General features: G+C 71.8%; 50 protein-coding genes, 1 other RNA gene and 1 pseudogene (2 of these 52 cut by a window edge). 22 read left to right on the forward strand and 30 right to left on the reverse strand.

Going from position 1 to position 57375, the window contains the following annotated elements:
• From BJ981_RS30025 to BJ981_RS30045, 5 genes are all read right to left on the reverse strand, one after another.
• Nucleotides 1–1456: the 5' portion of a sensor histidine kinase gene (locus BJ981_RS30025; protein WP_184616791.1), read on the reverse strand. Its footprint begins 575 nt before the window's first position; the window shows 1456 of its 2031 coding nt (coding positions 1–1456); the start codon lies at nucleotides 1454–1456; its stop codon lies beyond the left edge, outside the window.
• Between the two features lie 32 nt (nucleotides 1457–1488).
• Nucleotides 1489–2304 carry an energy-coupling factor transporter transmembrane component T family protein gene (locus tag BJ981_RS30030; RefSeq protein ID WP_184616792.1) on the reverse strand — a complete coding sequence of 272 codons (816 nt, stop codon included), beginning with the start codon at nucleotides 2302–2304 and terminating at the stop codon, nucleotides 1489–1491.
• 4 nt (nucleotides 2305–2308) lie between these two features.
• Complete coding sequence (locus tag BJ981_RS30035) at nucleotides 2309–2872, reverse strand: ECF transporter S component (RefSeq protein ID WP_184616793.1); 564 nt, start codon at nucleotides 2870–2872, stop codon at nucleotides 2309–2311.
• Nucleotides 2869–4578, reverse strand: coding sequence for an ABC transporter ATP-binding protein (locus BJ981_RS30040; RefSeq protein WP_184616794.1), 1710 nt, complete (start codon nucleotides 4576–4578; stop codon nucleotides 2869–2871). Before BJ981_RS30040 ends, BJ981_RS30035 begins: the two co-directional genes overlap by 4 nt.
• Before the next feature lie 234 nt (nucleotides 4579–4812).
• On the reverse strand, nucleotides 4813–5718 hold the full coding sequence (locus tag BJ981_RS30045; protein WP_184616795.1) for a hypothetical protein: 906 nt from the start codon (nucleotides 5716–5718) through the stop codon (nucleotides 4813–4815).
• Nucleotides 5719–5918: 200 nt separating this feature from the next.
• Between BJ981_RS30045 and BJ981_RS30050 the strand changes: the two genes are divergently transcribed.
• On the forward strand, nucleotides 5919–6743 hold the full coding sequence (locus BJ981_RS30050) for a tyrosine-protein phosphatase (RefSeq protein WP_184616796.1): 825 nt from the start codon (nucleotides 5919–5921) through the stop codon (nucleotides 6741–6743).
• 4 nt (nucleotides 6744–6747) lie between these two features.
• On the opposite strand, the gene BJ981_RS30055 is transcribed toward BJ981_RS30050, so the two are convergent.
• Nucleotides 6748–7788 carry a Gfo/Idh/MocA family oxidoreductase gene (locus tag BJ981_RS30055; protein WP_184616797.1) on the reverse strand — a complete coding sequence of 347 codons (1041 nt, stop codon included), beginning with the start codon at nucleotides 7786–7788 and terminating at the stop codon, nucleotides 6748–6750.
• Entirely contained in the window at nucleotides 7785–8690 is a 906-nt protein-coding gene (locus BJ981_RS30060; protein WP_184616798.1) for a proteasome assembly chaperone family protein, read from the reverse strand. Before BJ981_RS30060 ends, BJ981_RS30055 begins: the two co-directional genes overlap by 4 nt.
• Nucleotides 8691–8905: 215 nt before the next feature.
• On the opposite strand from BJ981_RS30060, the gene BJ981_RS30065 reads away from it, so the two are divergent.
• Together BJ981_RS30065 and BJ981_RS30070 are read left to right on the forward strand one after the other, a co-directional pair.
• On the forward strand, nucleotides 8906–9250 hold the full coding sequence (locus BJ981_RS30065) for an ankyrin repeat domain-containing protein (protein WP_239139296.1): 345 nt from the start codon (nucleotides 8906–8908) through the stop codon (nucleotides 9248–9250).
• Nucleotides 9251–9349: 99 nt separating this feature from the next.
• Complete coding sequence (locus tag BJ981_RS30070; protein WP_184616800.1) at nucleotides 9350–10303, forward strand: 4-epi-cubebol synthase; 954 nt, start codon at nucleotides 9350–9352, stop codon at nucleotides 10301–10303.
• Nucleotides 10304–10325: 22 nt separating this feature from the next.
• Here the strand turns inward: BJ981_RS30070 and BJ981_RS30075 are convergent, their stop codons facing one another.
• The gene (locus BJ981_RS30075; protein ID WP_239139290.1) at nucleotides 10326–12368 is read right to left on the reverse strand and encodes an ATP-binding protein; all 2043 of its coding nucleotides are present in this window, start codon (nucleotides 12366–12368) and stop codon (nucleotides 10326–10328) included.
• A gap of 270 nt (nucleotides 12369–12638) precedes the next feature.
• On the opposite strand from BJ981_RS30075, the gene BJ981_RS30080 reads away from it, so the two are divergent.
• Entirely contained in the window at nucleotides 12639–12806 is a 168-nt protein-coding gene (locus BJ981_RS30080) for a hypothetical protein (RefSeq protein ID WP_184617794.1), read from the forward strand.
• A gap of 126 nt (nucleotides 12807–12932) precedes the next feature.
• On the opposite strand, the gene BJ981_RS30085 is transcribed toward BJ981_RS30080, so the two are convergent.
• From BJ981_RS30085 to BJ981_RS30095, 3 genes are all read right to left on the reverse strand, one after another.
• Nucleotides 12933–14276 (reverse strand): hypothetical protein, encoded by a 1344-nt coding sequence (locus BJ981_RS30085; protein ID WP_204070298.1) that lies wholly within the window; start codon nucleotides 14274–14276, stop codon nucleotides 12933–12935.
• A gap of 188 nt (nucleotides 14277–14464) precedes the next feature.
• Nucleotides 14465–15283: an ABC transporter permease gene (locus tag BJ981_RS30090; protein WP_311745818.1), complete on the reverse strand. Its 819-nt coding sequence runs from the start codon at nucleotides 15281–15283 to the stop codon at nucleotides 14465–14467.
• A gap of 68 nt (nucleotides 15284–15351) precedes the next feature.
• Nucleotides 15352–17961: an alpha/beta fold hydrolase gene (locus BJ981_RS30095; RefSeq protein ID WP_184616803.1), complete on the reverse strand. Its 2610-nt coding sequence runs from the start codon at nucleotides 17959–17961 to the stop codon at nucleotides 15352–15354.
• Nucleotides 17962–18076: 115 nt separating this feature from the next.
• On the opposite strand from BJ981_RS30095, the gene BJ981_RS30100 reads away from it, so the two are divergent.
• Nucleotides 18077–19231, forward strand: a complete 1155-nt coding sequence (locus tag BJ981_RS30100; protein ID WP_239139289.1) for a hypothetical protein — start codon at nucleotides 18077–18079, stop codon at nucleotides 19229–19231.
• Between the two features lie 55 nt (nucleotides 19232–19286).
• Here the strand turns inward: BJ981_RS30100 and BJ981_RS30105 are convergent, their stop codons facing one another.
• Together BJ981_RS30105 and BJ981_RS30110 are read right to left on the reverse strand one after the other, a co-directional pair.
• Nucleotides 19287–20468, reverse strand: coding sequence for a CopD family protein (locus BJ981_RS30105; RefSeq protein ID WP_221315412.1), 1182 nt, complete (start codon nucleotides 20466–20468; stop codon nucleotides 19287–19289).
• Entirely contained in the window at nucleotides 20465–21025 is a 561-nt protein-coding gene (locus tag BJ981_RS30110) for a copper resistance CopC family protein (RefSeq protein WP_184616804.1), read from the reverse strand. The genes BJ981_RS30105 and BJ981_RS30110 overlap by 4 nt, the downstream gene beginning before the upstream one ends.
• Before the next feature lie 344 nt (nucleotides 21026–21369).
• On the opposite strand from BJ981_RS30110, the gene BJ981_RS30115 reads away from it, so the two are divergent.
• The 5 genes from BJ981_RS30115 (at nucleotide 21370) to BJ981_RS30135 (ending at nucleotide 25662) form a co-directional block, all read left to right on the forward strand.
• Nucleotides 21370–22656 (forward strand): MFS transporter, encoded by a 1287-nt coding sequence (locus tag BJ981_RS30115; RefSeq protein WP_239139288.1) that lies wholly within the window; start codon nucleotides 21370–21372, stop codon nucleotides 22654–22656.
• Between the two features lie 192 nt (nucleotides 22657–22848).
• Nucleotides 22849–24222: an APC family permease gene (locus tag BJ981_RS30120; RefSeq protein WP_184616806.1), complete on the forward strand. Its 1374-nt coding sequence runs from the start codon at nucleotides 22849–22851 to the stop codon at nucleotides 24220–24222.
• Between the two features lie 14 nt (nucleotides 24223–24236).
• On the forward strand, nucleotides 24237–24881 hold the full coding sequence (locus BJ981_RS30125; RefSeq protein ID WP_184616807.1) for a GOLPH3/VPS74 family protein: 645 nt from the start codon (nucleotides 24237–24239) through the stop codon (nucleotides 24879–24881).
• A gap of 114 nt (nucleotides 24882–24995) precedes the next feature.
• Nucleotides 24996–25247 (forward strand): AbrB/MazE/SpoVT family DNA-binding domain-containing protein, encoded by a 252-nt coding sequence (locus tag BJ981_RS30130; RefSeq protein ID WP_184616808.1) that lies wholly within the window; start codon nucleotides 24996–24998, stop codon nucleotides 25245–25247.
• Between the two features lie 4 nt (nucleotides 25248–25251).
• Nucleotides 25252–25662 (forward strand): type II toxin-antitoxin system VapC family toxin, encoded by a 411-nt coding sequence (locus tag BJ981_RS30135; RefSeq protein ID WP_184616809.1) that lies wholly within the window; start codon nucleotides 25252–25254, stop codon nucleotides 25660–25662.
• Nucleotides 25663–25716: 54 nt separating this feature from the next.
• Here the strand turns inward: BJ981_RS30135 and BJ981_RS30140 are convergent, their stop codons facing one another.
• The 7 genes from BJ981_RS30140 to BJ981_RS30170 all read right to left on the reverse strand — a co-directional run bounded on the left by BJ981_RS30140 (nucleotide 25717) and on the right by BJ981_RS30170 (nucleotide 33398).
• Entirely contained in the window at nucleotides 25717–27063 is a 1347-nt protein-coding gene (locus BJ981_RS30140) for a HAMP domain-containing sensor histidine kinase (protein WP_239139287.1), read from the reverse strand.
• 105 nt (nucleotides 27064–27168) lie between these two features.
• Nucleotides 27169–28113, reverse strand: coding sequence for a M24 family metallopeptidase (locus BJ981_RS30145; RefSeq protein WP_184616810.1), 945 nt, complete (start codon nucleotides 28111–28113; stop codon nucleotides 27169–27171).
• A 26-nt stretch (nucleotides 28114–28139) separates the two neighbouring features.
• Nucleotides 28140–29048, reverse strand: a complete 909-nt coding sequence (locus BJ981_RS30150) for an ABC transporter ATP-binding protein (RefSeq protein ID WP_184616811.1) — start codon at nucleotides 29046–29048, stop codon at nucleotides 28140–28142.
• Nucleotides 29045–29830 (reverse strand): ABC transporter ATP-binding protein, encoded by a 786-nt coding sequence (locus BJ981_RS30155; protein WP_184616812.1) that lies wholly within the window; start codon nucleotides 29828–29830, stop codon nucleotides 29045–29047. Before BJ981_RS30155 ends, BJ981_RS30150 begins: the two co-directional genes overlap by 4 nt.
• The gene (locus tag BJ981_RS30160; RefSeq protein ID WP_184616813.1) at nucleotides 29827–30678 is read right to left on the reverse strand and encodes an ABC transporter permease; all 852 of its coding nucleotides are present in this window, start codon (nucleotides 30676–30678) and stop codon (nucleotides 29827–29829) included. Before BJ981_RS30160 ends, BJ981_RS30155 begins: the two co-directional genes overlap by 4 nt.
• Before the next feature lie 28 nt (nucleotides 30679–30706).
• The gene (locus tag BJ981_RS30165; RefSeq protein ID WP_184616814.1) at nucleotides 30707–31804 is read right to left on the reverse strand and encodes an ABC transporter permease; all 1098 of its coding nucleotides are present in this window, start codon (nucleotides 31802–31804) and stop codon (nucleotides 30707–30709) included.
• A complete protein-coding gene (locus BJ981_RS30170) occupies nucleotides 31779–33398 on the reverse strand; it encodes an ABC transporter substrate-binding protein (protein ID WP_184616815.1) in 1620 nt (539 codons plus the stop codon). Before BJ981_RS30170 ends, BJ981_RS30165 begins: the two co-directional genes overlap by 26 nt.
• Before the next feature lie 120 nt (nucleotides 33399–33518).
• Here BJ981_RS30170 and BJ981_RS30175 point away from each other — a divergent pair, with 120 nt between their 5' ends.
• Entirely contained in the window at nucleotides 33519–34163 is a 645-nt protein-coding gene (locus tag BJ981_RS30175; RefSeq protein WP_184616816.1) for an Lrp/AsnC family transcriptional regulator, read from the forward strand.
• 10 nt (nucleotides 34164–34173) lie between these two features.
• Here the strand turns inward: BJ981_RS30175 and BJ981_RS30180 are convergent, their stop codons facing one another.
• From BJ981_RS30180 to BJ981_RS30205, 6 genes are all read right to left on the reverse strand, one after another.
• Nucleotides 34174–34524 (reverse strand): avidin-fold protein, encoded by a 351-nt coding sequence (locus tag BJ981_RS30180; RefSeq protein WP_239139286.1) that lies wholly within the window; start codon nucleotides 34522–34524, stop codon nucleotides 34174–34176.
• A 111-nt stretch (nucleotides 34525–34635) separates the two neighbouring features.
• On the reverse strand, nucleotides 34636–35742 hold the full coding sequence (gene menC / locus BJ981_RS30185) for an o-succinylbenzoate synthase (RefSeq protein ID WP_184616817.1): 1107 nt from the start codon (nucleotides 35740–35742) through the stop codon (nucleotides 34636–34638).
• Between the two features lie 28 nt (nucleotides 35743–35770).
• Nucleotides 35771–36565 (reverse strand): GNAT family N-acetyltransferase, encoded by a 795-nt coding sequence (locus BJ981_RS30190; RefSeq protein ID WP_184616818.1) that lies wholly within the window; start codon nucleotides 36563–36565, stop codon nucleotides 35771–35773.
• The gene (locus BJ981_RS30195) at nucleotides 36562–37665 is read right to left on the reverse strand and encodes a M20/M25/M40 family metallo-hydrolase (RefSeq protein WP_204070297.1); all 1104 of its coding nucleotides are present in this window, start codon (nucleotides 37663–37665) and stop codon (nucleotides 36562–36564) included. The genes BJ981_RS30190 and BJ981_RS30195 overlap by 4 nt, the downstream gene beginning before the upstream one ends.
• On the reverse strand, nucleotides 37662–38720 hold the full coding sequence (locus BJ981_RS30200; RefSeq protein ID WP_184616819.1) for a dipeptidase: 1059 nt from the start codon (nucleotides 38718–38720) through the stop codon (nucleotides 37662–37664). Before BJ981_RS30200 ends, BJ981_RS30195 begins: the two co-directional genes overlap by 4 nt.
• Before the next feature lie 134 nt (nucleotides 38721–38854).
• Entirely contained in the window at nucleotides 38855–40297 is a 1443-nt protein-coding gene (locus tag BJ981_RS30205; protein ID WP_184616820.1) for a flavin-containing monooxygenase, read from the reverse strand.
• A gap of 60 nt (nucleotides 40298–40357) precedes the next feature.
• On the opposite strand from BJ981_RS30205, the gene BJ981_RS30210 reads away from it, so the two are divergent.
• From BJ981_RS30210 to BJ981_RS30255, 10 genes and pseudogenes are all read left to right on the forward strand, one after another.
• On the forward strand, nucleotides 40358–41203 hold the full coding sequence (locus BJ981_RS30210; protein ID WP_184616821.1) for a Nif3-like dinuclear metal center hexameric protein: 846 nt from the start codon (nucleotides 40358–40360) through the stop codon (nucleotides 41201–41203).
• Nucleotides 41204–41944: a zinc ribbon domain-containing protein gene (locus BJ981_RS30215; RefSeq protein ID WP_184616822.1), complete on the forward strand. Its 741-nt coding sequence runs from the start codon at nucleotides 41204–41206 to the stop codon at nucleotides 41942–41944.
• Nucleotides 41941–43359, forward strand: a complete 1419-nt coding sequence (locus BJ981_RS30220; protein WP_184616823.1) for a bifunctional RNase H/acid phosphatase — start codon at nucleotides 41941–41943, stop codon at nucleotides 43357–43359. Before BJ981_RS30215 ends, BJ981_RS30220 begins: the two co-directional genes overlap by 4 nt.
• Before the next feature lie 59 nt (nucleotides 43360–43418).
• Nucleotides 43419–43807: RNase P RNA component class A (gene rnpB, locus BJ981_RS30225), an RNA gene on the forward strand.
• Between the two features lie 148 nt (nucleotides 43808–43955).
• Nucleotides 43956–45115 (forward strand): annotated as a pseudogene (locus tag BJ981_RS30230) (IS630 family transposase).
• Between the two features lie 51 nt (nucleotides 45116–45166).
• Entirely contained in the window at nucleotides 45167–46027 is an 861-nt protein-coding gene (gene vph / locus BJ981_RS30235; protein ID WP_184616824.1) for a viomycin phosphotransferase, read from the forward strand.
• A gap of 546 nt (nucleotides 46028–46573) precedes the next feature.
• Complete coding sequence (locus BJ981_RS30240) at nucleotides 46574–47038, forward strand: NUDIX hydrolase (protein ID WP_184617663.1); 465 nt, start codon at nucleotides 46574–46576, stop codon at nucleotides 47036–47038.
• Nucleotides 47039–48383: 1345 nt separating this feature from the next.
• A complete protein-coding gene (locus tag BJ981_RS30245; RefSeq protein ID WP_184616825.1) occupies nucleotides 48384–48911 on the forward strand; it encodes an Imm21 family immunity protein in 528 nt (175 codons plus the stop codon).
• A gap of 77 nt (nucleotides 48912–48988) precedes the next feature.
• Nucleotides 48989–49642, forward strand: coding sequence for a uracil-DNA glycosylase family protein (locus BJ981_RS30250; RefSeq protein WP_184616826.1), 654 nt, complete (start codon nucleotides 48989–48991; stop codon nucleotides 49640–49642).
• Between the two features lie 1220 nt (nucleotides 49643–50862).
• Entirely contained in the window at nucleotides 50863–51834 is a 972-nt protein-coding gene (locus tag BJ981_RS30255) for an SNIPE associated domain-containing protein (protein ID WP_512700931.1), read from the forward strand.
• 298 nt (nucleotides 51835–52132) lie between these two features.
• Here the strand turns inward: BJ981_RS30255 and BJ981_RS30260 are convergent, their stop codons facing one another.
• Entirely contained in the window at nucleotides 52133–52570 is a 438-nt protein-coding gene (locus BJ981_RS30260; RefSeq protein WP_184616828.1) for a DUF6463 family protein, read from the reverse strand.
• A gap of 120 nt (nucleotides 52571–52690) precedes the next feature.
• Here BJ981_RS30260 and BJ981_RS30265 point away from each other — a divergent pair, with 120 nt between their 5' ends.
• Nucleotides 52691–53263, forward strand: coding sequence for a TetR/AcrR family transcriptional regulator (locus tag BJ981_RS30265; RefSeq protein WP_184616829.1), 573 nt, complete (start codon nucleotides 52691–52693; stop codon nucleotides 53261–53263).
• A 1061-nt stretch (nucleotides 53264–54324) separates the two neighbouring features.
• Here BJ981_RS30265 and BJ981_RS30270 read toward each other — a convergent pair.
• From BJ981_RS30270 to BJ981_RS30280, 3 genes are all read right to left on the reverse strand, one after another.
• Nucleotides 54325–54534, reverse strand: coding sequence for a hypothetical protein (locus tag BJ981_RS30270; RefSeq protein WP_184616830.1), 210 nt, complete (start codon nucleotides 54532–54534; stop codon nucleotides 54325–54327).
• A gap of 193 nt (nucleotides 54535–54727) precedes the next feature.
• On the reverse strand, nucleotides 54728–57190 hold the full coding sequence (locus tag BJ981_RS30275; protein ID WP_184616831.1) for an ABC transporter permease: 2463 nt from the start codon (nucleotides 57188–57190) through the stop codon (nucleotides 54728–54730).
• A protein-coding gene (locus tag BJ981_RS30280) for an ABC transporter ATP-binding protein (RefSeq protein WP_184616832.1) crosses the window boundary here: on the reverse strand, nucleotides 57184–57375 show its final stretch. Its footprint extends 546 nt past the window's final position; only the last 192 of its 738 coding nucleotides appear in the window; its start codon lies off the right edge, out of view; its stop codon occupies nucleotides 57184–57186. Before BJ981_RS30280 ends, BJ981_RS30275 begins: the two co-directional genes overlap by 7 nt.

Below are 57375 nucleotides of genomic sequence, written 5' to 3' on the forward strand. Positions count from 1 at the left end.
TGCGCGTGGTGAGGTGGTCCAGCCGGAACAGGTCCGCCAGGGCGTCGGGGGCGCTGGTCTTGCGCTGCATCGTGTCCAGGTGGCTGAGCTGCCGGTGCAGCAGCGACTGGTTGCGCCGCGCCAGGTTGCGGAACACCAGGCTGACGCCCTTGCGCAGGTCGGCCTGCCCGACCGCCGCCTCGACGGCCGTGCGCCGCACGGTCGAGAACGCCCGGGCGACGTCGCGCACCTCCAGGGTGGTGCCGGTGACGGGGATGGGCGGCGCGTCGGTGCCGACGTCGACCGGCGCGCCGGCGCGCAGCTTGGCGACGACGGCGGGAAGCCGGACGTCGGCCAGGTCCAGGGCCGCGGAGCGCAGGTCGGTCAGCTCGTGGGAGAGCCCGCGCCCGAGGCGGGCCGACAGCACGACGGCGAGGAGGATGGCCAGCAGTCCCGCGCCGCCGGCGATGACGATCCGGGCGATGATGCCCGCGGCGACGCCGTCGGCGCGCCCGGTGAGCAGCGTCGTGCGCTCGGCGTCGAGGCGGTCCATGCGCGTGCCGAGCCCCCCGGCCAGGCCCTGCCACGCCGAGGCCCGCGCGAGCGCGCCGCGCCGGGCGGCGACCTCGTTCTCGATGGCGATGAGCCGCTTGTAGTCGGCCGAGGCGAGCAGCGTGTCGTAGGGAGCGCGCACCTCGGGGTCCAGCGCCTGCACGCCCCGGTCCAGCAGCAGCGCGCGCCCGGCGACGATCTGGGCGAACTCACGCTGCTCGTCGAGGCCGAGCGTGCCGCGCAGCAGCGCGCCCGACAGCAGGGCGTCCTCCTGGGCGAGCATCTCCCGCGACCTGGCGATGGTCTGCAGGCCGGTGGACTGCCGGTACAGGGCGGGGTCGGGCACGGTGACGAGCCGGTCGGCCATCCGATAGAGCGCGTCCTGGATCTCGGTGTACCGCTGCACGGCCGTCAGGCGGTCGACGGCCCGCGCGTCGACCTCCTCCCGGACGCCGCCGAGGCGCTCCAGTTGCCGCTCCAGGTCGTCGAGGCCCTCGGCCACGTCGGCCCCGATGACCGTCCCCGCCTCCTCCGAGGCCGTGCGCTCGTGGAGCCGCGCCACCGCGGCGTCGGTCTCCTGGCGGGCGGTCACGAGGTCGCCCGCGTCGGGCGTGGTCCCGCTCAGCACCAGGGCGGACAGGTGGCGCTCGCGCCGCACGTGGTCGGCGACGGCCGACGCCGGGGTCGCGACCTGCTCGTACTGCGTGACCGCCGTGCGCAGGGCGAACAGGTCGCCGACCAAGTGCCCGGTGAAGAAGCTCCACAGCACGATGAGCGCCACGATCGGCAGGCTCAGCAGCGAGTAGAGCTTGAAGCGGAGCGTGCGCTCCCGCCCGGACGGCTCACCGGCGCCGGCCGCGGCGCGGACGAGCGCGCGCGGCGGCCCGCCGAGCCGGTTGACGATCGCCGTGAGGCTGACGCCCACGAATTACCTCCAGTCGCAGTGGTGGACCACCGTCACGGCACCCATACCGTCCCGGTCAGCCCGAGGAGCTTGGCGGCCGTGGCCACGGCCGCCATCGCGGCGAAGCCGCCGAGCAGGAGCAGGTCCGCCCGGTCGAAGGACAGCTCGCGCGTCCACGTGCGGTGCCTGCCGCCGAAGCCGCGCAGGTCCATGGCGTTGACGGTGTCCTCGGCGTCGATCAGGGCGTTCACCGTCACCGGCACCACGACGGGCTTCAGCGTCAGCAGGCGCCTGACCGGGTTGCGGCTGCGGCTGTGCTCGTATCCTCGCAGCCGCTGGGCGTCCACGGTCTCGTTCAGGTTCGCCCAGGTGGAGGGCAGGAAGCGGAAGGTGAGGTCCACTCCGTACGCCAGGCGCTGGGACAGGCCGAGCCGCGCGAACGCCACGCCGAGGTCGCTCGGGGCGATGGTGAACGCCACGGGGAACCCGACCAGCGCCAGCGAGACGTAGCGCACCAGCAGCGTGGCGGCGTACGACAGCGTGGTCCAGCTCACCTCGGCGCCGGTGCCCGGGATCGTGACCAGCACCCCCTCGCCGGCGCGTGTGTCGGCCGCGGTGAACACGCTGTTGGCGGCGACGAGCAGCGTGGTGAACGCCAGCATGAACGCCCAGTTGGCCCGCACGCCGCGCCACGGGATGCCCGCGGCGCGGTAGTACAGCAGGGCGACGACCGTGCAGGCGAGGACCGCGCGCAGGTCGTCGATCCCCGCCACGGCCACCAGGTGGAGCACGGGCACCAGCAGCAGCACCCGCGGGTCGCGGCGGCCGAGGAAGGAGTCCGCGCCCAGGTGGCGCGGCGTGACGTCCATCGGTTCACCGGCCGGCGCGCTTGGACAGCGGCTCCCAGAGCGCGTCGAGGGCCGGAGTGAGGATGACGACGGCGATGGCGTTGGCCAGCAGCGCGGGCCCGTAGTTGAGGGTCAGGAAGGTGGTGACGTCGATGCCCTGCACCCACATGTCGGTGGCGACGAAGAGCAGCCCCGCGGCGGTGGCGACCAGGGCGCCGACGGCCGTCACGACCAGGCGCGGCGCCTCGCCGGTGATCGGCGGCAGCACCGCGAAGATCAGCCCGGCGAGGGCGCCCACCAGCCCGTTGGCGACGCTCCAGTTCCAGTACGCGAGCCCGGCGCCCTGGGCGAGATCGATGAGGAGGTTGCCGACCAGTCCGGTGAAGGCGCCGGCGATGACGCCGAAGCGCTTGCCGAAGAAGGGGACCAGCGCGAACGCGGGACGGACGGTGACGTTCTGGGTGCCGGGGATAAGGAAGCTGAACAGGCCGAGCGCGGCGTAGAGCGCCGCGCCGACCGCGCCGTAGACGACGGTCCGGGATGAGACATCCAGTAACGGCCGTCGCCAGGGCGCCGCGTCTGCGCTCATGAGGGGGTGGGTCCTTCCTGGTGGAACGGGGTCGAGCCGGAGGGATGGGCCGAGAGCGATATGTGGCGTGCCAGATCGAAGGGGTGGGGGATCGGGGCGGCGCCGGACGCGGGGAGTCCGGAAAGATGTTCGCGGAGCGCGCGGACCAGGCCGGTGGCGCGCAGTCCCGCCCCGGCCCAGACGTCCTCGGCGCGGGCCAGGTCGGCGGGGGAGGCGTCGGCGACCACGCGCCCGTCGTCCACGACGACGACGCGGTCGGCGTAGGTGAGGGCGAGGTCCACGTCGTGGGTGATGAAGTAGACGCTCTCCACGCCGCCGGCCGCGAGGGCGTGGCCCATGAACGCGGTGGTGGTGTGGAGGTCCTGTCCCGCGGTGGGCTCGTCCAGGATGAGCGTGCGGGGGCGCATGGCTAGGGCCAGGGCGACGGTGAGACGGCGCTGCTGCCCGAACGACAGCGTCCGCGGCGGGCGGTCCATGATGCCGGCCTCGCCGTCGAGCAGCGTCGCCCGCAGGACCTCCGCCGCGTCCTCGGCGATCTCCTCGGGGCGCCTGCCGAGGTTGCGCGGCCCGAAGGCCAGCTCGCGGCCGACGGTGGCGCTGAACAGCGCCTGCCCGGGGTTCTGGAACACGTAGCCGAAGGTCGTGGCCAGGCTGATGATCGAGCGCTCGGCCACCGGGGAGCCGTCCACCAGCACCTCGCCGCGGGAGGCGGTGACGAGCATGACGGCGGCGCGCAACAGGGTGGACTTGCCGGCCCCGTTCGGGCCGAGGACCGCGATCCGCTGGCGGGCGCCGAGCGCGAGGTCGACCCCGGTGAGCACGGCGCGCGGGCCGTACGCCAGCGTGACTCCGCGGTATTCGAGGCGCGGCACCGGCGGGCCGGTGTCCGGCCGGGGCGGCGGGGGCACGGCGGGCAGTTCGGCGGCGCGGGCGACCAGGGTGGGGAACGGCAGCTTGACGTGCCCGGCGGGGGCGACGCGCAGGAACCCCTCCACGGGGCCGAGGTAGCGGGTGGCGCCGTCCTCCAGGTAGAGCACCTCGCCGGGGCCGAACTCCAGGATCTCCTCGACCCGGTGCTCGACGACCACGGCCGCGCCGCCCTCGTCGACGAACCTCCTGATCTCGCGCATCAGGCGCAGGCCGGCCGCGGGGTCGAGGTTGGCCAGCGGCTCGTCCACGACCACCACCTTGGGGTCCATGGCGAGCACGCCCGCGAAGGCGACCAGCTGGAGCTCGCCGCCGCTCAGCTCGGAGGTGGCCCGCTCCAGCAGGTGGCCGACGCCGACGCGGCCGGCGATGGCGGCGATCCTGCGGTGGATCTCCTCGCGCGGCAGGCCCAGGTTCTCCGGGCCGAAGGCGATCTCAGCGGCGACGGTGGTGCCGACGACCTGGCGGCGCGGGTCCTGGAGCATCGTGCCGACGACGGTGGACAGCTCGCGCACCGTCATGCCGGCGACGGGACGGCCGCCGACGCGCACCTCGCCGGTGACCTCGGCCCGGTAGGCGTGCGGGATCAGGCCGTTGAGCAGGCGCAGCAGCGTGCTCTTGCCGCATCCGGACGGGCCGCTGACCAGCGTGAGGTCCCCGGGGCGCACGGTCAGCGAGACCGGGCCGAGCGCGGGGCGGCGGGCGGGGTCGGGGGACCCGGGGGACCCGGTGGACAGGTAGTGGACGCGCGCGTCATGGACCTCGATGAGCGCGGTCATGACGGGTCGCCTTCCGATCTGCTCCACTGCGGTGGTCGGCCGCCGGGCCGAAACACAATGTCCACAGAGATTAAAGGGGACAGTGTGTTGTCAGCGCAATTGCTGTGAAACGAGCCCATTAGGCGTGCTGACCGAATTGTACGCTTTCGGCTACCTCAATTACGGACGCGTGAATTGAAGGCGTGCGCCGGGTTGCGGCAAGGTGATCACTTGCCGCGACCCGGCGGCCGGGGGTCAGGTGCGGCTGGGAGTGCGCGGGCGGTCCGCGGCGGGCAGGCAGAGGCCGCCGGCGCGCCGGGCCTCCGCCAGGGTCGCGCGGAAGAGGCGCTCCACCTCGTGGGCCTGCGCGGTGAGGCGGCCGGTGTGGGGGACGGCCAGGTGGTCCTCCTCGGTCTCGGCCAGCAGGCGCTCGTAGTCGGGGGTGCGCTCCCGCAGCACCCCGAGCTGCCGGTGCGCGTGGAACACCGCGTCCGCCCTGCGCACCCCGGCCGCGTACTCCTCCAGGGCGGCCACCCGCGCCCCGAGCGAGCGGTGCGCCCGCTCCAGCGCCTCGGCGTAGGGGCCGAAGACGGCGGCCACGTCGTCGGGCACGTCGCGGGGCACGATCCGGTGGTGCTCCGCACGGGTGCGGGTGAGGTCGGCCAGCCGTACGGCGAGCCGCCAGACCTCGGCCGGGAGGGTCGCGGCGTTGTCGATGGCGTCGAGCATCCCGGCGTGGTGCACCCGCGACCGCAGCACCTCCTCGGCCGCCCGCTGCGCCCTGGCCAGCATCTCCCGGGACTCGGCGTCCAGGTCGCCGGGGAGGACGAACCGGTCGGCGTGCGCCGCGGCCACGCGCAGCCGCCGCCGTGCCTCGCGGCGCGCGGGGTCGCCCGCCAGCGCGTGGACGCCGGACAGCCCCGCGATGACGGCGCCGAGCGCGGCCATGCCCCACGGCCCGGCCAGCGCGAGGGTCGCCAGGAGGAACAGGGCCACGACCGCGACCGCGGAGGGGCGGGGGCCCGCGCGCGGGGGGACGGCCCCGGCGCGCACGGCCGTGAGCGCGGCGGGGCCGGAGCGCAGCGTCTCGGCGACCCCCGGCGGCAGCGCCGGGTCGAGGACGAGCCGGGGGAACTCGCGCGGCGGCGTGCGTGCGTCCACATGAACCTCCTGGGGAAGGCGGCCGGCGGCGAGCCCGCACGGCCTCCACTCCGGGGCGAGGTCCATGAGGGCTCACCCTTTTACACCATGTGGTGCTTTTCGCCGGGATGGCAGCCGTCACGTGATGGACATGTCTTTTGACACTTTGCCGTGCGCGGTGTTCTCCGTGCGGACATAGGGCCCAGATAGGCTGGTAGGTGATGAGCGAAGTAACGAGGTGGATAGCCCTTGACGGAGCCGTCAACGTGCGGGACCTCGGCGGTCTCCCCACGATGGACGGCCGGACGACGCGGTTCGGGCGGGTGCTCCGCTCGGACAACCTGCAGGACCTCACCGACGCCGACGTGCGCAGGCTCGTCGGCGAGATCAAGCTGCGCGACGTGATCGACCTGCGCTCCAACAACGAGGTCGCCCTCGAGGGCCCGGGCCCGCTGACCCGCGTGCCGGGGGTCGGCATCCATCACCTGACCCTCTTCGCCGAGGGCGGCCTGTACACCGACGTCGAGGCCGACACCGGCGTCCCGGCGCCCGCCGGCCGCCGCATCGACGCCGACCGGGTGCTGCCCTGGCAGGGCCGCCACGAGGAGGGCACGCGCGAGAGCAGGGTGATCGGCTTCTACCAGGGCTACCTGCGCGACCGGCCCGACGCGGTCGTCGCCGCCCTGCGGGTGCTCTCGCGGGGGGACGGCGCGGCGCTCGTGCACTGCGCGGCGGGCAAGGACAGGACCGGGGTCGTCTGCGCGCTCGCCCTGTCGGTCGCCGGGGTCACCCGCGAGGCCATCGTCGCCGACTACGCCCAGACCGGCGACCGCATGGAGCGGATCCTCGCCCGGCTGCGGTCCACCGCGACCTACCGCGACGACCTGGACAACCGGCCCGCCGACAGCCACATGCCGCGCCGGGAGCACATGGAGCACTTCCTGGGCCTGCTCGACCAGCGATACGACGGGCCGCTCGGCTGGCTGGAGCGCAACGGCTGGACCTCCGGCGACGCCGGCGCCCTGCGCGCGCGGCTGCTCGGCTGAGCCCTCAGAACGCCCGCGCGTCCAGCGCGACCGCGCGGCCCTCGGCCGCGGACGTGCGGGCCGCGTGCAGCACCGCCAGGGCCTCCGCCACCTCGGACGGATCGACGGGCGGCGGCGCGCCGTCGCGCAGGCAGGCCACCACCCCGGCGTAGAACTCCTGGTAGGCGCCCGGCACGGTCGCGACGGGCCGGGCGTCGCCGTCCGTCCCGAGCGTGCCCCACCGCTCCGGAGGCTCGGCGCCCCAGCCGGGCACGCCCGGGCGCTCGCCCGCGCGCAGCCGCTCCTCCTGCACGTCCAGCCCCCACTTGACGTAGGCGGCGCGCGAGCCGAGCACTCGCAGGCGTGGTCCCGGCCGTGCGGCCACCGAGCTCATCCACAGATGGGAGCGCGCGCCGCCCGCGTGGGTCAGCGCGACGAACGCGTCGTCGTCCGCGCCCACCCCCGGCCGCCGCACGTCGGTCTCGGCGTACACCGAGGCCACCGGGCCGAGATAGCGCAGCGCCTGGTCGACCAGATGGCTGCCCAGGTCGTACAGCAGCCCGCCCAGCTCCTCGGGCCCGCCGTTCTCGCGCCACCCTCCCTTGGGCACCGGACGCCAGCGCTCGAACCGGGACTCGAAGCGGTGGACCTCGCCGAGGTCGAGCGTGCGCAGCGTCAGGAAGTCGCCGTCCCAGCGGCGGTTCTGGAAGACCGTCAGCATCAGGCCGCGCTCGCGCGCCAGGCCGATCAGCTCCACGGCCTCGGCGGCGGTGCCGGCGAGCGGTTTGTCCACCACCACGGGCAGCCCCGCCGACAGCGCGGCGCGGGCCAGCGGGACGTGCGTGCGGTTCGGCGAGGCGATCACGATCACGTCGAGGCCGAGCGCCAGGAGCTCGTCGGCGGAGGGGACGACCCGGGCGCCGGGGTGGTCGCGGGCGACGCGGGCCGCGCGGCCGGGATCCCGGGTGACGACGGCGGCGAGCCGCAGGCCGGGCGTCGCCGCGATGAGCGGGGCGTGGAAGAACTCTCCGGCCGTGCCGTACCCGGCCAGGCCGGCACTGATCATGAGTCGGACTCGTCGCGCTCGGCGAGGAAACGCTCGAACTGCGCGGCGAGCTCGTCTCCCGTGGGCATCGGCGTCGTCTCGGCCATGAGGTTCTCGCGCTCGGCCCCGGCGGTGAACGCGTCGTACTGCTGTTCCAGGCCCTGGATCGCCGTGGACAGCTCGGCGGAGGCGACGATCTGCTCCTCGATCTCGGCCGTGGTCTTCTCGGCGGCGTCCCGCAGGCCGTCCAGCGGGAACACCAGCCCCGTGCTGCGGGTCACCGCCTCCAGCGCGGTCACCGCCGCCCGGGGGTACTCGGCCTGGGCCAGGTAGTGCGGGACGTGGACGGCGTACCCGAGGGCGGCGTGGCCGCGGGCGCCGAGCCGCAGCTCCAGCAGCGCGGCGGCGCTGCCCGGCACCTGGATCTTGCCGAACGGGCTGCCCGGGCCGCTCACCAGCTCCGGGCGCGTGCCGTGGGCGGTCACGCCGAGCGGGCGGGTGTGCGGCGCGGCCATGGGGATGCCGTGCATGGTGACCAGCCTGCCGATGTTGAGCCGGGTGGCCAGGGCGCCGACCGCCTCGGTGAACAGCTCCCACTCGCGGTCGGGCTCCGGGCCGCTCATCAGCAGGAAGGGCGTGCCCGCCGCGTCGTGGGCGAGGTGGACGGCGAGCTCAGGAGTCTCGCAGTCGACCCAGCGGTCGGTGTCGAAGGTCATCAGGGGACGCCGCGAGCGGTAGTCGAGGAGGCGGTCCACGTCGAACGTCGCCACGACCCGGTGCTCAAGCTCGGCGAGCAGGTGGCCGATGGCGAGCCGCCCGGCGCCTCCGGCGTCGACGAAGCCCTCGAAGTGGTAGAGCAGCACCGGATCGGTCAGCTCGGGCAGGTCGCCGCTGAGCCGGTAGAGATCCGTCGGGTCGAACACCTTGGGTCCCAGCCTTTCTATCGTCTCTCAAGAGAGAACCTATGGGATGTGGCGAGGATTCCGCCGGGCGAGTGGCCCGCTACCCACCGTCGGGCCGCGCGCACGCGGCGGTACCGGGGGGATGCACAATGGATCTCGTGCCAGAGAACCCAGCGGGCCGGGGGGACGCGGGGCCGGGCGAGGACGTCGAGGAGCTCGCCACCCGCCTGTTCCAGATGGCCAGGTCCGGTCAGACCGATCGCCTGTGCGCCTACGTCGACGCCGGCGTCCCGGCGAACCTGCACAACGACAAGGGCGACACCCTGCTCATGCTCGCCGCCTACCACGGCCACGCCGGCACGGTGCGGGCCCTCCTCGACCGCGGGGCCGACCCCTCGCGCGCCAACGACCGCGGGCAGACCCCGCTCGCGGGCGCGGTGTTCAAGCAACTGCCCGACGTGGTGCGCGCCCTGCTGGACGCCGGCGCCGACCCCGGGCAGGGCACTCCGTCGGCCGTCGAGACCGCGCGCATGTTCGGCCAGGAGGAGTTCCTGGCGTGGTTCACGGACGACCGCCGATAGTGCCGGACATAAATGAGTTGCGATGTGGTTACGGGCAGTCTTTGTTGCCATGATGTGGGAATGGCTGATTTAGCGGCATCACAGCTTGTTCTGCCAGATTTGTCGTGCCCGTTTCCCAGCCTGATCAGCCCTTACGCCGCTCAGGTCGACCGGGAGACGCTCTCCTGGCTGCGCGCCTGCCGCATGATCGACGACCCCGCCGAGCTGGAGCGCTACCGCGAGGCCGCCTACGGCTACCTCGGCGCCCGCGCCTACCCCTACGCGTCCTACGAGATGCTCCGGCTGGTCACCGACTGGTGCGTCTGGCTCTTCGCGTTCGACGACGCCTTCTGCGAGTCCGACCGGCGGTCCGCCGAGATCGCCAGGGCGCTGCCGCAGCTGCTGATCGTCCTGGACGACCTCGACGCGGGCATCCCGGTGGAGAACCCGTTCGCGCGGGGCATGCGCGACGTCATGCGCCGGGTCGCCGCCGCCGGGAACGCCGACCAGCTCGACGGCTGGCGCGCGCTCACCAAGGACTACCTGTTCGCCCAGGTCTGGGAGGCCGCCAACCGCGAGGACGCCGTCGTCCCCCACTACAACGACTACGTCTTCATGCGGCGCAGGACGGGCGCCATGCCGACGGTCTTCTCGCTGATCGAGCTCGCCACCGGGCAGGCGCTGACCCCCGAGGAACGGCGCGCGCCCGGCGTGCGTGCCATCACCGAGTGCGCCAACGACGTCGTCGTCTGGGACAACGACCTGCTCTCCTACGCCAAGGAGCGCGAGGGGGTCAACGCGGGCAACAACCTGGTCAGCGTGCTGGTCCGGCACGGCGACCGGACCACCCAGGAGGCCATGGACCACATCGGCCGGCTGCGCGACCGGGCCGTGGCCCGGATGCTCGCGCTGCGCGCGGAGATCGCCGCGTGGGGCTCGGAGGCGGTGATGGCCTACGTGCGCGGGCTGGAGCACTGGGTCAGCGGCAGCGTGGCCTACTCCCTCACCAGCACCCGGTACACCCGCGCCTGGAAGGGCACCACCGCCGCCGTCGCCTGGCGGGACCGCAACTGAGCGCCGAGGAGCCGCCGGGGCCTCACCCGGCGGCGTCGATCTCGCCCATGGCGTAGCCGACGGCCTCCTCGAACTCCATGCGCGTGCCCTGCAGGTAGGCCTCCTGGTACGCCTCCTCGCCGAGCAGGCGCTTGCACTCCTTGACGCACTGCTCGTGCTCGGTGCCGAAGAACGGCGAGCCGAACAAGGGGAGGCCGAAGAGCTGCCAGTTGACCTGGGCGGCGCCGAGGATGCGCGCCGCCCGCGCCGCGTCCCCCTGGTCCAGGGCGAGCTGCGACAGCGTCTCCATCGCCACCACGGCCCCGAGCACGTCGTGGAAGTGGCGCTTGATGCGCAGGGCCTCCTGGGCGCTGAACACCGCGTCCGCGGTCCTGCCCGTCATGCGCTCGATCGCCGAGGTCGCCCACACGGCGTAGGAGCGCAGCCACAGCTCGCCGCGCTCGGCGCAGAGGTGGCGGCAGTCGCGCAGCAGCGACTCGGCCTCCTCCAGCTCGTCCTGCTGGGTGAGCACGACCGCCAGCTCGACGATCGCCGGCAGCAGGCCGGGGTTCAGCTCGCGCCCGCTGCGGTGGAACTCGATCGCCACGCCGAGCAGCGCGGTCGCCTTGTGCAGGTCGCCCTGCAGCCAGGCGGCGGTGCCCTGCATCTTGGTCGCCAGGATCACCGCGATCGAGTCGCCGACCCGGACGGCGTCGTTCGCGCACTGCTCCGCGGCCTCCAGCGCGCCGCCGGTGTCGCCCTGGGCGCTGCGGACGTACGACAGCACCCACAGCGCCTTGCAGCGCTGCCTGCTCGGGTCGGGCGAGGCCCGCAGCGCCCGCTCCAGGTACAGCCGGCCCTCGCGGGCGAACCCGCAGGCCACCCACATGAACCACAGCGAGGACAGCAGCGTGAGCCCGGTGCGGGCCTCCTGGGGGTCGCGCAGGCAGAAGTCCAGCGCGGCGCGGATGTTGTCGTGCTCCTGGCGCATGCGCCCGAACCAGTACACCTGCCGCGGCCCCGACCAGGCCATCTCGCCCTGCTCGGCGAGCGCCAGGTAGTAGTCGCGGTGCCGGCGGCGCAGGTCCTCGGTCTCGCCGAGCTTGTCCAGCCACTCGAGGCCGTACTGGCGCAGGGTGTCCAGCAGGCGGTAGCGGGAGCCCGAGCGCTCGGCGACGCTCAGCAGGATGGACTTCTCCACCAGCCCGGAGATCAGGTCCATGATGATCCCCTCGGGCAGGGTGTCGCCGGAGCAGACCTGAGAGGCGGCCTCCAGCTCGAAGTCGCCGGAGAAGATGGAAAGGCGCGCCCACAGCAGCCGCTCGGCCGGCTCGCACAGCTCGTGGCTCCAGCCGATCGCCGCGCGCAGCGTCTGGTGGCGCGGCAGCGCGGTGCGGCTGGCCCCCGCGAGCAGGCTGAAGCGGTCGGTCAGCAGCGCGAGGATCTGCTCCACCGACAGCGCGCGCAGCCGCACGGCGGCGAGCTCAAGCGCCAGCGGGATGCCGTCCAGCCGCCTGCACAGCTCGGAGACGGCCAGGATGTTGTTCTCGTCGACGGCGAAGCCCGAGACCACGGCCGCGGCGCGCTCGGAGAAGAGCAGGACCGCCTCGTTGACGTACGGGCTCTCGGCGCCGTCGTCGCCGGGCACGGCCAGCGGCGGGACCGGGACGGACTGCTCGCCCGGCACGCCGAGCGACTGCCTGCTGGTGGCGAGCACCCGCACGCCCGGGGCCGCGCGCAGGATCCGCTCGATGAGCTCGGCGGCCGCGGTCAGGACGTGCTCGCAGGAGTCGATGACGAGCAGCAGCTCACGGTCGCCCAGCCACTCGGCCAGCGTGTCCGCCTCCGGGCGCGCCGACTGGTCGGCGATGCCGAGGGCCGCGTTGACCGCGTGCGCGACCATGAACGGGTCCTGCAGGCGGGACAGGTCGGCGTACCAGACGCCGTCGGGGAAGTGCCCGGCGACCTGGTGGGCCGCGCGCAGCGCCGTGCGCGACTTGCCCACGCCGCCGATGCCCGTCACGGTCACGAGCCGGTGGTCGCGGAGACGTTGCCCGAGGGTGGCGAGCAGGCGGTCCCTGCCCACGAAGCTGGTGAGCTCCGCGGGGAGGTTTCCGTCTCTTCGCCATGAACTCGGCGATGTCATGGCCGCCTCACGTGGGGGTCGATCCGGCGTGCGTCCTGCCCGCATCGTACCCGCGCGGGCCGGAGGGCGTCCCCGTGCTCGAGACGCCCCGCGGGTGCGTGCCGGTGCTCGGCACGGCCCGGAACCAGTTATTAGGGGTATGGCGGGAAACGAGGGAGTCTTGGCCGACCAGGCGATCGTGACGGTCCCCGGGCGCGTAGCATTGTCCCCGTGACTGTGCATGAGCCGGATGACCTGCGTCCGGTGGACCTCTCCGACGAGGGGCCGCCGGTGCTGCCCGACCAGACGAGCGACGAGAGTGACTCCGCCTGGGGCGAGTGGCGATCGTCCGACGACGTGTCCCGGTTGCTGGAGGAGCGCCCGCCGCACTGGGACTGACGCCCGTCGTCCGGCCCGTGCGGACACCTCCGCCGGGCCTGAAGCATGGAAGCCACGGCCCCGGAGATCTTCTCTCCGGGGCCGTGGCTTCTCGCATGTCCGTCCGCGTGTCCGGGGCCGTGACGCTCAGGCGTGGTGCGCCGCGCCCGCGCCGTTCAGGCTGAGGACCGGCTCCTCGCTCGCGGGCCGGTCATCGCTCATGGGCCGGTCGTCGCTCAGGAACTGCTCGTCGCCCATGGGCCTGTCCTCGGCGTCGGAGCCGTCCGGCACCACGATGGCGGGGAACGTCCCGGTGTCGATGATGCCGTGCTCGTTGTAGGCGGCCTCGATCAGCGCGTGTGCCCGGGGCTCCAGCTTCCACAGCGCCCGGTACTCGCGGGCAGCGGCCAGCGAGACGCCCGTCTCCCTGGCGATGTCGGCCGCGCGCGGCACGAACCTGCGCTCGATCTGCTTGTCCCAGTACTGGCGCGCCGCGCGCATCAGGGCCGCGCGCTGGGCCGTGTCGACCACCTGGGGCGCCGGCTCCACCGTCACGGCGGCGTCCTCGTCGTCGTCCACGTCGGCGATGTAGGTGACCGGGCGGCCGCTCGCCACCGGAAGGGCCTGCGGGGCGGGCTGCTCCTGCTCCGGCTCCCAGGGCACCGGCGGACGCAGGTCGATCAGGGCGCTCGTGTTGTACAGCGCGCCGATCTGCGACAGCAGGGCCTCCTGACGCTCGGCGTCGACCGCGAGGCCGGTGTGCTCGACGGCCTGGTCCATCATGCGGTCCAGCTTGGCGAGCGCGGCGCGCATCTTGCGGTCGGAGGCGCCCGCCTCGCGCAGCGCGCGGGCGCGCTTGGCGGCCAGGGCCACGCGGGTCAGCCTGCGGTGCGCATCGACCTCGGTCACGGTGCGGTCGCTGACCTCGGCGAGGCCCATCCGGACCATCGCGCGCTCCGGGGTGAACCGCCACTTGATGCGGGAACGCCCGGTGATGCGGTGCCGCTCGATGGCCATGCCGCGCTCCCACAGCCACGCGGCCACCAGGGGGGCGGCGAGCCGGAAGATGGCCTCGGCGAGGCTGCGGGCGTCCAGGCTGGACAGCACCGCCGACAGGCCGGTCAGCACCCACACGGCCATGCCGTCGATGCCGGCCGAGAAGTTCTCGCGCATGTTGCGGCGGGCGCGCACGGCGCTGGTGATCACCGCGACCTCGATGAACGCGAAGAGCAGCAGGCGCAGCGGCCCGTCGAACCCGAGCACGTCACCGGAGAACCGCCACATGCCCTGGGCGGACACGCCGGTCGCGATGCTGGCGGCGACGATGGTCAGGATGTCCTCTGCCGGACGGTTCGCTGCGAACTTCTGATAGCCGCGGGACGCCGCGCGGTAGGCGGCGCGCAGGGCGAGGTACGCGAGGACGAGGGCGACCAGAGTGGACACGCAGATGATGGCCGCTCCGAGCGGATTGTCCGCCGCGTACGTGGTCAATTGATCGATGGGGGGCATCAGTCACTGTCCGTCATTCTCGATGTCCGACAGGATTACCGGAAGGATCATTTCAGACCCGCGGCGCTGATGTTCCCTCAAACCCCTTATGTCGCACAGAAAGTCGACCACATCTGGGATCCCGGACACACCAGGGGTGCCGCGCCGCCCCGCCGGGGGGCGGCGGGACGCTACGAGACGACGTCCTTGCGGCGGAACCGGCGGAAGGCCAAGGCGACGAGGACGGCCGCGTAGGTCACCGAGAGCGATGCCCCCTTGGTCATGCCGCTCCAGTCCAGCTCCGGTGCCAGCGCGTCCAGCCAGGCGGTGTTCCAGAACGTCGGCAGGAACTCGCGTACCACGCCCAGCGCCTCCACCGCCTGCAGGATGTTGCTCACGATGACCAGCCCCACCGCGCCCCCGACCGCGCCCAGCGGCGAGTCCGTGCTCACCGAGAGCAGGAACGCCAGGGCCGCCACGACGAGCTGGCTCACCAGGGCGTAGCCCACCACGATCCCGAAGCGCGGCAGCACCGTGGCGGCCGCGATGGTCTCGCCCGTGCCGGGCAGGCGGATGTCGTTCCACCCGAACGCCACCGTGCCCGCCAGCAGGGCCATCAACGGCAGCGCCACCACAGCCGTCGCCGAGTACGCCAGCGCCACCACGAGCTTCTGCCGCAGCAGCCGGTCCCGAGGCACCGGCGCGGCCAGCAGGTAGCGCAGCGACGACCAGCTCGCCTCGCTCGCCACCGTGTCCCCGCAGAACAGGGCCACGGCCACCACCAGCAGCAGCGTCGCCGACACCGACAGCACGAACGCGGCGAAGTTCAGCCCGCCCTGGGTGGCCAGGTCCGACAGCCGCAGGGTGCTCTGCTGCGCGGGCGCGGGACCGAGGGCGAACGCCGCCACGAGGATCCACGGCAACGCCAGCAGCAGCCCGAACATCACCAGCGTCCGCCGCCGCCGGAACTGCCGCACGAACTCCACCCGCAACGGCAACGTGCCCCGCACGGCTCCGGTGACCCGCCCTGCGCCGTTCCCGGCCGCCGTTTCCCTCGCGCCAGTCCGCGCCGGTCCGCTCATGCCCTGCCTCCGCCGTCTCCGATCAGGTCGAGGAACACGTCCTCCAGACGCCCCGGCGCGCCGCCCGCGGGCGCGTTCCCGAGCAGGTCGCCCACCGGGCCCGCCGTGACCAGCCGGCCCCGGTGCATGACCACCACGTGGTCGCAGGTCTGCTCCACCTCGGCGAGCAGGTGGCTCGACACGATCACCGTCCGGCCGTGCCGCGCGTACCGGATCAGCACCCGGCGCATCTCGGCGATCTGCGGAGGATCGAGGCCGTTGGTCGGCTCGTCCAGCACCAGCAGGTCGGGCAGACCGAGCATGGCCTGCGCGATGGCCAGCCGCTGCCGCATGCCCTGCGAGTACGTGCGCACCGCGCGGTCCAGCGCCGCGCCCAGCCCGGCGATCTCCAGCGCCTCCGCGGCGTGGGCCTCCTCGGCCGGACGGCCGGTGGCCCGCCAGTACAGGTCGATGTTCTCCCTGCCGGTCAGGTGCGGCAGGAAACCCGGGCCCTCCACGAACGCGCCGACGCGGCCCAGCACGGGCGCGCCCGGCGTCACGCGGTGCCCGAACACGCGGATCTCGCCCGCGTCCGGGTGGATCAGCCCGAGCGTCATGCGCATCGTGGTCGTCTTGCCCGCGCCGTTCGGCCCGAGCAGGCCGAGCACCTGGCCGCGCTCCACGCGGAACGACAGGCCGTCCACGGCGAGCTCGCCGTCGCGGTACTTCTTGGTCAGCCCGGTGATGCGCAGCGGCACGTTCGCGAGCGACGGGTCCGGGGCGTCCGCGCGCCGGCCGCGTCCGGCCAGCCCCAGCGCGACCGCGACGGCCAGCGCCGCCAGGGGCAGCGCCCAGGTCCACCAGGACGGGCCGGTCGCGGCCGTCCGCAGCGCCGGGTCGGTGGGGACGGTGAGCGACGGCGCGGCGGCCACGCGGAACACCGCGGGGGAGGTGCCCGAGGCGTACCCCATGTCGGTGGTGCCGACCACGACCCGCAGCCGGTGCCCGGCGTCGAACCGGTGGTCGATCGCCGGGAGCGTCACCGTCACCGGCGTGCCCGCGGGCGTGGCGGTGACCCGGAACGGCGCCACCAGCCCCTGCGGCAGCGCCGGGCGCTGGCCGCCGACGTCGTAGACCTTGGCGAACAGCGTGACCTCGCCCGTCCCGTACACCGTGAGGCCCGCCGTGGGGGATCCGGTGACCTGCAGCGGCGCGGCCAGCGGCGCCGACTCGAACGCGGCGGCCTGGCCCGGCATGTCCAGGGCCAGGCCCGCCGCCTGCGAGCCGCCGAGGTTGCCGAGCAGGCCGCCGATGCCCGGCACGCTGGAGATCGCGGCGGGCGAGCCGCCCGGCGGGACGGCCACCGGCTGCGCGGGCCCGGAGAGCGGGACGGACGTGCGCGAGGCGCCCGAGACGCCCGGATAGCGGCCCGCGACGGCGTGGACGAGCACGGGGCGCCGCGTGCCCGGGTCGCGCCCGCCGTCCCGGGTGACGGTGAACGCCTCCCCGGCCCCGGCGGCGTCCTTCTTCAGCCAGCGGTCGAACCAGCCGATCGTGCGGTCGGCCACCCAGTCAGCCTCGCCGTCCCCGCCGTCGTGCCCGCCGTCGAACCAGGCGACCTCCACGGGCGCGCCGGTCGCGGCGATGGCCCTGGCGTTGGCGTCGGCGTGCCCGAGCGGGAACAGCGAGTCCCGCTTGCCCTGGATGAGCAGGCTCGGCACCCGGATCCTGCCCGGCACCGAGACGGGGCTGGACCGGCGCAGCGTGGCCACGGCGCCGGCGGTCGCCCGGCCCGTCGTCGCCACCTCCGCGTACATGGCACAGATCTCCGGGAGGAACCGCCCGCATTGCACGTCCGGCGTCCCCCCGGCCGGACCTCCGGACCCACCCCGGCCCCCGGAGGTCCCCGAGCCGCCCGACGTCCCGGAGCCGCCGGCCGCGCCGCCCCCGAGCGCCGCGGCCAGGCCGCCGCCCGGCGCGAGCGGCGAGTCGGCGCCCCTGCTGAAGAACAGCCCGGCCCACATGCGCTTGAACACCCCGTGCAGCGGCCCGGCCCCCGTGGCGTCGGGGAACAGCGCGTCGGCCAGGTCGTACCAGGTGATCTGCGGGACGATCGCGTCGATCCTGGCGTCGTAGGCGGCGGCCATCAGCGTGATCGCCCCGCCGTAGGAGCCGCCCGCCGCCCCGAGACGCGGGTCGCCCGGCCCGTCGAGCACCACCTCGGGCCGTTTCGCCAGCCAGTCGACGAGCTGCCGGACGTCCTTGACCTCGTAGTCCGGCGAGTTCAGCGCGATCTGCCCGCCGGAGGCGCCGAACCCGCGCGCCGACCAGGTCAGCACGGCGTAGCCGCGCCGCGCCAGCAGCTCGGCCTCGGCGCGCACGCTCGCCTTGCTGCCGCCGAACCCGTGGGCCAGCAGCACGGCGGGCCCCTTCTTCCCGCCCGCGGGCGGGAAGAAGGTGGTGTCGAGCGTGACCCGCTGGTCGTCGCGCGGGCCGTCCACGACCGGGATCGTCTGGTCGATCGCCCGCACCGGCGGCGACGACGGCCACAGGACCCAGATCGCCGCGCCCGCCACCAGTACGGCCGCCACGATCAGCGCGACCGGCCGCCTCCCCCCAAGCTTCATGCCGTGAGCCTACTGATCGGCGCTGAGAGCCCGCTGAGACGCGGCTTCCAGGTGGGGTGTTCTCCGGGTAATCCCCGATTGCGGTACATGTCGAGGACCGGCATCATTTCTTCGCGTGAAGCACGGCGCGGGCATCAAGGACAGAGCCACCCAGGTGATCGAGTGGGCTCTGCCCTACTGGACGCGGGGCCCCGCGGGCAGGCAGACGCCCCCGGACCTCCTGCGCGTCCTCTATTTCTCATGGATCGTTGCATTCGTCCTGAAAGTGCTTGGCGCGTCATGGGACGTCTCCTGGCACTTCAAGTGGCTGCGCGACGACTTCGCCCCGCCGCACCTGATCAACAGCGTGGGCACCGCCATCGTCGTCGCCCTGACGATCATCCACGGGTACACCGGCTACGGCGTGGACCGCGCGGCGCAGCGCCTGATCCAGTGGGGCACCGGCATCTTCCTGATCGCGATCCCGATCGACCTGATCAACCACCGGGTCAACGGCATCGACATCACCTCCTGGAGTCCCTCCCACGTCCTGCTCTACGTCGGCACCGCCTTCATGATCGCCGGCGTGATCCGCGGCTGGCACGTCTCCGCGCCGCCCGGACGCCTGCGCACGCTCGTGCTCGGCGGCCTGTTCGTGTTCTTGCTGGAGAACGTGCTGTTCCCCAGCGAGCACCAGGAGTACGGCGTGCTCAGCCTCGCCGCCTGGGACCGGGGCGTGCACTACGCCGAGCCGATCCTGCTCAACTTCGCCGCCGACCAGATGGGCCGCTCCGTCGACCGCGGGATGGTCGAGAAGTTCACGCTCCCCGTCCCCGACTGGGTGTACCCCATGTGGTTCGGCGTCGCCGCGGTCCTCGTCCTCGTCGTGGCCCGCATGCTGGTCGGCCGCCGCTGGACCGCCACCGCCGTGGCCGGCGTGTACGTCGCCTTCCGCACGATCCTGTGGCCCCTGCTGTACGCCATGAACTTCCCGCCGTCGGCCGTGCCGTTCTTCCTGCTCGCCGTCGCGGTCTGCGTGGACGTGGCGTTCATGCTCAAGATCCCCCTGGTCCGCGCGGTGGGCGGGGCCGTCCTGGTCACCGCCGCCGTCTACGGCGGGCTCATGGCCCAGGACGCCGTGCTCGACGCGCCGCCGTTCCCGCTCGCCTCCGCCCCGGTCAGCGCCGTCCTGCTCGCGGGCGCCTGGCTCGGCGTCGAGTGGTACGCCCGCCGGCGCACCCGCGGCCCCGAACCGGTCCTCCCGCCGGTCGGCGCCCCCGCCACCCCCTAGCCCCGTCGCCGCGCCCCGGTGACACGGGGCGCGGCTCACACCGTGGGCGCACGGGTCAGGCCACGGGCGCGCGGGTCAGGGCGACCGCCACGCCGTACGCCAGGCCCATCACGGTGATCTCCAGCACGGCCCACGCCGCGAACGCCGTCGCCCGGCGCTCGGCGACCGCCGGCAGGAGACGCCAGCGGATGCGGGCCCCGAGCACCGCGATGACGCACGCGAAGACGGTCTTGGCGACCACCAGCCACCCGTAGTGGGTGGTCACCAGCGACCAGGGCAGGCTCGTCGTCGGCGACAGGGCCAGCTCGACCAGCCCGTTGAACAGCCCCGACAGGCCCACCACCAGCAGCGCGACCGTCGCCAGCCGCGAGAACCTCGGCAGCGCGCGCGCCAGCAGGTCGCGGTCGCGGGCCAGCAGCACGGCGAGCGTCACCAGCCCGCCCGTCCACAGCGCGGCGCCGGCGACGTGCAGTTCCATCGAGACCATGCTGAGGTCGTGCCAGTACCAGTTGGACGCGTGTCCGCTGACCGGCAGCGGCAGCAGCCCGAACAACGCGATCGCCACCCGCAGCTCGGCGGGCACCTTCTCACCGAAGCGCACCGCCAGCAGGGCGAAGAAGGTATAGATCAGCGCGATGGCGGCGCTGATCACCAGCCCCTGGCCCGCCCCGATGCGGGCGACGTAGGTGGCCGGATCGGGCGCCTGGCCGGGGGTGACCTCGGCCGCACTGAGGATCATGGTGGTCAGCGCCGCCAGCGCCCAGCCGAACGCCGTCATCACCGCCCAGCTCCGCGCCCGGCCCAGCACGGCCTCGGCGCGCCCCGGCTCGTCGAACCCGACCAGCCGCGGCAGCAGGCTCAACCCCACCGTCGCCAGCGCGCACAAGTCCATGACGAGCCGCGCCACCGGCAGCCCGTACTCGACGAACGGCCCCGGCGCGGCGATCCCCGGCACCCCCGCCTCCGCCGTCCACCACGCCGCGACGAGCACGGCCACCAGCCCGGCCCCGGCGATCGCACGGACAGGCCCCCACCGGACCTCCACCGGTGCGGGAGGAACGGTGACAGGGCTGTCGTCGGCGGCGGGCCCGGCGTCGTGCGTGGCGGTCACCGAAGAGGGGCCTTGGGCGGCGGCGGTCGCGGGAGAGGGGTCTCGCATGGCGGCGGACGCGGGAGAGTGGTCCTGCATGGCGCCGGTCGCGGGGGAAGGGTCCTGGGCGGCGCCGGTCGTGCTCATGCGCCTTCGCCCTTCGCCGCGCGGCTCTGCCGGGCGACGACGCGGATGCCGAGCCCGGACACCAGCAGCGCGGCCGCCAGCAGCCCCCACACCCAGCCGCCGTTGCTCGGCGGCGGCACGCTGCCGGCCGCGACCGTGCCCGCGGGAGGCGTCTCGGGCGCGGCAGGCGACTGCGGGGCCGCCGGCGCCGCGCTCGCGGCCCCCGTGACGGTGAAGCCGATCTTCCCGGTCACCGGGTGGCCGTCGTTGGACAGGATCTGGTAGCCGATGACGTAGTCGCCGGGCGCGGCCGAGGCCGGGAGGGCCGCGATCACGTCGTTGTCCGCGACCCGCACCGTGAGCTTGGCGACGGCGCCGCCCGGGCCGGTCAGCGCCATCTGGGCGAAGTCCGCCCGCACGGACTGGTCGAAGGTCAGCGTGGCGTAGCCGGGCATGGCGGAGAACCGGGCGCCGTCCTTGGGGTCACTGCCGGTCAGCGCGTTATGGGCCGAGGCGGGCGCCACACCCAGCGCCAGTGCGGCACAGACCGCGAACAGCACCGTAAGGAATCGCCTCACGCGAGATGACCTTTCCTGGACGTTTCCGAACGCTGCCATGGTGCCATCTCCCCACGCCACCCGCGGAACCACATCCACGGCGGCCCGGCGACGTACCGATGAGAACGAAAGGTCCAGGGCCGTTCTCGTCACCACGGATAGGCTCCTCGTCTCCTTGCGTGGAAGCCGTAGATCTGTCGTACCGGCCTGCCGGAGTGATCCGCGAGGGACGTATCGCCGTCCGAGACCACGCGCCGCCGACACGGAAGGCGGAAACCCGGCGCGATCAACGCGGAGCGGGTCTTTCTCGTGGGAGGCGGGAGGACTACCATCCCAGCACCCCCCATCGCTTGGAGCAACGTCTCGTGAGCACGCCGCCTCCGCTCGAGCAGCCATATGACGTCCCTCTCGCCCTCGCCGAACCGGTCACCCGTGTGGGGCCGCGCTGGGTCGGGCTCATCTCGCTGGCCAACCTCGGGTTGTGGATGGCCTACTTCGGGCCGTTGCAGGTGCTGCTGCCGCAGCAGGCCGCCGATGTCGCGCCGGGCGGTAAGGAGACCGCCCTCGCCTGGGTGACGGGCGTGGGCGCCGCCGTCGCGATGATCGCCAACCCGGTGGCCGGGGCGCTGTCGGACCGGACGACGGGGCGCTTCGGCCGGCGCCACCCCTGGACGCTGCTCGGCGCCGTGGCCGGAGGGCTCGCGCTCGTCTTCCTGGCCTTCCAGGGCACGGTCGCGGGCGTCGTGATCGGATGGTGCCTGGCCCAGGCGGGGCTGAACGCGATGCAGGCCGCGCTGACGGCGGGGGTGCCCGATCATGTGCCGGTGCGCCAGCGCGGCGCGGTGTCCGGGTGGATCGGCATCCCGCAGACGCTGGGGGTGGTGCTCGCCGTCGTCCTGGTGACGATCGTCGTCACGACCACTAAGTCCGGATATCTCCTGATCGGCGGGCTCGTGCCGCTGTGCGCGCTCCCGTTCGTCCTCGCCACCCCGGACGCCCCGCTGCCGGGAGAGCGGCGCCCGCCCTTCAGCCTGGCGGGCTTCCTGCGCGGCTTCTGGATCAGCCCGCGCGCCCATCCCGACTTCGCCTGGGCCTGGCTGACCCGTTTCCTCATGCAGCTCGGCAACGCCATGGTCCTGCTTTACCTGCTGTACTTCCTCACCGACGCCGTCCACTACGAGCGCGTCTTCCCCGGGGGCAAGGCCGAGGACGGCCTGCTCGTGCTCATCCTGATCTACACCGCGACCGTCGTGCTCACCACGGTGGCCAGTGGCGCGATCTCCGACCGCCTCGGCCGCCGCAGGACCCTGGTGACCGTCTCCGGCGCCATCAGCGCCGTCCCCGCCGTGCTCCTGGCGTTCTGGCCGCAGTGGACGGTCGTCACGGTGGCCGCGGCGATCCTCGGCATAGGCTTCGGCATCTACCTCGCGGTCGACAACGCCCTGATCACCCAGGTACTCCCCGCGGCGGCGGGCCGCGCCAAGGACCTCGGCGTCATCAACATCGCCAACTCGGGCCCCCAGGTGCTCGCCCCGGTGATCGCCGGCCCCATCGTCGCGAGCCTCGGCGGCTACCCGATCCTCTACCTCACCGCAGGCGCCCTGACCCTCCTCGGCGCGGCTTTGGTCTGGAAGATCCGCTCCGTCCCCTGACCGCCGGCCTTTGCCCGGGCAAGCCTTGGCGGTCACGGCCCGCGATGAATCGGCCGGTCGCTTTGGTGGCTTGCGGCATGCCCGCCCGCTAGGGAAGGATCATCCCCTACGTCCCCGGGCGATGGAGCATGCCGTCGGTCGACGGGCCGGACAAACTTCGCATTCTAAGAAAAACGGAATATGGAGGCTGCTATGCAGCCGCAGGAGACTATCGAGCGGTTCGGCTACCGCCAGGAATTGCAGCGGGGCATCGGCCTTGCCGATCTGGTGTTCTACGGCCTGGTCTTTATGGTACCGATCTCGCCGTTCGCGATCTTCGGTGATGTTTACCGCGTGTCGAACGGCATGCCGGCGCTGGCGTACCTGATCGGGATGATCGCGCTGCTCTTCACCGCGAGCTCCTACGCGCAGATGGTGAAGGCGTTCCCGCTGTCCGGATCGGTGTACAACTACGCGGGACGCGGTATTGCGCGCCCGGTTGGTTTCATGACCGGCTGGGCGATTCTGCTCGACTACCTCCTCGCTCCCACGCTGCTCTATCTGCTGGCGTCGATCGCCATGAACGCCGCTGTGCCCGCGGTGCCGGTCTGGGCGTGGCTGATCGTTTTCGTGATCGTCAACACGGTGATCAACCTGCGCGGTATCAAGGTGACGCTGTCGCTCACCAAGGTCATGATCGTCGCGGAGCTGATCGTCCTGGCGCTGTTCCTCGCGGCCGGCGTGTGGGCGCTCATGCAGGGCAAGGGGCAGGGCTTCAGCTTCGCGCCGCTGTTCAGCGCGGACACGATCTCCTGGCCCGTGGTGTTCGGCGCGGCCTCCTTCGCGGTGCTGTCCTTCCTCGGCTTCGACGGCGTCAGCATGCTGGTCGAGGAGTCCAAGGGCGGCTCGGCCCAGGTCGGCAAGGCGATGAAGGTCGCCCTGATCCTGGCCGGGGTGCTGTTCATCGTGCAGGTGTGGGTCGCCGCCCTGCTCGTGCAGAACCCGGCGGCGCTGCTGGCCGAAGGAGACCACAGCACCGCCTTCTACGACGTCGCCGCCGTCGCCGGCGGCAGTTGGCTGCAGCACACGACGTCGATCGCGACCGCGATCTCCTGGGGGCTGGCCGACACCTTGGTCGCGCAGGTCGCGGTGTCACGCCTGCTCTTCGCGATGGCACGCGACCGGCAGCTTCCGGCCTTCCTGGCGAGGGTGTCGGTCAAGCACTCGGTGCCGGTCAACGCGACCCTTCTCGTCGCCGCCCTGTCCGTCGTGCTCGGACTGTGGATGTCCGTCCGCGATGACGGTGTGAGCCTGCTCGTCAGCATGATCAACATGGGGGCGCTGGTCGCCTTCATCGTCCTGCACGTGTCCGTCGTCGTCCACTACGTGCTCCGGCAGCGATCGACCGATCTCTTGTCCCACCTGATCGTGCCTTTGGTCGGCACGGTGATCCTCGTCTTCGTCGTGATCAACGCGAACGTCATGGCGCAGCGGCTCGGGCTGATCTGGCTGGCCGTCGGCGCACTGATCATGATCGCGGTGTACGTCAGGGGCCGCCGACCCGACCTGTCCGGCTTCACCCAGTAAGGGAGCACCCCGACGTGTTGAACCGGCCGTCGCTCCATCAGGAGCTGTACCTCATCGCTCACGACGACGATGGCAAGCCGCTGATCCAACCGCCGTCCCTGCGTCTCGGACTGGCCGGTGCGGTACTGCTCGACCTCACCCTGAGCGGCCGTGTCAACGTCACCCAGGGCCGGCTCGCCGTCTACGATCGCACCCCGATAGGCGACATGGTCGCCGACAGCCTCATCCCCGCGATCCTGAGCGACCGGGCCAACCGCGACCTCAAGCTCTGGATCAAGCAGATCGCCGAGGACGTCTACGACCGCACCTGCGGAAGCCTGGTCGCCGCCGGCGTCCTCACCAAGGTGACCAGGCGCCGCCTGGGCGTGCTCTCCCAGGTCCGTTACCAGCCCGTCGACACCACCCCGGCCGTACGCGCGCGCGCCGGGGTGCGCGAGGCCACCACCGGAGCCCGGGGAGCCCCCGACGCCCACTACGCGGCGCTGTGCGGACTGGTCGGCGTGCTGCGCCTGGAGTCGACGCTCTACATCAATCAGCCGTCGAGCCGTCTCGTCGGCCGCCTGCGCACCATCGCGGGTGAGCACTCCGGGCCGGTCCTGGAGATCGCCCAAACCGTCGACACCCTCATCGGCGAGACCGCCGTCGCGGCCTACCGCTGAGCCCGGAGCCGCGTCGATTCCCACGCCGCCGGAATAAGGGTCACCATGCGTATCATCATGACCGCAGTGCGTGACATCGTTTAACCTTTACCTGTGATGGTTAGAGTAAAGGTTATGGAGCACCGCGAAAGGACACGGGCCAGGCGCGCGGGGCCCGCGCGTATCTCCACTAAGAACCAGGTGACCCTGCCGGCCGCCGTGCTGCGCAAGCTCGGGCTGGGGCCCGGTGACCAGATCGACATCACCGAGGAGGGGGGCGACATCGTCATCCGGCGGCATCGCAGCCGTTTCACGGGCGTCGTCGGCACCGTTCCGGGTTTCGCCGAAGCCGTGGACGTCGAGGCGAGCCGCGAAAGCTGGGACTGACGGCGTGCCCACGGTGATGCTGGACACGAACATCGTCGCCGGTCTCCTCGATCCCGGCGACGCGCTCCACGAGGGCGCCCTGGACGCGGTTCGCCGCTGGGAGGGGCAGGCGGCGAGCTTCGCCGTTTCCGTGATCACCTGGACTGAGCTCCGGGTCGGGGCCCTCCGCAGGGGGCCCGTGGCCGAGAAGGCGCTCGCGGAGTTCCGGTCCGCGGCCATCGATCGGATCGTCGCGGTGGACGAGGCGACGGCCGAGAGCGCGGCTCTGCTCAGAGCGCGAGACCTGACGCTGCGGATGCCCGACGCCCTCATCATCGCGACCGCGCGGGAGGCCGGGGCCGAAACCTTGCTCAGCGGTGACCAGAAGTTCCTCGGCGCCGCGCCCGATCTCGTGGAGCTCGTTCGCGCGTGCTGATCTGGACGGCGGCCCGGGCTCACGCGCGACCGAGCCGTGCGGGCGGTGGTGTTGTCAGGTGAGGGTGCGGTTCTTCATCAGGTGAAGGGTGTGGACGCGGAGGACGAAGCGGGCGCCCTTGGGGGAGTCCTCGATGGTGAGGGTGCCGCCGTGGCGTTCGGCTATTTCGCGGGCGATGGCGAGGCCGAGGCCGGTGCCGTGTTTGTCGCGTTCGCGGCTGGCGGCCAAGCGGGTGAAGCGCTGGAAGACGAGTTCGCGGTGCTCGGGGCGGATGCCCTCGCCGTCGTCGACGACCTCCATCACCGCGTCCTCGCCTTCCCGTCGTAGCGCCACGGTGATGGTGGAGGCGGCGTGCCGTTCGCCGTTGTCCAGCAGGTTGGTGAGCAGCCGGGCGAGTTGCAGCCGGTCGCCGCCGACCACCACGCCGGGCTGCAGGTCCAGCACGAGCCCCTTGCCGCGCGCCCGGCGCCCGGTCTCGGTGCGCACCAGCTCGGCGAGGTCGATGTGGTCGCGGCTGACCCGCCCGCCGGCGTCCAGGCGGGCGATGTCCAGCAGGTCGGTGACGATGGCCTGCACCCGGTCCAGGCTGGCCATCACCGCTTCGGCGATCTTGAGCCACTCGGCGTCCTCCGGGTGCGCCAGGGCGTCCTCGACCTGGGCACGCATGGCGGTGATGGGGCTGCGCAGGTCGTGGGAGGCGTCGAAGGCGAACCGGCGCTGCCGCTCGGCGGCCTCCTGGAGCCGGTCCAGCGTCTGGTTCACGGTCTCGGCGAGGCAGCGGATCTCGTCGCGGTGCGGCGGCAGGGGCACGCGGCGGCTGAGGTCGGAGGCGGTGATCTCGGCCAGCTCGGCGCGCACCCGGTCGACGGGGACCAGGGTCCTGCTGACCATGCGGTGCGTGCCGAACCCCGTGACGGCGACCAGGGCCATCGACCCGGCGGCGAGCAGCGCGAACAGCCCGGGATCGACGTACCAGGGCGGCGTGCGGCCGGCGGCGTAGACCAGCCAGTCGCCCTGGCCGTCGTTGGCGTGCCGGGCCACGACCACGTGCACGCACTCGCCCGGGAAGCCCGGCGCCGAGCAGACCGCCCTGGCGAGGTGCGCGAGATGGTCGGGCGGGACGAAGCGCGCCATCAAGGGCTTGCCGATCAGGTTGGGCGAGGCGGCGGCGATCCGGCCCTTGCCGTCGACCACCTGGATGCCGTCGGCCGCCCGGTCGGCGATGACCGGGGGCAGGTGCCCGCGGTTGATGAGCTGCGCCACGCGCAGGTGGACCAGCGTGATCTGGTGGAGCCGGTACTGGTGGACGGCGTACCGCGTGCCGACCAGGACGAGCGCGCACATGCCCGCGCACGCCAGCGCCATCACGGTGCTCGCGACGGCCGTGAACCGAGTCCGCACGGACCGTTCGCGCCAGAAGACCACCGCGCCCCCCTGTCCGCCTCGTGATCACACTAAATGTGGATCGTTCGAGGTCAGGGCCGCTACGAGGCAAGGGGCGCGAAACTATGGGTCAAGGACGAGAAGCGCGCCGGGCGCTCGGGTCATGGCGCGGGCCCCGGTCTCTGTGCATTCCACTACATCTCCCACCCGCGCTCCGTAAAGGTCGGGCACGTGGATCCCGGGTTCGACGAGCACCGTCATGCCCGGGGCCAGGACGGTGCGGTCGTCCGCGGTGAGACCGAGGCCCTCGGCGGGCTCCACGCCGACCCCGTGGCCGAGCCCGGGGGAGACGTAGGCGCCGTACCCGCTCTCGTCGAGCACGGCCTCGGCCGCCGCGTGGACGTCGGCGGCCGTCACGCCGGGCCGCACGGCGTCGGCGGCGGCGTCGCGCGCGGCGAGCAGCACCGCGTGCACCGCGTCGAAGTCCTCGGGCGGCTCTGCCACGACGAACGCGCGGCTCGCGTGGGCGTGGTAGCCCTCGTGCCGGGCGGTCACCCGGATCGTGACCGCGTCCCCGGGGTTGATCACCCGCTCGCCCGGCAGGTGGCGCGGGCGCGCGGTGTTCTCGCCCGCGGCCACGACGACCGACACCAGCCCGGACGCGCCCGACTCCGCGGCCAGCCGCGCCGCCATGGCCCGCTCGGTGCCGCCGAACCACCGCAGGCGAGGCGCCGTCGTGAGCACCAGGTCGGCCACGGCGGCGGCCTTCCCGATCGCGGCGAGCTCCTCCGGCCGCTTGACGGCCCGCAGCGGCGCGAGCACGGCGGAGGCGAGCACGAGGTCGGCGGTCAGGCCGAGCGCGAACAGCTCGCGCACCCGCATCTCGGGGTCCACGGCGACCCGCGACGCCGCGCGGGGGATCAGCGCCGCCGCGCGCGCCGCGTCGGGCGCGAACCCGGGCGGACGGCCGGGGGCGAGGACGAGGAAGCCCGAGGCGTCGTGCCCGGCCACGTACCGCAGGTCGGGGGAGGGCCGCAGGACCAGCGCGTCCAGTCCCGCCTCCGCCATCCCCGCGAGGGCCCCGGCCTCACCTCTCACGGGTACAGCCAGCAGGACACCGGTCCGGGAGCGGGCTCCTTCTCCGCGCACACGTCCATCGCCATCGGGCAGCGCGGGTGGAAGCGGCAGCCCGGCGGAGGGTCGGCGGGGTCGGGGACGTCCCCGGCCAGTTCCTGCGGCAGCCTGCCCAGCCCGTCGGCCTCCGGCACGGCCCGCAGCAGCGCCTGGGTGTACGGATGGCGCGGGGCGGCCCAGACCTCGGCCGTCGGGCCGGTCTCCACGATCTTCCCGAGGTACATGACCGCGATGCGGTCGGCGATCAGCCGCACGACGGACAGGTCGTGGCTGATGAACAGCAGCCCGGCCCCGGACTCCACGGCGAGGTTGCGCATCAGCGTCGCGACCTGCGCCTGCGCGGAGGCGTCCAGCGCCGAGATGGGCTCGTCCCCGATGAGCAGCGAGGGCCGCGCGGCGAGGGCGCGGGCGATGGCGATGCGCTGCCGTTGACCGCCGGAGAACTCGTGCGGGTAGCGCGAGGCCATCGCGCCGGGCAGGCCGACCCGCTCCAGCATTCCCGCGGGCGTGGTGCCGCGGTCGCCCGCGGTCTCCAGGCCGTCGGCGATCTGCGCGCCGACCCGCCGCCGGGGGTTGAGGGACGCGTACGGGTCCTGGAACACCATCTGGATCTTGGTGAGGGCCTTGTCCCTGCGGCGCAGGCCGAGGCGGCTCACCGGCCCGCCCTCGAACCTGATCGCGCCCCCGCCGGCGGGGACGAGCCCGCACACGGCCCTGGCCAGCGTGGACTTGCCGCACCCGGACTCGCCGACCAGCCCGACGACCTCGCCGGCCGCGACGCTGAGGCTCGCGCCCGCGACGGCCCGCACGGCGGGGCGGCCCGGGGTGCGGTGGTCGACGACCAGGTCCTCCACGGTGAGCAGGCTCACTGGCCCTCCCTCGGCAGCGCGTCCAGCAGGGCGCGGGTGTAGGGGTGTTCCGGCTCGCGCAGCACCCGGCCGCGCGGGCCGGTCTCCACGACGAGGCCGTCCTTCATGACGCTGACGTCGTCGGCCACCGCGGACATGACCCCGAGGTCGTGGGTGACCAGCAGCACGGCGAGCCCCAGGTCGTCGCACAGGCCGCGCAGCAGCCGCAGGATGCCGGCCTGGACGGTGACGTCGAGCGCGGTGGTCGGCTCGTCGGCGATGAGGATCTTCGGCCCGCAGGCGAGCGCGACGGCGATGGCGACGCGCTGGCGCATGCCGCCGGAGAACTGGTGCGGGTAGCGGTCCACGGCCGCCGCGGGCCCGGGGATGCGCACCTGGCCGAGCAGGTCCACGGCCCGCGCCCGCGCCTCGGCCTTGCCGATGCCGAGGTGGTGGCGCATGTGCTCGGTGAGCTGGCGTCCGATCGACAGCATGGGGTGCAGGCTGGTCGCGGGGTCCTGGAAGACCATGGCGATCTCGCGGCCCCGCACGGCGTTCAGCTCCCGCGGGCGCAGCCCGAGCAGATCGCGGCCCTCCAGGAGGATCCGCCCGGAGGCGCGCGCGCCGTGCGGGAGCAGCCCAAGGGCGGCGAGGCCGGTCATGGTCTTGCCGGACCCGCTCTCGCCGGCCAGCCCGTGCACACGACCGGGGGCCAGGGCCAGATCCACGCCGCGCAGGATCTCGTGCGGGCCGATGCCCACCGTCAGGCCCTCGACGCGCAGGACGTCGCCGGAAAGGCTCACAGGGCACGCTCCTTGATGGCGCGGGCGGTGCGGGGGTCCAGGGCGTCGCGCAGGGTGTCGCCGAGGAAGTTGAAGGCCAGCACCACGGTGAGGATGGCGAGTCCGGGGAAGGTGGCCACCCACCAGCTGTCGAAGACCTCCACGCCCGAGGCGACCATCGCCCCCCACTCGGGGGAGGGCGGCTTGGCGCCGAGGCCGAGGAACGACAGTCCGGACAGCAGCAGCAGGGCCGTGCCGATGTCGAGGGTGGCCAGCACCAGGATGGGGCCGGTGACGTTGGGCAGGACGTCCACGCGCAGCGAGCGCCAGGCCGAGAAGCCGAGCAGGCGACCGCTGAGCACGAACTCGCGTTCGCGCATGCCGAGGACCAGGCCGCGGGTGACGCGGGCGTAGGCGGGCCAGGCGACGACCAGGACGGCGAGCACGGCGTTGGTGAGGCTGGCGCCGAGCGCGGCGGCGACGACCATGGCGAGGATGACGGTGGGGAACGCGAAGACGAGGTCGGCGAGCCGCATGATCGCCTCGCCCACCCATCTGCCGAAGTATCCGGCGCAGGCGCCGAGGACGCCGCCGATCAGCAGCGACAGCGCCACCAGCAGCAGCGTCAGCGGGATCGACACCCGTGCCCCGTACATCACCCGCGACAGGATGTCGCGCCCGAGCTGGTCGGTGCCGAACCAGTGTCCCGGCCCGGGAGAGGCGAGCCGGGGCAGATCCTGCGCCAGCGGGTCGTGCGGCGCGAGCAGGGGAGCGGCGACGGCGATCACCAGCCAGGCGGCGGCCACCACACAGCCGGTCACGGCGAGCGGCCGGCGCCACGCCTCGGGCAGCCGGGAGAGGATTCTCATCGCAGCCCCACGGCCGGACGCGGATGTGTCACGACAGTCTCACTCTCGGGTCGATGACCCCGTACAGCACGTCCACCACCAGGTTGATCACGACGTACACGCAGCCCACCACCAGGCCGACGCCCATCACGGCGGGCAGATCCAGCGTGGTGGCGCTCTTGTAGGCGTACTGGCCGATGCCGGGCCGCGCGAACACCGACTCCACCAGCACCGTGCCCGACAGCAGGCTGCCGAAGGCCAGGCCCGCCACCGTGATGATCGGCACCAGCGCCGAGCGCAGCACGTACCGGAAGAGGATCACCCGTCCCGGCAGGCCCTTGGCCCGGGCGGCGCGCACGTAGTCCTGCCCGAGCACCTCCAGCACGGCCGAGCGGGTGAACCGGGTCAGCAGGCCGATGGTGTACGCGGCGAGCACCAGCGCCGGCGTGATGAGGTGGCCGGCCGCGGAGGCGAACACGTCCCACTGGCCCGCGAGCGCGGCGTCCACGGTGAACAGGCCGGTCACGGCGGGCGGCGCGCTCATGTCGGGGTTGATGCGCCCGCTGCCCGGCGTGATCTGCAGGCGGAAGAAGAACACGTAGAACGCCACCAGGGCCAGCCAGAACGTCGGCACCGAGATGCCGATCAGGCTGAGCACGCGCAGCGCCTGGTCGGAGGGCCGGTCGCGGCGCAGCGCGGCGACGACGCCGAACGCCACGCCGACGACCAGCGAGACCAGGATGGCGCTGCCGGCCAGTTCGATCGTGGACGGCACGAACTCGGCCAGGTCGGTGAGCACGGGGCGGTGGCTCTGCTGGCTGACGCCGAGGTCGCCTTGCAGCAGCCCGCCCAGGTAGGTCAGGTACTGCTGGGGCAGCGGCTTGTCCAAGCCGTGGTCGGCACGCCACTGGGCGACGAGCGCCGGGTCCCCGAGCGCGTTCTGGCCGAGGTTGGCCGTGACCGGGTCGCCGGGCACCAGGTTGGTGAGGACGAACGTGACCAGCGTGATCCCGAACGCCAGCAGCACCGCGATCGCGAGGCGGCGCAGCAGGAAGCGGGCCAGGGGGTGGCGCGATCGGCCCGGACGGGCGGCGCGACCCGGCGCGCCGCCCGTCCTGACCTCACTTGGCGCCGAGGGCTGCGACATCGACCGTCCACACGGGGTGGAACGCCAGCCCCGTGACGGAGGCGGCCGTCACGATGTTCTGGCTCGGCTGGATGAGCGGGACGAACGGGCCGGTGGCGTTGAGCTTGGTCTGGATGTCGGTGTAGAGCTGCTTGCGCGCGTCGTCGCCGATGGTGACGGCGGCCTTGTCGCCGAGCTCCTCCAGGGCCTTGTCGGCGCCCTTCTTCCAGCCGGAGCGCAGGCCGACGGTGTTGCCGGGCAGGAAGACCAGGTAGTCGGTCGGGTCGGGGTAATCGGGGCCCCAGTACCACAGGCCCAGCTCCTCCTTGCCCTTGCGGTAGTTCTCCAGCGCGGTCGCCACCGGGGCGGGGGCCAGGTCGACGGTGATGCCGACCTCCTTGAGGTTGGCCTGGATCCGCTCGGCGAACGGCTGGAACGACAGGCCCTGCAGGGTCAGGTCGCTCGGATACTCCAGCTTGAGCGTGGGGTTGCCGACCCCGCTGGCGGCGACGGCGGCCTTGGCGGCCTCCACGTCCCGCTTGACGGCCTGGTCGGGCGGCAGCGCGCCGAGCAGCATCGTCGGGATCACGCCCGGCGCCTGCACCGAGCCCTCGCCGGCCAGCTCCAGCAGGCCCTGGTAGTCGATGCCCTTGCGGACCGCCTCGACGATCTTGGGGTTGCTCGACGTCCTGCTGACGGCCGTGTCCTGGTTGGCGAGCAGGAACACCATGTTGGCCGAGGCCGTCTTGGTGGTCTGCTGGCTCCCGCTCACGGTCTTGATCTGGTCGCCGGACAGGTCCAGCGCCACCTGGCTGTCGCCGCGCTGGACGTTCAGCTTCTGCGTGGCCGACTCGACGTTGCGCAGCACGACCTTGCCGTAGGTGGGCTTCTTCTGGCCCCAGTACTTCGGGTTGGCCTTGAGCACGACCTGCGACTGGGCGTTGAACGACTCCAGCGTGTAGGGCCCGGACCCGGCGGAGGCGCCGTTCAGGTACTGCTCGGCCTTGTCCGAGGTGTCCTCGGCGCCGCCGTTGGCCTTGACGGTCTTGGAGTTCAGGATGCCGAGCGCGGGGTTCGGCAGGATGAACGGCAGCGCGGGCTTGGGCGTCTCGGACGTCAGCGTGACCGTCGTGTCGTCGGTCTTGGCCACCTTGACGCCGTCGAGCAGGAAGGACGGGTTGCCCTTCAGGTCGCGCACGCGGTTCAGGGAGAACACGACGTCGTCGGCCGTGACGGGCGAACCGTCCGAGAACGTGGCGCCCTGGCGCAGCTTCAGCGTGAGGGTCTTGCCGTCGGAGGACTGCTCGTAGGACTCGGCCAGCGAGGGGACGGGCTTGGTGACGTCCGACCCCTCGAAGGTGAGCAGGGTGTCGTAGAGGGCCTTGCCGATGATCAGGCCGGTGGGCTCGTAGTTGCGGCCGGGGTCCGCGGTCTTGAGGGTGAAGGACGCGTCCATCACCAGGGTCTTGCTCGCGGTCCCGCCCGCGCTCTGCGCGGGCGTGGTGGACGTGCCGCCACCGGAGCAGGCGGCGAGGGAGAGGGCGCCCGCGAGCAGGACCGGCAGCAGAGCCGCCTTCGCCTGCCGTGCCGGACGGCGCCGCATACGGGTCGCCATACTGTTTCCTCCGGAAATGGTGCTCTGTAGACGATTGGTAGCGTGTCGTCCAGGATTGTCCGCTAGAACGTCCAGCTCATGGCAAGAAGGCAAGACGAATATGACGCCGAGGAACCACCGATGACCGATATGTCAGGCTCGCCATCGCCCGGGACCCAGGTCCCTGGACGGATCGGCATCGGGCTGCAGCTCGACGCGACCCACATGAAGATCCTCGAGGTCCTGCGCGAGAACGGCCGCATCTCGGTCGCCGCCCTCGCCGAACGGGTCGGCATCTCCCGCGCCAGCGCCTACACCCGGTTCGAGGCGCTGCGCGCCGACGGCGTCATCAAGAGGTTCACCGCCGAGGTCGACCACCTCCGGACCGGCCTCGGCATCACCGCGCTGGTCTTCGTGACCGTGCGCCAGCAGATGTGGAAGCAGTTCCGCGCCCAGCTGGCCCAGATGCCCGAGGTCGAGTACTGCGCGATCACCACCGGGCAGCACGACGCGATGATCCAGGTCAGGATGGCCGACGTCGCCGCCGTCCACGCGCTGGTCACCGAGCGGCTGGCGAGCATCCCCGCCGTTAAGGCCACCGAGACCGTGTTCATCCTCGACGAGGTGCTGCGCCGGCCGTACGTGCTGCCCTCCGACCGGCGTCAGGGACGGCCGCAGCACCGCGCCGCCCCCGCCGAGTCCCCGCCCCCCTCCGGCGTGCCGCTCGGCAGGATGCGCTTCACCAGCGCCGCCGAGGGCCGCGCCGCCATGCACAAGGAGCCCTGACCCCGGGAGGTCAGACCTCCTCGCACACGCTGACCTGCGGCGTGTCGTCCCCGTCGAAGACGAACTCCTCCACCAGGCGCAGGCGGCCGTCCGGAAGCGTCTCGATGCGGCTGGAGCTGCGCCCCCCTGCCCGGCCGCCCGCCTTCAGCGCGTGCACGTACGACAGCTCGACGCGGTCGTCGTCCCGGGTGCCGACGAAGCGGCCCTGGATCACCGTGTCGCCGTCGTAGCTGCCCCAGATCAGGCCGTCGGCCTCCTCGTAGGTGAACCGCGTCGGCGCCTCGGCGTTCACCTCGCTCGCCGTGGAGCTCACCATGATGAAACGCCGGCCGTTGAGAAGGTTCGCATTCGTGTCGCTCACGTCACCGCATCGTGCCCTTCCTCGCGGACGGCGCAACCCGGGCTGGACGTTTCGCTCACGGTTCCGGCGACGACGGGGTCATCCGTCTCGCCGAGGGCCCACGGCGGCGCCTCAGGCGGGGATCCACTCGGTGGACGTCGTCACCTCCCGCAGGACGCCGGGGAGCGGCGCCACGCCGAGGCCCGGGCCCGCGGGGACGGGCAGGTGGCCGTCCTCCAGGACGAACGGCTCGGTGACGTCGGTGGCGAAGTAGCGGCCGGAGGCCGAGGTGTCGCCCGGCAGCGCGAAGCCCGGCAGCGCGGCCAGCGCGACGTTGGCGGCCCGGCCGATCCCCGTCTCCAGCATGCCGCCGCACCAGACCGCGATCCCGTGCGCCCGGCACACGTCGTGGACGCGCCGCGCCTCGATGTACCCGCCGACGCGGCCGGGCTTGATGTTGACGATCGAGCACGCCCCGAGCGAGATCGCCGCCGCGGCGTGCCCGGCCGAGACGATGGACTCGTCCAGGCACAGCGGGGTGCTCAGCCGGCGGGCGAGCGCGGCGTGCTGGACCAGGTCCTCCTCGCCGAGGGGCTGCTCGATCAGCAGCAGGCCGAACTCGTCGAGCCTCGCCAGGTGCGGGGCGTCCGACAGCGTGTAGGCCGCGTTCGCGTCCACCTGCAGCAGCAGGTCGTCCCCGAACCGCTCCCGCACCGCGCGCACCGGGACGAGGTCCCAGCCCGGTTCGATCTTGAGCTTGACCCGGACGTACCCCGCCTCCAGATAGGCGGAGACCGCGTCCAGCAGCCGCGGCACCGAGTCCATGATGCCGACCGACACCCCGCACGGCACCCGGTCGCGGGCCGCGCCGAGGAAGCCCGCGAAGGAGCGGCCCGCCGCGCGCAGCTCGGCGTCGAGCACGGCGCACTCCAGCGCGGTCTTGGCCATGCGGTGCCCCTTGAACGGCGCGAGCGCGCGTTCGACCCCGTAGGCGTCCACATCCCGCAGGGCCGTCAGCGCCGGCACCAGGAAGCGGCGCAGCACGTCGGCGGCGCCGTCGGCGTACTCGGAGGAGTAGAGCGGCTCGGACATCGCCACGCACTCGCCCCACCCCTCCGACTCCGGCGTGACGACCCTGACCAGCAGCACGTCCCGCGCGGTCTCGGTGCCGAAGGACGTGCGGAACGGCGCGACCAGCGGCATCGCGATCCTGCGCAGCTCGACCCCGGTGATCTTCATGATCGCGTCCCGTCCACCCCGTGTCCTCTCATGACCGTTCCACGACGTACGCGCCCGCCGCGGTGAAGCCGGTGATCCCGGCCCCCTCGTCCAGCAGCGCGCCCAGCGTCTCGCGCACCGCCCGCCGCCACGCCGCCGCCACGGCCGGGTGCTCCCGGCGCAGCGTCTCGGCGTCCCGAGGCGTCCCGACCAGCAGCACCCGGCCGTCCATGGTCCCGCGGACCGGACGGCCGTCCCGCTCGGCCAGCGCCGTCACGGCGTCCCGGGGCGGCACGGCCGGCCCCGGGCCCGCTTCCGAGCCCGGCGCGGCGACGCGCCACACCGCCAGCAGACGGTCGGACTCGTCCCCGGCGTTCACCGCGTCCTCCATGCGGCCGTAGAACGACGGCAGGTACCGTTCGGGCCGCGCGCCCAGCTTGGCGATGTTGAAGTGGGCGTTGCGGCGCACCAGAGGATCGTACGTCCAGACGATCTTCTCCAGGCCACGCGCCAGGGCCCACGCCCGCTGGTGGAGCTTGAGCGCCGGCCCGACGCCCCGGCCCACCACGGCGCCGGTGACGTGGGAGTGCAGCCCCGTCCCCGGCGGCCCCGACAGGAACCCGACGCTCGCGCCCATCAGCCGCTCGCCCGCGTACGCCCCGGCCACGTAGTTGCCGCTGTGCGCGAACGCGGCCATCAGCTCCACCGTGATCGGCACGCCCGAGGGCGGCGCCTTCCATATGGCGTCGAACAAGGCCGCGACCTGCTCGAACTCCGAGATGTCGCGCAGCTCGCGCACCCGTACCCCGGCGCGCCGCGCGGCCTCCTCATGCGCCTCGGTCACGCGGGCCCCGCCAGGATCGCCGCCACCAGCCCGGCCAGCAGCGAGCAGCGGCGCGGCATCTCCTCGACGATCACGTGCTCGTGCGCCGCGTGCGCGCCGCCGCCGACCGCGCCGAGGCCGTCCAGCGTGGGGCAGCCCACCCCCGCCGAGAAGTTGCCGTCCGAGCCGCCGCCCACCGCCACGCCGCGCAGCGGGCCGAGCCCGCGTTCGGCCGCGATCCGCTCGGCCAGCTTGAACAGCGCGGCGGAGGACGCGGCCTCCATCGGAGGCCGGCTGAGCCCGCCGGACAGCTCCAGCCGGGTGCCGGGGACCTTGGGGGTGAGGGCGCGCAGGCGGGCGTCCACCTCCCGCTGCGAGGCCAGGTCCACCGCCCGCACGTCCACCGCGACCGACCCCCGGGCGGGGACGGTGTTGACGCTGCTGCCCGCGCTCAGCAGCGTCGGGGTCACGGTCGTGGCGCCGTCTCCGCCGTCCATCGCCGCGATGGCGAGCACCTGGTGGGCCACCTCGATGCCCGCGTTGTGGCCCTTGTGCGGCTCCAGGCCCGCGTGCGAGGCCAGGCCCTCCACGTCCAGCCGGTAGTGCGAGACGCCCTTGCGGGAGGTCTTCAGCGCCCCGCCGTCGGCGCTGGCCTCCAGGACCAGGGACGCCGCGCAGTCCCGCGCGATCCGCTCGATCAGCGGGCGCGAGGTCGGCGAGCCCAGCTCCTCGTCCCCGGTGACCAGCACGCACACCCCGTCCAGCGACGGCAGCGACCGCAGCGCGTGGAAGAGCTGCACGAGCCCGGCCTTCATGTCGAACACGCCGGGGCCGCGGGCGACGCCGTCGGTCACCGAGAAGGGATGCGCGCGCAACGATCCGATCGGCCACACCGTGTCGTGGTGGCCGAGCAGCAGCACCCGCGGCGCGCCGAAGCTCCAGCGCAGGTGGGTCACGCCGTCGACGACCAGGGTCTCAGGCTCGGCGCCGAGGTGGCGGACGCCGAGCGTGGCCACGACCGCCGCGCTCGCCGCGACCGCGCCGTGGTCGGAGGAGAACGACTCGCACAGGACGAGCTCCTCCAGGTCGTCCAGCATGGTGGGCAGGTCGCCGGGCGTCATAGGACGTCCTCCGGCCTGCTCCCGGCCGGACGGCCCAGCTCGGCCCGGAACAGCCGCATCACGTTCCCGCCCAGGATCTTGCGCACCTCGTCCTCGCCGAAGCCGCGCCTGAGCAGCTCCTCGGTGACCAGCGGCATGCCGGACGGCCCGTCCAGCCCCGGCACCGACGCGAGAACGTCCAGGCCGGTCGTGCTCGGGCTCTCGCACGGCGGGGTCAGGTCGTCCATCACCTCGCGGACGAAGTCCGGGCCCAGGCCGACGTGGTCGATGCCCGCGACCTCGGCGACGTGCGCGATGTGGTCGCCGAGCCGCTCGATCGTGTACCCCTCGGGCTTCTCCGCCAGGAACGCGGCCAGGAAGTTCACGCACACCACGCCGCCGCCCGCCGCGACCGCGCGCAACTGGTCGTCGGTGAGGTTGCGGTGGTGGTCGCGCAGCGCGCGGGCCGAGGAGTGCGTCGCGATGACCGGCCGCGTGGCGATCTCCAGCACGTGCGCCACGCCGGACGCGCCGAGGTGGGAGATGTCGAAGACCATGCCGAGGCGCTCCATCTCGGCGAGGGCCGCCACGCCGTCGCTGGTCAGGCGGCTGCCCGTGCCGTCCTGGCCGCTGCCGTCGGCGAGCGGCGTGCGGCCCCAGTGCGCGATGGAGGCCACGCGGACGCCGAGGCGGTGCAGGGTGGGGATCAGCTCGACGCTGGCGTCGACGCCCGGCATGCTCTCCAGGGCGATGACCAGGGCGATCCTTCCGAGCGCGACGGTCTCGTCGATCTGCGCGCCGTCGTGACAGATGCCGACCTCGCCGGGGTTGCCCTCCGCGATGACGTGCGCGCACTCGATCATCCGCAGGGTCTGGCGCAGCGCGCCCTCGGGGCGGTAGTGCGCGTCGATGAAGACCGGCAGCACCTGCACGTCCACGCCGCCCTCGCGGAGCTGGGGCAGCCATCGCTCACGGAAGAACGACGCCCACCGCTCCGGCGGCCTCGCCGATACCGCCATCAGCAGGTCGTTGTGGGTGTCTGCCACGATCGCGTCCCGGTGGAGGTCAGCGAACACGTGTGGACTCCTCTCGCCGCCGCGCTCCCGGCCTGACGCCAACCCGCGCGGAGGCAGGCCGGGCTCGTCCTGGATGGTCCGATGTCCCTCGACGGTATACGCACGATCCGGCGAAGAGAAACGTGGCCGGGACCTCAGCCGAAGGTGAAGGAGCCGGGGCGCGGCGACCGGGTGATCCTCCGGTACGCCGCCGCCGGACCAGGCCAGTTGTTGGTCACCCGCCCGGCGGCGTTCTTGTACCAGCTGGCGCAGTCGGCCTGCCAGACGGTCCGCGCGAGCGCCCCCTCCAGGGCGCGGCGCCAGGCGTCCATGGCCGCCGGGCGCACCTCCATCGGGCCGTGGGCGCCCAGCAGCGGCAGGCAGCCCATGATGTAGCGCACCTGCGCCTCGATCATGAGGATGATCGAGTTGTGCCCGAGGTTGGTGTTCGGGCCGTACAGCAGGAACAGGTTCGGGAAACCGGGGACCGCCATGCCGAGGTAGGCCTCGGCGCCGTCCTTCCACGCCTCGCCGAGGCGCCGCCCGCCGCGTCCGACGACCTCGATGGGCGCCAGGAAGTCGGTGGTCAGGAAGCCGGTCGCGAAGATGATCGTGTCCACCTCGCGGAGCGTCCCGCCCGCCGTCTCGATGCCGTGCCGGGTCACGCGGGTGATGGGGTCGGTCACGACCTCCACGTTCGGCCTGGTCAGCGCCGGGTAGTAGTCGTCGTCCAGCACGATGCGCTTGCAGCCGATCGGGTAGGCCGGCGTCAGCCTGGCCCGCAGCGCGGGGTCGGGCACCTGCTTCCTGAGGTGCTCGGTGGCCCGCCGGGTCATCAGCGGCCGGCTCCAGCCGTCCACCAGCGCCGGGTACACCACGCTCTCGATGAACCGGTTGACCCTCCGGCGGTTGGCCGAGCGCAGCGGCGGCAGGTGGCGGAACGCCGCACGCAGGCCGGGGCCGTACGCGCCGTCCGGCTTGGGGATCACCCAGCTCGGCGTGCGCTGGTAGACGTCCAGACGGGCGACGACCGGGGCGACGCGCGGGATGAACTGCGCGGCCGAGGAGCCGTTGCCGATCACGGCGACCCGCCGCCCGGCGAGGTCGTGGCCGTGGTCCCAGCGCGCCGAGTGGAAGCTCGTCCCCTCGAACTCGCCAAGGCCCGGGATGTCGGGCAGGCGGGGCCGGTTGAGCTGGCCCACCCCCGACACCACCACGTCGAACGGCCCGTGCTCGCCGTCGGCCGTCGTCACCCGCCAGCGTCCGGCGGCCTCGTCGAACACCGCGGCCGTGACCTCCGCGCCGAGCCGCAGCCGCCGGTGCACGCCGTACTTGCCCGCGCACCGGTCCAGGTAGGCGAGGATCTCCGGCTGGCGCGGGTAGCGCCGCGACCAGTCGTGGCCCTGCTCGAACGAGTAGGAGTACAGGTGGGACGGCACGTCGCACGCCGCGCCCGGATAAGTGTTGTCCCGCCACGTCCCGCCGAGGCGCTCCGCCTTCTCGAAGATCGTGTAGGAGGTGACGCCGGCCTTCCGGAGCTGGATCGCCATGCACAGTCCGCCGAAGCCGGCCCCGATGATCGCTACGTTCAGTGCCATTCGGCGGCCCCCCGGGTGTCAGGACCTCCTCACGCTAGGACGTGCCGATAGTCTGCGCACGTGTCCCCGACGACCTTGGCCGCGATCATCGCGGAACTTGAACATGCGTATGACCCCGCTTGGGCCGAGCCCTGGGACGCCGTGGGCCTGGTCTGCGGAGACCCGGCGCGCCCCGTGCGCAGGATCCTCTTCGCCGTCGACCCGGTGGCGAGCGTCGGCGACGAGGCCGTGGCCTGGGGCGCCGACCTGATCGTCGCCCACCATCCCCTCTACCTGCGCGGCACCACCACCGTCTCCGCCGCCACCCCCAAGGGCGCCCTCGTACACCGCCTGATCAAGCACGACATCGCCCTCTACACCGCCCACACCAACGCCGACGTCGCCGACCCCGGCGTCTCCGACGCCCTGGCCAGGGCGGTCGGCCTGACCGGCGCCCTGCGCCCCCTCCAGCCCTCCGCCGACGACCCGCGCCGCGGGCTCGGCCGCGTCGGCGACCTGCCGGCCCCCATGACCCTGCGCGAGTTCGCCGGCCAGGCCGTGCGGGGGCTGCCGCGCACCGCCTGGGGCCTGCGCGTCGCCGGCGACCCCGGGCGCACCGTGCGCACGGTCGCCGTCAGCGGCGGCGCGGGCGACTCGCTGCTCGGCCTCGACTCCGTCCGCGCCGCCGACGTCTTTCTCACCGCCGACCTGCGCCACCACCCCGCCGCCGAGTTCCTCCAGGCCACCGAGCCGGGCGGCGGCCCCGCGCTCATCGACGCGGCCCACTGGGCGACCGAATGGCCCTGGCTTCCGCAAGCGGCCGACCTGCTCGCGTCCGCAATGGCCGCGAAGGGGATTAATGTTGAGACGCGCGTCTCGCGGACGGTGACGGACGCCTGGACCACAACAGCACAGTGCGAGGATTAAGTGAAAGCAGCCCCGGAAGCCCAGAAGCGCCTGCTCGAACTGGCCGAGCTCGACGCGGTCCTCGACCGGCTGGCCCATCGCCGCCGCACGCTGCCCGAGCTGGCCGAGATCGACGAGCGCTCCGCCCGCCTCGCCCGCCTCGCCACCGAGGTGATCACCGCGGAGACCGAGGCGTCCGACCTCGCCCGTGAGCAGGCCAAGGCCGAGTCCGACGTCGAGGCCGTGCGCGTGCGCGCCGAGCGCGACCAAAAGCGCCTCGACTCCGGCCAGGTCGGCTCCTCCAAGGACCTGTCCAACCTCCAGTCCGAGATCGCCTCGCTGCACCGCCGCCAGGCCGACCTGGAGGACGTCGTCCTGGAGATCATGGAGCGCCGCGAGGCCGCGGACGCCACCGTCGCCCGGCTCGGCGCCGAGCGCGCCGAGATAGGCGCGGGGCTGTCCACGCTGGAGGAGAAGCGCGACGCCGCCCTCGGCGACCTCGACCGCGAGAGCGCCGAGAGCAGGGGCAGGCGCGGCGGCATCACCGGCGACATCCCCGCCGACCTGCTCGCCCTCTACGAGAAGCTGCGCGAGCAGTACGGCGTCGGCGCGGCCATGCTCCAGGGGGGCCGCTGCCAGGGCTGCAAGGTCTCGCTGTCCATCGCCGACCTCAACCGCATCCGCGCCGCCGCCAAGGACGAGGTCGTGCGCTGCGAGGAGTGCCGCAGGATCCTCGTCCGCACCCCCGAGTCGGGCCTGTGAAGCTCGTCGTCGAGGCCGACGGCGGCTCCCGCGGCAACCCGGGGCCCGCCGGATACGGCGCGGTCGTCAAGGACGCCGACGGCCAGGTCCTCGCCGAGGCGGCCGACGCGCTCGGCGTCACCACCAACAACGTCGCCGAGTACCAGGGCCTGATCGCCGGCCTGCGCTCGGTCCTCGCGCTCGCCGGGGACGGCGCCGCGGTCGAGGTCCGCATGGACTCCAAGCTCGTCATCGAGCAGATGGCCGGCCGCTGGAAGATCAAGAACGAGGGCCTGAGGCCGCTCGCGCTGGAGGCCCGCGACCTCGCCGGCCGGCTGCGCGTGACCTGGCGCTGGATCCCCCGCGAACGCAACCGCGACGCCGACCGCCTCGCCAACGAGGCCATGGACGCCGCCGCCAAAGGCGCCCGCTGGCAGTCCAAGACCCTCCCTCCGCCTCCCCGAACCTCAGGCCCCGGCACTCCCGACTCCGGCGCCCCGGGCACGAGCGGCCTGTCCTCGGGCGCTCCAGGTTCGGGCGGCCCCGGCTCGCGCACCCCAAGCCCGCCTGCCTCAGGCTCGCGTACCCCTGGCTCGAAGACCGCCACCCAGGCCGTCAGAGGGTCCGCATCGGCCACCGGCCGGGCGGGAACCACCGAGGCCCTGTTCGACCTCCCCTCCGGCGCCGCCGAGACCGCCGCCACCGAAGCCACGGTCGGCGAGGTGGTGACGGGCGAGGTGGTGACGAGCTCCGTGTCCGCCGAGCAGGCTCGCGTCGTCGCGGCGAAGCCCGGCGCCACCAGCGGATGGCAGGCCCCCGCCCCGGCCACCTCCCTCCTCCTGCTCCGCCACGGCGAGACGCCGTTCTCCATCGACCGCCGCTTCTCCGGCACCGGCGACCCGGAGCTGACGCCCGCGGGCGTCGCCCAGGCCGAGGCCGCCGCCGCCCGCCTGTCCCGCCCCCCGTACGTCGTCGAGGTCATCGTCAGCTCCCCCCTGCGCCGCGCCCGGCAGACCGCCGAGGCCGTCGCCGCCCGCACCGGCCTGACGGTCGCCGTGGACGAGGGCCTGCGCGAGGTCGACTTCGGCGACTGGGAGGGCCACACGTTCACCGAGATCCAGCGCCGCTGGCCCAGGGAACTCGCGGCCTGGCTGGAGGACCCGTCCGTCGCCCCGCCCGGCGGGGAGAGCTTCGACCGGGCGGCGATCCGCGTCGAGGACGCCAGGGAGCGCCTGCTCGCGGACCACCAGGGCAAGACCATCCTGGTCGTCTCGCACGTCAGCCCCATCAAGCTGCTGCTGTCCTCCGCCCTGCTCGCCCCCCCGGCCGCGCTGTACCGCATGCACCTCGACCTGGCCTCGCTCTCCTCGATCGACTACTTCGTCGACGGCCCCCAGCTCGTCAGGGCCTTCAACGACACCGCGCACCTGCGCTGAGCCCGCCCCTCCGGCCCCGCGACCCCTGGCCCATCGGCTAAACTTGCCCGGATAGCGGACGAGTCGGCCGGGCGACCGCGTCAGGGCTTACGCCCTGCCGAGGAAGGTCCGGGCTCCACAGGGCAGGGTGGTCGGTAACGCCGACCCGGGGTGACCCGCGGGACAGTGCCACAGAAAACAGACCGCCTCCCCTCGCGGGAGGTAAGGGTGAAACGGTGGTGTAAGAGACCACCAGCGCCCACGGTGACGTGGGCGGCTCGGTAAACCCCACCCGGAGCAAGGTCAAGAAGGGACCCTCCCCGGAGGGCCCCGCGCGCGGCGTTCGAGGGTGACCCGCCCAAGCCGCGCGGGTAGACCGCTTGAGGCCGCCGGCAACGACGGCCCTAGATGGATGGTCGCCCCTTTGCACCGCAAAGGACAGAACCCGGCCTACAGGCCGACTCGCCCGCTCTCACACTTCCCGCCAGGGGCGGAGTGTCCCCACACCATGATCAGGGCATTCTCAGGGCACGAGTTGCCCGCAGATCCCGCAGACGCCTAGTGCTATGACCGGAAACGATCACCGGGTTGGCGTGTAGGACGCTGCTGCCAGTTGGATGGTGCTGATCACGTTCGATCAGCGCTCGGGAGGCAGAGTGACGCAACTGGTCAAGGTCCGCAGACTCACCGACCAGGAAGGGCAGAAGCTGCAGCGGATCGTGCGGCGTGGCACGATGAGCACGGTCCGGTATCGGCGGGCGATGATCCTGCTGGCCTCGGCCGGCGGCAACACCGTGCCGGTGATCGCCTGCCTGGTGCAGGCGATGAGGACACCGTGCGCGATGTGATTCATCGTTTCAACGAGATCGGGCTGGCCTGCCTGGACCCTCAGTGGGCGGGAGGCCGTCCCCGCCTGCTGAGTCCTGACGACGAAGCCTTCGTCGCGCAGACGGCCGCCACCCGCCCGAACAAGCTCGGCCAGCCCTTCACCCGCCGGTCCATCCGCAAGCTCCTGCACTGTCTGCACCGTCTGCCCGGCCGTGCTCTCACCCTGGGCCGGGGGGCGTTACGCACCCTGCTGGCCCGTCATGGCATCACCTTCCAGCGCACCAAGACGTGGAAGGAGTCCCCGGACCCGGACTTCGACGCCAAGCTGGATGAGATCGAGTACGCCCTGACGCAGCGGCCCGAGCGCACCTTCGCCTTCGACGAGTTCGGCCCCTTGGGCATCCGCCCGACCGCCGGTTCGGGCTGGGCACCGGCGGGCGAGCCGGACCGGCTGCCGGCCACCTACCGCCGCACCCAGGGCGTCACCTACTTCCACGGCTGCTACTGCGTCGGGGATGACCTGCTGTGGGGCGTCAACCGGGCCCGCAAGGGCATCGACCACACCTGGGCCGCGCTGAAATCGATCCGCGCCGCCAGCCCGGACGGCGCCCCGATCTACGTGATCGGCGACAACCTGTCGGCCCACAAGAACTGGCGCATCCGCGCCTGGGCGAAGAAGCGCAAGGTCAGGCTGCTGTTCACCCCGACCTACGCCTCCTGGGCCAACCCGATCGAGGCGCACTTCGGCCCCTTGCGCCAGTTCACCCTGGCCAACTCCGGCCATCCCAGCCACACCGTCCAGACCCGGGTCCTGCACGCCTGCCTGCGCTGGCGCAACGTCCACGCCCGCCACCCCGACGTGCTGACCGCCCAACGCCGCGAACGCGCCCGCGTCCGAAGTGAGAAGGGCATCCGCTGGGGCGGCCGACCGCTGGCGCCCGCAGCGTGACCCCCCACCCGGTAATACCGCCACGTTGAAGAAAAGGACAGTTCGCACCCCATGCAGATCCTGCAGACGAATCGCACTCTGCTGAGCCGGCTGCTGCCGGGCAGCGAACCGGAACATCTCACCGTCCGTCAAGGGCAATTCCATCAAGTGGTGATCGGCTCAGACCGTGTCGTGTGCCTGCCTCGCACCGAGGCCGCGGCCGCCCGGCTACCGCACAGGGCCGCCGTCTTGCGCCTGCTCGCCGGGTTCGATCTCGGCTTCCGCACGCCTCAGCCACTGCTGGAGGGCAGCGCTCAGGGCACAGACAAGCTGCCGTTCCTGGTCCTCGGCCGCGTTCCCGGAGCCCCGTTGGAAGCCGATGCACTCGAAGATCCCCAGCTCGCCGAGGCCGCGGCGGCGCAGTACGTCACGCTGCTAACCGAGTTGGCCCGGATCGGCCCTGAGGAGAAGGTGCGGGCGGCCCTGCCGGCACCACAAGATCGGTGGCGGCAGTTCGCAGCGGGCGTCCGCGCCGAGTTGTTCGGGCTCATGTCCTATGGCGGACGCCAACGAGCCGAGCGAGAGCTCACGGCGCTCGACAGCCTTCCCCACATCACCGCAGCGGTGGTGCACGGTGACCTCGGTGCCGAGAACGTCCTATGGGAGTGCCATGACGGACTGCCAGTGCTCAGCGGGGTGATCGATTGGGATGAGGTAACGATCGGTGATCCCGCCGAGGACCTTGCGGCCGTCGACGCCAGCTACGGCAGCGACTTCTTGAATCGGGTACTTACGCTGGGTGGCTGGTCGGACAGCACGATCGCCACCCGCATCGCCGTCATCCGCACAACCTTCGCCCTGCAGCAGGCCCTATCGGCGCACCGTGACGGTGACGAAGAACAACTGGCCGACGGGCTGACCGGCTACCGCTGAATTCACTCCCACCATGGTCGTCGTCTACCCCCAACACTGGTGTTGACGGACCGGCAAGCGATCCCTGAAAACGTGTCAGGCTATCGGCCTCTCCAACGACACCCATGTCTACAACCCAGTGATCGTTTCCGGTCACGGCACTAGTGAACCGCTCTGGTTCACCGCCCCAACCGAATCGGTTGAAGTGGGAGCTACAAGCTGCCCCGTAGCGCCATGGTAGGCCCGATGGCAGTGGTGTTAGGCGCCATGAAGGCGTAACGTCGAGTCGAATGCTTGTTCGAGCATATGGTTGCCGATGTTCCGCGTCGGGAAGTGTCCAGTTTGGCCGTATCTCCACGGCGTGGGAAACATCAGTGGCCACATCTGACGCATCAGGCTCAAATGATGACGAGGTAGGGAGTGGAGTGACATGAAGGATGAAAAGAGGCAGAGTTTCTGAACCTCACCGAAGCCCAACATGTCCTCGAAGTGGACCGCATTGCCTACACCGCCGAGGGTATAGCCGCAGAGACGGTCATCAACGTCTTCCCAAGCCGGCAAGCGCGTTTGTCCTACGAAAGGACAGGCAGGTTAGGAGGCCCACCGACGGTAGAGCTACCCCGGCACTCGGTCAGTGTTACCGCGGTCGTCCTCCATTCAGATGGACGTGTGCTCGCGATCCAGCGTGAAGACGACGGGCGTTGGGTACCTCCAGGTGGCGTTGTCGAGCTGGACGAAACACCGGACCATGCGGGGATCCGTGAAGTCCTGGAAGAGACCGGCATCCAGATCGAGCCGGACGTTCTCACGGGCGTCTACAAGAACATGGTTCTCGGTGTGGTCTCCCTGACCTATCAATGTCACCCGATCAGCGGTGAGCCCCGCCCTAGTGATGAAGCACTCCAATCCGCATGGCTCACCCTCGACGAGGTGAAAGATCGGATGCCCGAAGCCAGAGCCATTCGCGTTTTCGACGCACTTCGAAGTGACAGCCCGTTCGTCCGCGTCCATGACGGTTCGCGACTGTTGTAGTCGCATCCCCGAGAGCCGACCTGTTACCAGTTTCCCTACGTCTTCAAGGCGGATCCCCGCCGAGAAGGGGATGCCAGGTACGGCGGGAAGAGGGCGAGCGGGCAGCGTGGGGTGCCGATCCCAAGGCGCCAGGAGGGGCGGGGAGGGGTGTGGGCGCTGCGCATCCCTGAAAGCCTGTCACGGCCCGCATGTCCACACAGAACTGCCCGAAGCTCCATTCAGGGTTCGGGGGCCGCGCTCGCCCGCCGGCCGCTGCGGCTCTTCGGCCGGTCGGCCGGCAGCGGCGCGCCCCGCGCCGCAAGCGACGCGGAGGGTGACCGAGGCTGCCGAATTGCTCGGTGCCGATGGGGATCTCTCCCAAAGGTGGAGGGGACAGGGCGGACACGCGGAGCTGCGCCAGCGCCCAAGACCACATCACCACTCCGATAGCACACCAGACGCCGAGGCGAAGACGGAGAAGGGTGAGGGGAAGGCGGGGAGAGGGAGCGTGGGGGTGCGCTCAAAGTCCCCGGCCCGGACGCCAGGCGGACGGGCACGCGCTGCGGGGTGGTGGCACTGGCGGGGGCTTGCCCCCGCGGGAGGGTGGCGGGTCAGACGGGGCTGAGGTCTCGGTGCCTCCGGCGGGAGCGCTCAGGCTCAGGGATGATCACCGCGCGACGGTGCGGGCCGTGAGTGGCTGAGGTGGCCCTGGTCGTCCCGTCTGCCATCGACCCCGGGCAAGCCCAGCAGCCCGGCTCCTCCAGGTCAAGCCCAGCTGTGACCGCAGGACAAGCCAGCGCGCGTGGAAGGTCACCGGGACCATGTACACGCAAAGCTGGGCATGACCCTCCGTCCCCGGCCCGCTGCCCTACGGGTGGGTCGAAGGCAGACGGGAAGATCGGGACAGAGGCGACCTGTGGGTCCGACCAGCGGAATGATGCCGTGAATGTCATTTCGGGGCTTCAGCGTCCACGCTCTTGGCTGCGACGGTCATGCTTGAGCGCCAGTCGAACTGCGCCGTACACAACGAGAAACAGAACGATCACGGGGATCACGAACGTGATCAACTCGGGCATGCCTAAACCGCCCATCTCGTTCCCTTCGCGGTGGAGGAAAGAGCCTATCGGGGAGAGTCTGCCCGGCTCCAGGGCACGTCTAGGGCACACGAGCCCGGAAACCACTGCAAAGCGATGACAGCCAAGGGAAGCCATAACGGCACCTCAAGGCCGTGAAGACAGCACCGCCCCAGGTTAGCGCTGCCTTGCCGTCAGATCTACGACATTTGATTCCCTCTGAGGAAGCGCAGGGTAGGGGCATCGTGTGATCATGGCCGAGTAGCAAGATTCCTTTTTCTGCGGATTTACCGATGAAAGCGAGGCCATCAGTGCTTCACACCTGGGTTCGGAGCGCGGGAGGGCCGCTGATCGCCGTCCCTGAGTCTGAGCTGAACAACTGGGCTGGTGTGGACGACAACGACGGCCCCGTAGAGACGTGGGGTGACTACGGTCGCGCTTGTGCTGTTGAGGGCTACATCGGCCTTGTTGTCGTTGGTGCGCAGCGCGCCCTTGTCCTCGGTGACGAGCCGGCCATGACGACTTTCCTGGCGACCGAGCGTCTCTTCGTGCGCTGGGCCGGCGCTGACTCCGAAACCGAGCTGATCGCGGCGGCCAGGCGAACCCTGGCAGGTGAACCAGATTGGGACGATGACGAGGACCTGATCTGGGAAGCGCGAGAGTCGGTCGTGCTCTTCGACTCCGCGATCCCCGGTGCTGAGTCGGAACCCGACGATCGGCTCGTCATCGATCTCGATCCTGGGAGGTACAGGGTCCGGGCCACCTATACGAAGGACGAGGACAACTGGATGATCCTCGTCCACCTCCAGCCGACGACCTGAGTGCTGGGTACACTCCGCGCTGGTGCAATTCCGTACGGGTCGAGCGGTCAAGTGTCAGAGGGGCCGTCCCAGACTTCGTGGAAGCCGATGCCGTGCATCTCCTTCAGGACCCTGCTGCTCAACTGAAGATCTACTTCGTCCCGTTCGACTGGGTGAACGCCAATGCCCGTGTAATGCTTGTCGGCCTCACACCGGACCGCCAGCAGATGCATCTGGCTGTGCGGACCGCCGTCCGGGCCTTGCGAAGCGGTAGGACCCTCGACGAGGCGCTCAAGGAAGCGGATGAGACGGGAAGCTTCGCTGGTGTCATGCGTACCAACATGATCTCGATGTTGGACGGGATCGGACTCCATGACGCGCTTGGACTTGACAGCACAGCCGGGCTGTTCGCATACCGCTCCGATCTCCTCGCGAGCACATCGGCCATCTGCCACGCCGTATTCGTTCAGGGAGCGAACTACTCAGGATCTCCTGCGGTTGATCGACACCCTGTGCTTACCGCGTTCGCTCGTCAGGTCCTTGACAAGAATCTCGAAATGGTCCCTGATGCCCTCGTGATCCCCTTGGGCAAGGCGGCGAGTATGGCTGTCGGGCTCACAGCCGTCTCGCGAGAGCGAGTTCTCTCCGGTTTCCCGCGTCCCTCTGGGGCCAATGGGCATCGGGCGCGTCTGTACGCTGAAAGGCGCGACGAGATGGCTCAGAGAATCCGCGAATTGGCGAGGTTCTTCTGATCAGAAAACTGGAAGGTCGAACAAATTCGCGGCATCGTCCAGCGCTCATGCGAAACAGGGTCGCTCTCATCCTTACCTAGTGGGTTCGCTGCAGGCGAGCCGTTCCAGGAAGTCGACTTCGCTGATGACCTCGATGTCGCGACCTTTGGCGAGGAGCTCTTCAGCCTTCTTGCTCTTACCGCTTCGATTGTCGCCTGGCCGGAGCCTGGCGGGATCCTGCGTGTCGAAATTAGCCTCCAACGAAACGGCGAGGCTTGCTGGAGGCTACTAAGGATGACGCCTCGCGGGGGGCTTTGGTTCACAAGCAGAGTGAATCGGAGCGTGTATGGGGCGCGGGCGACGGAAACTTACGGGTCGCCGATTTATGAAATATGTCGCATAAGTCATTAATGTCCATATTAGGTATGTTTGGGGTCTGGTGGCTGCTTGGCTATGGCCAATGCGCGCGCCGCAAGTCAACGCGACGTGTGCGCTACACACCCGGTCCACGGTTTGGCCGCGAAACGGGTCCCGAGAAGAGGATGGATCGGGAAGTAGTCCCAGATGGCCGAGAAACATGGCGCGGCACACCCAGGTCTACGAGAGGAGCTGAGAACGGCAGGGGGCGAAGGCACAGGTGGATGTCCGGCTGCTCAGGTGACATTCTTTTAGATCGCTGCGGGCGTTGTAAACCGATCAGCTCAGGTGGCTGTCCTCCTATGGCATGTGGTGTGAGGATCGCACGGTCAAGGAGGGCCCCCACGATGGAGTACCGGTTCAACTCGCCTCCCGGATGGCCGGTTCCGCCCGCGGGCTGGCGGCCTCCGCAGGGGTGGCAGCCGGATCCGTCGTGGCCGCCGGCGCCGCCCGGCTGGCAGTTCTGGGTGCCCGTACAGGCACCGCCCCTCCTTGCTCCTGCTCATCAGGCGCCGCCCTCCGTTCCAGCCCCGGTGCCTGTGTTGCCGGAGCGAAGCGGCGGAGGGTTGTTCAGCGGGAAGAAGAAGCTGGAAGCGGAGAACACCGAGCTGCGCGCGTGGATCGAGCGGCTGGGTGGGATGGACGCCATGCGCGTCGCCGCGTTGACCGAGGAGCTGCGTGCCGAGCGGGGGCGGTTGCGGGAGGCCGTCGCGGACGCCGCGCGGCGGCTGCACGAGGTCGAGCGGCGGGTCGTGCAGACCGAGGAGACCGTGCTGTTGCAGGAGGCAGGGGTCTATGACTATCGGCACCCGCTGAGTGACGCGGTGGCGTACAAGGAGCGGCTGGCGGAGGTCAAGGCTCGGATCAAGGCGATGGCCAGGGAGAACAAGGCGGTGCTGGGCTCCACGGGCTGGCAGGTCAACGGGTCGGCGGCCGAAGGGCGTCGGATGGTGCGCGACTTCTCCAAGCTGATGCTGCGCGCCTACAACGCCGAGGCCGACAACTGTGTGCGCACGATGCGTCCGTACAAGCTGCAGTCGGCCGTCGACCGGTTGGAGAAGGCCGTGGAGATGATCGTCAAGCTCGGTAAGACGATGGACATCCACGTCAGCGGTGACTACCACCGGCTGAGGGTCTACGAGCTGGAGTTGACCGCCGATTATCTGGCCAAGCAGGAGGAGGAGAAGGAGCGCACCCGTGCCGAGCGGGAGCAGCAGCGTGAGGAGGAGGCCGCGCGCCGGGAGTTCGAGCGGGAGAAGGTCCGGCTGCGCAAGGAGGAGGCTCACTACAAGGCGGCGCTGGCCAAGCTGATCGCCAAGGGGGACGAGGGCGGGGCGGAGGAGCTGAAGGCGAAGCTGGAGGAGATCGGCGCGGCGGTCATTGACGTGGAGGCGCGTGAGGCCAATGTCCGGGCCGGGTATGTGTACGTGATCTCCAACGTCGGCGCGTTCGGTGAGGACGTCGTCAAGATCGGCATGACCCGCCGTCTGGAGCCGGAGGACCGGGTGCGGGAGCTGGGGGATGCCTCGGTGCCGTTCAGGTTCGACACGCATGCGCTGATCTTCAGTGATGACGCGGTCGGGCTTGAGGGACGGTTGCACGCCGCGTTGAACGACCGGCGGGTCAACAGGGTCAACCTCCGCCGGGAGTTCTTCCGCGCCACGCCCGCGGAGGTCAGGGCTCTGCTCCAGCAGATCGCGGGCCAGCATCTGCTGGAGTACCGGGACGTTCCCGAGGCGCTGGAGTGGCGGCAGTCGGTTCACGTGGTGGTGGGGGAGGGGGAGGGACGCGTCTGACGACATGGCCCCCGGGGGGCACATCGAGGGCACATGGTGTTGGAAGACGGTAGAGGGCAGTGGCAGAGGACGGCAGTGTTCTCGCAGGTCAGAGAGTAGATCCCTGAGGGAGTCGCAGGTCAGGGGCGGGTGGAATTGGCACCCGCCTACAGGCCGACTCGCCCGCTTCTTACGTCTCTGGGCAGGGGACTCATTGACCCCTACCTAGCCAGAGTCAGCACCGTCACTCTCGGAAGACCGTTCGAGATGGGCACTCCCTCAGCGAGAGCCGTACTGGCGAAGGAGCGCGGGGGCGGGGTCAGGTTCGGTCAGCGCCGGGCCGGTTCGCGCTGCGTGCCGCCAGGATGATGAGCACCCCGGAGGCGGTCAGGGCGAAGAACGGGGACGGCACGAGCAGGACGCCTCCTACCGCGCCCCACGCCGCCAGGGCCCAGCCGATTCGCGCCGGCAGGGCCGTGCCGCGTCCAGCGAGGTGCCATATCAGGCAGCCCAGGAGGATCAGGGGCACGGAGAAGCACCCCGGACCGCCCCAGAAGGCGGCCTTGCTCTGAAGGGACTCCACCGCCTGCACGGCGCCCTCTTTCGTGGGTAAGAGCGGGACGGTCGCCCACAGGCCCCGCTCCGCCCAGCCGGTGATCTGCTGCCGGGTGAGGAGCGACGCCAGCGCCAGGTGCCCTGTTCCCAGCACCACCATGATCCCGCTCGCCCAGTGGAGCAGCCGCTTCGCAGAGTTCATCGCGCCTTTCCCCCTTAATGCCGCGCCTGTGCACGCTCTCCTCTGTTTCTATGTCAGCCAGCACAGGTTATATCGATTGGCACTCGCTCTGCCATCTGGCATACCTGGTTTGATGGTCGCATGGCCACGCGACGTATCCAGAGGACCGAGGAGAGCCGCCGGCTGCTGGTGACGGCGGCCACCGAGCTCTTCGCCGAGAAGGGGTACCGGCGGACGAGCTTCATCGACATCGCCGAGAAGGCCGGAATCAGCCGCGGCTCCATCCCCTGGCACTTCGGCGGCAAATCGGGTCTGCTGGAAGCGGTGCTCGACGAGCAGATGCAGGCCCTGCTGACCGCCTTTCCCGCGCCTGTGGGAGAAGGCCATGGTGATGCGCTGGAGCAGGTCATCGGTTTCATCCGCCTGCCCGCCACGCGCCTGTTCATCACTCTGCTCGCCGAGGCCGTGGAGGTCGGCTCGCCGATCCGCGAGCACCACGCGCGGCTCCACGCGGCGCTACGCCGGGAGGTACAGTCCCGGCTACCGGCGTGGGCGCTTCCCCCGGGAGCCACCCCGGAGGCGTTCACGGCCCTGCTGGTGGGAGCCGTCATCGGCGTCCACGCCCAGTGGCGGGTCGCTCCCGAGGCCGTGGACCTCGAGGCCGTCCAGGCCACGATCCGCGCCCTGCTGCCGGTGGAACCGGGCCAGGCCTGAGGCCGCGCCGCGGCGTCGCCGGCGCGTGCGATCCTGACCTGTGTCCTGAGCGTGGATCCGAGACGGCACCCGGACTCACCCCACCGTGCCCGGCCGCCGGACCGGCCGAGCATGGCGGGCATCACATCGCAGGGAACCCTGAAGTCAGGGGCAGCTGGAACTGGACTGGGCGCGTACGTCCCCCAAGCTGCGGCCTTCCACCTTGACGTAGACGGGCGAATCCTTCCCTATACGGTTATAGGTCTCCGTCCACACTTTTCCCCACCAGTTCGTGAACTGGATCTTATAGCACCAGTAGGCGTCCACCCGGATGACGTCCCAGTCTTCTCCGGAGGGCGTGGTCGCACCCGGGCTGAGGTATTTAGTGTCACCTCCCGCGCACCCGGTACTGGAGGTGCCGGTCGTACCATGATTGCATGTCCAGTCGCGCAGTACCGTGAGCCCGGCAGCGCTGCCGTTGTGGACGGTGGAACAGCAGGGACTGACGGCATAAGCGTCGTCGGCCGGTAATGCGGCGGTAAGCGTTGTCGCGATGAGTGCGACGGAGGCGCCTACGGCTAGCCTCGATGTCCACTTTTTCATGATGGAGCACCTCTTTTCTGCGTCCGATGTCGGTGTGTCCAGCCTGGCGTTCCCTGCACGAGGGGGCAACAGGGTGGGCCGCCTCTGGGACGGTGAGATGAGATACCCCTTCTGACCTGCGCGGTCATCGTCTCGTGGGACGGCGGGCGTAACCCGTCAATGACAGATCTGCTCGGCGGGGCGGCCGAGCAGAGTCGTACGGGCCGGCGCCAGGGTCGCCGCGTAGGGCGGTACCTATCCGGGAACTCGACGAAAGAAGTTCGGGCTTACTTGGTCGGCGCCCTTATATGTCTCCTTCTGGAAGTCGCGGTCCTCGGGGCCATCTTTTCCCTGAGATTCATGCTCGCTGGAAAGCGAGGTGACACTTCCGCCGCGGCTGATCCGGTGGATTTTCCTGCTCTTTGTGAACTTCGCTGCCGCCTTAGCGCCGAGCTGAGCCCGGCGACTGTCTCTGCGCAAGGAATTCTTGTCTCTGTTGATCAAGAATTGCGATTTGTGATCCGGCGAGCGTTGTGACCGCGGGCGTCGTGGTAGTCGTAGTTGTAGACGGTGACGCCGCATCGGACGGCCAAGAGCCGGGCACGGTCGACTTCCCGGCCCATTGACCACCCGCCGATCCACAACGCGCGCCGCAACGTGCCGAAGGGATCCCGGACTTCACTGTCCGTATGGGAGTCACGGCCGGTCATCTGGTGTCCTTTCCGCGGCGTACGTCGGGTCGGCCCGCCCACTCCGGTATCCCTGATCGATGGTGGGGATCCACAGTCGGCCGAGCTGGGCCGTTCACGTGGCATCGGCTTTTCTGATCATCGGAATGTCGGTCGTCTTCTCAGCGGTGCGCGGGGTGCGTCCGGGGGCGAGAGCGCATCGGGATGTGGGGGTTCAGCTGCGGATTTGGTCGGCGGGGCGACCTAGGAGGGTTTTGTGGGTCGGGGTCAGGGTTGCCATGTAGGCCAGGGTCATCGTGGCCAGGGCCATCAGGACGTAGGTGAGGGTGGGGATGTGGGGGAGTGGGGAGCCGGTCAGACCGTAGCTGAGGGCCATCAGGGTCGGGGTGGTGATCAGGGTGCCGGTGGCGACGGCGAGGGCGCCGATCAGGAGGGCCTCCCAGCGGACCATGGCGCGTACCTGGCGGCGGGTGCCGCCGACCAGGCGGAGGAGGGCGAACTCGCGTACTCGGGCGCCGGTGGCCGTGACCAGCGTGTTCACCACGGAGATGACGATGAAGACGATGATCATCCCGAGTAGCAGGCGGTTGACCCAGTCGCTGAGCTCCTGCGTCGTGTCGACCGCCGCGCGGGCGGCGGCCCGGTCCAGGACGGTCAGGCCGGGGGCCAGCGCGGCGAGTCGTTCCCTGGTGCCGCCCGTGACGTACACCTGGGCGGCCATCCCGGCCGCCGAGTGGTCGCGGGCCCGCGCGTACGGCAGGGCCACGTCGCCGTAGCCGAGGCCGCGCTCGTAGAGGGCCACGACGGTCAGCGTGACCGGGGTGCCGTCGCCCATGAGGAGCCGGACCTTGTCGCCGACCGAGGCGCCGAAGCCGCCCGCGGCGAGCGTGCTGAGCGCGACCCCGTTCCCGCGGAGCCGGTCCAGCGAGCCGGAGGTGACGCCGAGGTCGATGCCGCGGACGGGGACGGTGAGGCCGATCGCCGCCATGGGCTTGAGCGTGCGCGACCCCAGTTCGGTCGTGTCGCCGATCACCTTGGTGCGGATGGTCTCGGTCACTCCGGTGACGCCGGGCAGTTCGCGGGCGGCACGGGCGACCTCGGGGGGCAGGCCGGGCCCGGCCGCCTGCAGGATGTGGTCGGCACGGTTGCCCTCCAGAGCCTGCCGGGCGGTGGCGTGCGCGATGGTGGACTGGGAGAACAGGGTGGTCGCGGCGAAGGCGAACATCAGGATGAGCGGGCCCGCGACGGACGCCAGGCGCTTGGCCGCCGTCCGGGTGTTGGCCACGGCCAGGTAGCCGCCCACCGGTGAGGTGCGCCCGATCACCCCGCCCGCCAGGCGCGCGGCGAGCCGCACGAGCCAGGGGCCGAGCAGGGCGGCGGCGGTGATGAGCAGGAGCACGATGGCGCCGGCGGTGGCCGCGGCCGTCTCACCGGCCATGAACATGGCCATGGCGGAGGCGGACAGGCCGAGGGCGAGGAAGACGAGACCGGCGATCATCCGGCCGCGGCCGAGTTCCCGGCGTTCCGCGGCGGCCTCGCCCAGCGCCTCGGTGGGCTTGATACGGGCGGCGCGCCGCACGGCGCCGCGGGCGGCGAGCCAGGCCGTGGCCAGCCCGACCACGGCGGCGACCAGGAGCGGAAGGGGGCCGATCGCGGGCGTGAATCCCGGCGGCAGCATGCCGCGGGCGACGAACTGGTCGAACAGCCACCGGCCCAGCGCGACGCCGAGCGGCAGTCCCGGCACGAGGGCCGCGACCCCGATGACCAGAGACTCCTGACCGATCATGGCGCGGATCTGCCGGGGCGTCGCCCCGATCGCCCGCAGCAGGGCGATCTCCCGGTCCCGCTGCCGGACGGCGAGCCCGAACGCGCTCGCCACCACCAGCCCCGCGACCATGAGGATGACGCCGCCGAGGCTGCCGCCGATGGCGATGAGCATCTCGCGGCCCTCCCGCGCGGTGACGTCCTCGGCCATCCCGCGCCGGTCGCCGGCGTAGACGGTCACCGTGTCGCCGAGCGCCCGCTCGACCCGCTGTGCCAGCTCTTCGCCCGCGCCGAAGACGCCGAACGCGAGCACCTTGCCGGGGCGGGCGAACAGCTCGGCGGCGCGCCCGGGGGTGAAGAAGACCGACGCCTGCCCGTCCACGCCGGGCCCGGCGGTGCCGGTCACGGTGTACTCGCGCAGGCCGTCCCGGCCGGCGACGCGGACCTTCTGCCCGACCTCACGGCCCAGCGTGACGTCCGTGACGATCTCGTGCGGCGTGGCGGGCGCGCGGCCCTCCTTCAGGGTGTACGGCGTGAGCGCCGCCGACTCCCAGGACCGCCCGGTCACAGGCTTGCGCGTCCCGGTCAGGCCGACCGGGAAGCCGACCTCGGGCACGACCTTGGTGACGCCGGGCACCTTGGCGATCTCGCGCGCGAGCGCGGCGGGGAGCGGGACCGGCTCGGTGAGAGGCACGCCCATGGGGTCTTCTTCGATGGGGAGGGAGACCTGCTCCACGCCGGCCACCACGACCGGGGCGGCGCCGTACCGTTCGGCGGGGACGCGGGCGCGCAGGCCGCTCTCCATGAGCAGCCCGCACGCGGCGACCAGGGCCACCGCGAACAGCAGCGCGACGAACGAACCGGCCAGCGAGGCCGTGCGGCCGCGCGAGGCGGCGAAGGCGAGCCTCAGCACGCGACGGCCCTCCGGCTGCCGAGCGCGGTCACGCGCTGGGCGATGGTCTCGGGTCCCGCGGCGTACACGTCGTCCACCAGCGCGCCTTCGGCCAGGAACAGCACACGGTCGGCGTAGGAGGCGGCCACCGGGTCGTGGGTCACCATCACCACGGTCTGGCCCGTGGCGTCCACCACCTGGCGCAG

The organism is Sphaerisporangium krabiense (assembly GCF_014200435.1).
Lineage (GTDB): Bacteria > Actinomycetota > Actinomycetes > Streptosporangiales > Streptosporangiaceae > Sphaerisporangium > Sphaerisporangium krabiense.

What these genes read in the sequence shown, in the direction of transcription:
- BJ981_RS30195 (WP_204070297.1), bottom strand. Translation starts at nt 37,665, where the DNA reads ATGACGCCCGGCGACCTGCCCACCATGCTGGACGACCTGGAGGAGCTC.
- BJ981_RS30245 (WP_184616825.1), top strand. Translation starts at nt 48,384, where the DNA reads ATGAAAGCGAGGCCATCAGTGCTTCACACCTGGGTTCGGAGCGCGGGA.
- BJ981_RS30040 (WP_184616794.1), bottom strand. Translation starts at nt 4,578, where the DNA reads ATGACCGCGCTCATCGAGGTCCATGACGCGCGCGTCCACTACCTGTCC.
- BJ981_RS30175 (WP_184616816.1), top strand. Translation starts at nt 33,519, where the DNA reads ATGACCGATATGTCAGGCTCGCCATCGCCCGGGACCCAGGTCCCTGGA.
- BJ981_RS30055 (WP_184616797.1), bottom strand. Translation starts at nt 7,788, where the DNA reads ATGATCAGTGCCGGCCTGGCCGGGTACGGCACGGCCGGAGAGTTCTTC.
- BJ981_RS30265 (WP_184616829.1), top strand. Translation starts at nt 52,691, where the DNA reads ATGGCCACGCGACGTATCCAGAGGACCGAGGAGAGCCGCCGGCTGCTG.
- BJ981_RS30260 (WP_184616828.1), bottom strand. Translation starts at nt 52,570, where the DNA reads ATGAACTCTGCGAAGCGGCTGCTCCACTGGGCGAGCGGGATCATGGTG.
- BJ981_RS30130 (WP_184616808.1), top strand. Translation starts at nt 24,996, where the DNA reads ATGGAGCACCGCGAAAGGACACGGGCCAGGCGCGCGGGGCCCGCGCGT.
- BJ981_RS30030 (WP_184616792.1), bottom strand. Translation starts at nt 2,304, where the DNA reads ATGGACGTCACGCCGCGCCACCTGGGCGCGGACTCCTTCCTCGGCCGC.
- BJ981_RS30160 (WP_184616813.1), bottom strand. Translation starts at nt 30,678, where the DNA reads ATGAGAATCCTCTCCCGGCTGCCCGAGGCGTGGCGCCGGCCGCTCGCC.
- BJ981_RS30170 (WP_184616815.1), bottom strand. Translation starts at nt 33,398, where the DNA reads ATGGCGACCCGTATGCGGCGCCGTCCGGCACGGCAGGCGAAGGCGGCT.
- menC (WP_184616817.1), bottom strand. Translation starts at nt 35,742, where the DNA reads ATGAAGATCACCGGGGTCGAGCTGCGCAGGATCGCGATGCCGCTGGTC.
- BJ981_RS30205 (WP_184616820.1), bottom strand. Translation starts at nt 40,297, where the DNA reads ATGGCACTGAACGTAGCGATCATCGGGGCCGGCTTCGGCGGACTGTGC.
- BJ981_RS30105 (WP_221315412.1), bottom strand. Translation starts at nt 20,468, where the DNA reads ATGAGCACGACCGGCGCCGCCCAGGACCCTTCCCCCGCGACCGGCGCC.
- BJ981_RS30120 (WP_184616806.1), top strand. Translation starts at nt 22,849, where the DNA reads ATGCAGCCGCAGGAGACTATCGAGCGGTTCGGCTACCGCCAGGAATTG.
- BJ981_RS30050 (WP_184616796.1), top strand. Translation starts at nt 5,919, where the DNA reads ATGAGCGAAGTAACGAGGTGGATAGCCCTTGACGGAGCCGTCAACGTG.
- vph (WP_184616824.1), top strand. Translation starts at nt 45,167, where the DNA reads ATGCAGATCCTGCAGACGAATCGCACTCTGCTGAGCCGGCTGCTGCCG.
- BJ981_RS30270 (WP_184616830.1), bottom strand. Translation starts at nt 54,534, where the DNA reads ATGACCGGCCGTGACTCCCATACGGACAGTGAAGTCCGGGATCCCTTC.
- BJ981_RS30095 (WP_184616803.1), bottom strand. Translation starts at nt 17,961, where the DNA reads ATGAAGCTTGGGGGGAGGCGGCCGGTCGCGCTGATCGTGGCGGCCGTA.
- BJ981_RS30035 (WP_184616793.1), bottom strand. Translation starts at nt 2,872, where the DNA reads ATGAGCGCAGACGCGGCGCCCTGGCGACGGCCGTTACTGGATGTCTCA.
- BJ981_RS30165 (WP_184616814.1), bottom strand. Translation starts at nt 31,804, where the DNA reads ATGTCGCAGCCCTCGGCGCCAAGTGAGGTCAGGACGGGCGGCGCGCCG.
- BJ981_RS30145 (WP_184616810.1), bottom strand. Translation starts at nt 28,113, where the DNA reads ATGGCGGAGGCGGGACTGGACGCGCTGGTCCTGCGGCCCTCCCCCGAC.
- BJ981_RS30065 (WP_239139296.1), top strand. Translation starts at nt 8,906, where the DNA reads ATGGCCAGGTCCGGTCAGACCGATCGCCTGTGCGCCTACGTCGACGCC.